General features: G+C 70.8%; 49 protein-coding genes (1 of these 49 running past the window's edge). 25 read left to right on the top strand and 24 right to left on the bottom strand.

The genetic code is table 11. From position 1 onward, the window contains the following. Nucleotide 1 precedes the first annotated feature (1 nt). A complete protein-coding gene (gene cimA, locus QCZ28_RS29405; protein ID WP_279519664.1) occupies nt 2-1585 on the bottom strand; it encodes a citramalate synthase in 1584 nt (527 codons plus the stop codon). A 304-nt stretch (nt 1586-1889) separates the two neighbouring features. Here cimA and QCZ28_RS29410 point away from each other — a divergent pair, with 304 nt between their 5' ends. From QCZ28_RS29410 to QCZ28_RS29425, 4 genes are all read left to right on the top strand, one after another. Next, on the top strand, nt 1890-2066 hold the full coding sequence (locus QCZ28_RS29410) for a hypothetical protein (RefSeq protein WP_279519665.1): 177 nt from the start codon (nt 1890-1892) through the stop codon (nt 2064-2066). A 2-nt stretch (nt 2067-2068) separates the two neighbouring features. Beyond that, nucleotides 2069-2599, top strand: a complete 531-nt coding sequence (locus QCZ28_RS29415) for a carboxymuconolactone decarboxylase family protein (RefSeq protein WP_279519666.1) — start codon at nt 2069-2071, stop codon at nt 2597-2599. 84 nt (nt 2600-2683) lie between these two features. Continuing rightward, complete coding sequence (locus QCZ28_RS29420; RefSeq protein WP_279519667.1) at nt 2684-3142, top strand: PRC-barrel domain containing protein; 459 nt, start codon at nt 2684-2686, stop codon at nt 3140-3142. A 55-nt stretch (nt 3143-3197) separates the two neighbouring features. Continuing rightward, nucleotides 3198-3992, top strand: coding sequence for a tyrosine-protein phosphatase (locus QCZ28_RS29425; protein WP_279519668.1), 795 nt, complete (start codon nt 3198-3200; stop codon nt 3990-3992). Nucleotides 3993-4038: 46 nt separating this feature from the next. Here the strand turns inward: QCZ28_RS29425 and QCZ28_RS29430 are convergent, their stop codons facing one another. Together QCZ28_RS29430 and QCZ28_RS29435 are read right to left on the bottom strand one after the other, a co-directional pair. After that, on the bottom strand, nt 4039-5136 hold the full coding sequence (locus QCZ28_RS29430) for a branched-chain amino acid aminotransferase (protein ID WP_030337242.1): 1098 nt from the start codon (nt 5134-5136) through the stop codon (nt 4039-4041). Between the two features lie 163 nt (nt 5137-5299). After that, nucleotides 5300-6331, bottom strand: a complete 1032-nt coding sequence (locus tag QCZ28_RS29435; protein WP_279519669.1) for a 3-isopropylmalate dehydrogenase — start codon at nt 6329-6331, stop codon at nt 5300-5302. A 228-nt stretch (nt 6332-6559) separates the two neighbouring features. On the opposite strand from QCZ28_RS29435, the gene QCZ28_RS29440 reads away from it, so the two are divergent. Continuing rightward, nucleotides 6560-7402 carry an FAD:protein FMN transferase gene (locus QCZ28_RS29440; protein WP_279519670.1) on the top strand — a complete coding sequence of 281 codons (843 nt, stop codon included), beginning with the start codon at nt 6560-6562 and terminating at the stop codon, nt 7400-7402. A gap of 309 nt (nt 7403-7711) precedes the next feature. Then, nucleotides 7712-8068 (top strand): hypothetical protein, encoded by a 357-nt coding sequence (locus QCZ28_RS29445; protein ID WP_030337238.1) that lies wholly within the window; start codon nt 7712-7714, stop codon nt 8066-8068. Between the two features lie 76 nt (nt 8069-8144). On the opposite strand, the gene serA is transcribed toward QCZ28_RS29445, so the two are convergent. From serA to QCZ28_RS29470, 5 genes are all read right to left on the bottom strand, one after another. Beyond that, a complete protein-coding gene (gene serA / locus QCZ28_RS29450) occupies nt 8145-9743 on the bottom strand; it encodes a phosphoglycerate dehydrogenase (protein WP_030337236.1) in 1599 nt (532 codons plus the stop codon). A gap of 399 nt (nt 9744-10142) precedes the next feature. Then, nucleotides 10143-11156: a ketol-acid reductoisomerase gene (ilvC, locus tag QCZ28_RS29455; RefSeq protein WP_030337234.1), complete on the bottom strand. Its 1014-nt coding sequence runs from the start codon at nt 11154-11156 to the stop codon at nt 10143-10145. 93 nt (nt 11157-11249) lie between these two features. Further along, on the bottom strand, nt 11250-11765 hold the full coding sequence (gene ilvN / locus QCZ28_RS29460) for an acetolactate synthase small subunit (RefSeq protein WP_030337232.1): 516 nt from the start codon (nt 11763-11765) through the stop codon (nt 11250-11252). A gap of 2 nt (nt 11766-11767) precedes the next feature. Beyond that, nucleotides 11768-13648: an acetolactate synthase large subunit gene (locus QCZ28_RS29465; protein WP_279519671.1), complete on the bottom strand. Its 1881-nt coding sequence runs from the start codon at nt 13646-13648 to the stop codon at nt 11768-11770. Nucleotides 13649-13836: 188 nt separating this feature from the next. After that, entirely contained in the window at nt 13837-16209 is a 2373-nt protein-coding gene (locus QCZ28_RS29470; RefSeq protein WP_279519672.1) for an EAL domain-containing protein, read from the bottom strand. Between the two features lie 111 nt (nt 16210-16320). Here QCZ28_RS29470 and ilvD point away from each other — a divergent pair, with 111 nt between their 5' ends. Further along, a complete protein-coding gene (gene ilvD, locus QCZ28_RS29475) occupies nt 16321-18168 on the top strand; it encodes a dihydroxy-acid dehydratase (protein WP_279519673.1) in 1848 nt (615 codons plus the stop codon). Between the two features lie 31 nt (nt 18169-18199). Here the strand turns inward: ilvD and QCZ28_RS29480 are convergent, their stop codons facing one another. Further along, nucleotides 18200-18385: a hypothetical protein gene (locus tag QCZ28_RS29480; protein ID WP_279519674.1), complete on the bottom strand. Its 186-nt coding sequence runs from the start codon at nt 18383-18385 to the stop codon at nt 18200-18202. An 11-nt stretch (nt 18386-18396) separates the two neighbouring features. Between QCZ28_RS29480 and QCZ28_RS29485 the strand changes: the two genes are divergently transcribed. The 4 genes from QCZ28_RS29485 (at nt 18397) to QCZ28_RS29500 (ending at nt 21706) form a co-directional block, all read left to right on the top strand. Then, nucleotides 18397-19020, top strand: coding sequence for a DUF5753 domain-containing protein (locus QCZ28_RS29485; RefSeq protein WP_279519709.1), 624 nt, complete (start codon nt 18397-18399; stop codon nt 19018-19020). Then, a complete protein-coding gene (locus QCZ28_RS29490) occupies nt 19013-19207 on the top strand; it encodes a DUF397 domain-containing protein (RefSeq protein ID WP_279519675.1) in 195 nt (64 codons plus the stop codon). The genes QCZ28_RS29485 and QCZ28_RS29490 overlap by 8 nt, the downstream gene beginning before the upstream one ends. Before the next feature lie 385 nt (nt 19208-19592). Beyond that, nucleotides 19593-20483 (top strand): inositol monophosphatase family protein, encoded by an 891-nt coding sequence (locus tag QCZ28_RS29495; RefSeq protein ID WP_279519676.1) that lies wholly within the window; start codon nt 19593-19595, stop codon nt 20481-20483. After that, nucleotides 20423-21706 (top strand): hypothetical protein, encoded by a 1284-nt coding sequence (locus tag QCZ28_RS29500; RefSeq protein ID WP_279519677.1) that lies wholly within the window; start codon nt 20423-20425, stop codon nt 21704-21706. The genes QCZ28_RS29495 and QCZ28_RS29500 overlap by 61 nt, the downstream gene beginning before the upstream one ends. 167 nt (nt 21707-21873) lie before the next feature. Here the strand turns inward: QCZ28_RS29500 and QCZ28_RS29505 are convergent, their stop codons facing one another. From QCZ28_RS29505 to QCZ28_RS29520, 4 genes are all read right to left on the bottom strand, one after another. Further along, complete coding sequence (locus tag QCZ28_RS29505; protein ID WP_279519678.1) at nt 21874-23850, bottom strand: DUF2075 domain-containing protein; 1977 nt, start codon at nt 23848-23850, stop codon at nt 21874-21876. A 140-nt stretch (nt 23851-23990) separates the two neighbouring features. After that, complete coding sequence (locus tag QCZ28_RS29510) at nt 23991-25829, bottom strand: DUF2075 domain-containing protein (RefSeq protein WP_279519679.1); 1839 nt, start codon at nt 25827-25829, stop codon at nt 23991-23993. Nucleotides 25830-26010: 181 nt separating this feature from the next. Then, the gene (locus tag QCZ28_RS29515; protein ID WP_347815138.1) at nt 26011-26448 is read right to left on the bottom strand and encodes a nucleotide pyrophosphohydrolase; all 438 of its coding nucleotides are present in this window, start codon (nt 26446-26448) and stop codon (nt 26011-26013) included. 100 nt (nt 26449-26548) lie between these two features. Then, the gene (locus tag QCZ28_RS29520; RefSeq protein ID WP_279519680.1) at nt 26549-27754 is read right to left on the bottom strand and encodes an ROK family transcriptional regulator; all 1206 of its coding nucleotides are present in this window, start codon (nt 27752-27754) and stop codon (nt 26549-26551) included. Nucleotides 27755-27917: 163 nt separating this feature from the next. On the opposite strand from QCZ28_RS29520, the gene QCZ28_RS29525 reads away from it, so the two are divergent. The 6 genes from QCZ28_RS29525 to QCZ28_RS29550 are packed head-to-tail and all read left to right on the top strand — an operon-like array spanning nt 27918 to nt 32911. After that, nucleotides 27918-28646, top strand: a complete 729-nt coding sequence (locus QCZ28_RS29525) for an amino acid ABC transporter ATP-binding protein (RefSeq protein ID WP_030337219.1) — start codon at nt 27918-27920, stop codon at nt 28644-28646. Between the two features lie 19 nt (nt 28647-28665). Then, a complete protein-coding gene (locus tag QCZ28_RS29530; protein WP_030337218.1) occupies nt 28666-29634 on the top strand; it encodes a glutamate ABC transporter substrate-binding protein in 969 nt (322 codons plus the stop codon). A gap of 16 nt (nt 29635-29650) precedes the next feature. After that, the gene (locus tag QCZ28_RS29535; RefSeq protein ID WP_279519681.1) at nt 29651-30295 is read left to right on the top strand and encodes an amino acid ABC transporter permease; all 645 of its coding nucleotides are present in this window, start codon (nt 29651-29653) and stop codon (nt 30293-30295) included. Continuing rightward, on the top strand, nt 30292-31161 hold the full coding sequence (locus tag QCZ28_RS29540; protein WP_279519682.1) for an amino acid ABC transporter permease: 870 nt from the start codon (nt 30292-30294) through the stop codon (nt 31159-31161). The genes QCZ28_RS29535 and QCZ28_RS29540 overlap by 4 nt, the downstream gene beginning before the upstream one ends. Then, nucleotides 31158-32171 (top strand): asparaginase, encoded by a 1014-nt coding sequence (locus tag QCZ28_RS29545; protein ID WP_279519683.1) that lies wholly within the window; start codon nt 31158-31160, stop codon nt 32169-32171. The genes QCZ28_RS29540 and QCZ28_RS29545 overlap by 4 nt, the downstream gene beginning before the upstream one ends. After that, a complete protein-coding gene (locus tag QCZ28_RS29550; protein WP_279519684.1) occupies nt 32168-32911 on the top strand; it encodes a copper homeostasis protein CutC in 744 nt (247 codons plus the stop codon). The genes QCZ28_RS29545 and QCZ28_RS29550 overlap by 4 nt, the downstream gene beginning before the upstream one ends. 221 nt (nt 32912-33132) lie before the next feature. Here the strand turns inward: QCZ28_RS29550 and QCZ28_RS29555 are convergent, their stop codons facing one another. From QCZ28_RS29555 to QCZ28_RS29565, 3 genes are all read right to left on the bottom strand, one after another. Then, nucleotides 33133-33669, bottom strand: a complete 537-nt coding sequence (locus QCZ28_RS29555) for a hypothetical protein (RefSeq protein ID WP_279519685.1) — start codon at nt 33667-33669, stop codon at nt 33133-33135. Nucleotides 33670-33837: 168 nt separating this feature from the next. Beyond that, the gene (locus QCZ28_RS29560) at nt 33838-35523 is read right to left on the bottom strand and encodes a SulP family inorganic anion transporter (protein WP_279519686.1); all 1686 of its coding nucleotides are present in this window, start codon (nt 35521-35523) and stop codon (nt 33838-33840) included. Continuing rightward, on the bottom strand, nt 35520-35858 hold the full coding sequence (locus QCZ28_RS29565) for a metalloregulator ArsR/SmtB family transcription factor (RefSeq protein WP_279519687.1): 339 nt from the start codon (nt 35856-35858) through the stop codon (nt 35520-35522). Before QCZ28_RS29565 ends, QCZ28_RS29560 begins: the two co-directional genes overlap by 4 nt. A gap of 177 nt (nt 35859-36035) precedes the next feature. Between QCZ28_RS29565 and QCZ28_RS29570 the strand changes: the two genes are divergently transcribed. Both QCZ28_RS29570 and QCZ28_RS29575 read left to right on the top strand, forming a co-directional pair. After that, nucleotides 36036-37367 (top strand): ATP-binding protein, encoded by a 1332-nt coding sequence (locus QCZ28_RS29570; protein ID WP_279519688.1) that lies wholly within the window; start codon nt 36036-36038, stop codon nt 37365-37367. Next, nucleotides 37348-37971: an RloB family protein gene (locus QCZ28_RS29575; RefSeq protein ID WP_279519689.1), complete on the top strand. Its 624-nt coding sequence runs from the start codon at nt 37348-37350 to the stop codon at nt 37969-37971. The genes QCZ28_RS29570 and QCZ28_RS29575 overlap by 20 nt, the downstream gene beginning before the upstream one ends. Before the next feature lie 41 nt (nt 37972-38012). Here the strand turns inward: QCZ28_RS29575 and QCZ28_RS29580 are convergent, their stop codons facing one another. After that, nucleotides 38013-40430, bottom strand: coding sequence for a glycoside hydrolase family 2 protein (locus tag QCZ28_RS29580; RefSeq protein WP_279519690.1), 2418 nt, complete (start codon nt 40428-40430; stop codon nt 38013-38015). A 169-nt stretch (nt 40431-40599) separates the two neighbouring features. Between QCZ28_RS29580 and QCZ28_RS29585 the strand changes: the two genes are divergently transcribed. Next, nucleotides 40600-41619, top strand: a complete 1020-nt coding sequence (locus QCZ28_RS29585; RefSeq protein WP_279519691.1) for a LacI family DNA-binding transcriptional regulator — start codon at nt 40600-40602, stop codon at nt 41617-41619. 6 nt (nt 41620-41625) lie between these two features. Here the strand turns inward: QCZ28_RS29585 and QCZ28_RS29590 are convergent, their stop codons facing one another. Further along, nucleotides 41626-44001: a GGDEF domain-containing phosphodiesterase gene (locus tag QCZ28_RS29590; RefSeq protein ID WP_279519692.1), complete on the bottom strand. Its 2376-nt coding sequence runs from the start codon at nt 43999-44001 to the stop codon at nt 41626-41628. 217 nt (nt 44002-44218) lie between these two features. Between QCZ28_RS29590 and QCZ28_RS29595 the strand changes: the two genes are divergently transcribed. After that, on the top strand, nt 44219-44611 hold the full coding sequence (locus QCZ28_RS29595; protein ID WP_030337191.1) for a PH domain-containing protein: 393 nt from the start codon (nt 44219-44221) through the stop codon (nt 44609-44611). Here QCZ28_RS29595 and QCZ28_RS29600 read toward each other — a convergent pair. Next, nucleotides 44605-45531, bottom strand: a complete 927-nt coding sequence (locus tag QCZ28_RS29600) for a 2-hydroxyacid dehydrogenase (protein ID WP_279519693.1) — start codon at nt 45529-45531, stop codon at nt 44605-44607. The genes QCZ28_RS29595 and QCZ28_RS29600 overlap by 7 nt on opposite strands. Before the next feature lie 183 nt (nt 45532-45714). Here QCZ28_RS29600 and QCZ28_RS29605 point away from each other — a divergent pair, with 183 nt between their 5' ends. The 3 genes from QCZ28_RS29605 (at nt 45715) to QCZ28_RS29615 (ending at nt 50471) form a co-directional block, all read left to right on the top strand. Further along, on the top strand, nt 45715-47532 hold the full coding sequence (locus QCZ28_RS29605) for a GAF domain-containing SpoIIE family protein phosphatase (protein ID WP_279519694.1): 1818 nt from the start codon (nt 45715-45717) through the stop codon (nt 47530-47532). A gap of 92 nt (nt 47533-47624) precedes the next feature. After that, on the top strand, nt 47625-48797 hold the full coding sequence (locus QCZ28_RS29610) for a PQQ-dependent sugar dehydrogenase (RefSeq protein WP_279519695.1): 1173 nt from the start codon (nt 47625-47627) through the stop codon (nt 48795-48797). A gap of 60 nt (nt 48798-48857) precedes the next feature. After that, a complete protein-coding gene (locus tag QCZ28_RS29615) occupies nt 48858-50471 on the top strand; it encodes a metallophosphoesterase (protein ID WP_279519696.1) in 1614 nt (537 codons plus the stop codon). 25 nt (nt 50472-50496) lie between these two features. Here QCZ28_RS29615 and QCZ28_RS29620 read toward each other — a convergent pair whose 3' ends face one another. Together QCZ28_RS29620 and gatB are read right to left on the bottom strand one after the other, a co-directional pair. Continuing rightward, nucleotides 50497-52854, bottom strand: coding sequence for a pyruvate dehydrogenase (locus QCZ28_RS29620; protein ID WP_279519697.1), 2358 nt, complete (start codon nt 52852-52854; stop codon nt 50497-50499). A gap of 134 nt (nt 52855-52988) precedes the next feature. Further along, nucleotides 52989-54488 carry an Asp-tRNA(Asn)/Glu-tRNA(Gln) amidotransferase subunit GatB gene (gene gatB / locus QCZ28_RS29625; RefSeq protein ID WP_279519698.1) on the bottom strand — a complete coding sequence of 500 codons (1500 nt, stop codon included), beginning with the start codon at nt 54486-54488 and terminating at the stop codon, nt 52989-52991. A 141-nt stretch (nt 54489-54629) separates the two neighbouring features. Here gatB and QCZ28_RS29630 point away from each other — a divergent pair, with 141 nt between their 5' ends. Continuing rightward, on the top strand, nt 54630-55205 hold the full coding sequence (locus tag QCZ28_RS29630) for a hypothetical protein (protein ID WP_279519699.1): 576 nt from the start codon (nt 54630-54632) through the stop codon (nt 55203-55205). Here the strand turns inward: QCZ28_RS29630 and QCZ28_RS29635 are convergent. The 3 genes in view from QCZ28_RS29635 to gatA are tightly spaced (at most 11 nt apart) and all read right to left on the bottom strand, a layout consistent with a single transcriptional unit that may run on beyond the window. After that, a complete protein-coding gene (locus tag QCZ28_RS29635; protein ID WP_279519700.1) occupies nt 55190-55819 on the bottom strand; it encodes a DUF4276 family protein in 630 nt (209 codons plus the stop codon). The genes QCZ28_RS29630 and QCZ28_RS29635 overlap by 16 nt on opposite strands. Then, nucleotides 55819-57210 carry an AAA family ATPase gene (locus QCZ28_RS29640; RefSeq protein WP_279519701.1) on the bottom strand — a complete coding sequence of 464 codons (1392 nt, stop codon included), beginning with the start codon at nt 57208-57210 and terminating at the stop codon, nt 55819-55821. The genes QCZ28_RS29635 and QCZ28_RS29640 overlap by 1 nt, the downstream gene beginning before the upstream one ends. An 11-nt stretch (nt 57211-57221) precedes the next feature. After that, a protein-coding gene (gene gatA, locus QCZ28_RS29645; RefSeq protein ID WP_279519702.1) for an Asp-tRNA(Asn)/Glu-tRNA(Gln) amidotransferase subunit GatA crosses the window boundary here: on the bottom strand, nt 57222-57671 show its end. It continues 1026 nt past the right edge of the window; the window shows 450 of its 1476 coding nt (coding positions 1027-1476); the start codon falls outside the window, past its right edge; it ends in the stop codon at nt 57222-57224.

The raw sequence follows: 57671 nt of genomic DNA on the forward strand, positions 1-57671 counted from the left end.
GTTAGACGGGGGTGGGGGCTAGGCCGTAGGTGAGGGCGTCGACCAGGGCGTGCCAGCTGGCCTCGACGACGTTCGGGTGGACGCCTACCGTGGTCCAGTCCCGGCCGCTGCTGTCGGAGGTCTCCAGCAGCACCCGGGTCACCGCACCCGTGCCGTGGCTGCCCTCCAGGATGCGCACCTTGTAGTCGGCCAACTCGAAGTCACGCAGCTGCGGGTAGTGCCGGGTCAGCCCCACCCGCAGCGCCTCGTCGAGGGCGTTGACCGGGCCGTTGCCCTCGGCGGTGGCGATCACCCGCTCACCGCGAACCCGGATCTTGACGGTCGCCTCGGAGACCACCCCGCCATCCTCGCGGTGCTCGACCAACACCCGGTACGACTCCAGGGTGAACGGTCGGGTCGGGCCTCCCTCGGGCAGCTCGGAGCGGACCAGCAACTCGAAGGACGCGTCGGCCGCTTCGAAGGACCAACCACCCGCTTCCAACTCCTTGACCCGCTTGGTGACCCGGGTCAGGGCGTCCGGGCTGCTGGCCAGGTCCAGACCCAGCTCGCGGCTCTTCAGCTCGACGCTGGCCCGACCGGCCATCTCGGTGACCAGGATCCGCATGTCGTTGCCCACCACCGACGGGTCCACGTGGTTGTAGAGCAACGGGTCGACCTTGATCGCGCTCGCGTGCAGCCCCGCCTTGTGGGCGAAGGCGGCGGCCCCGGCGTACGCCTGGTGGGTGTCGGGGGCGATGTTGGCGATCTCGGCGATGGCGTGCGAGACCCGCACCATCTGTTCCAGGCAGCCGTCCGGTAGGACGGGCATGCCCAGCTTGAGTTGGAGGTTGGCGACGACCGCGAAGATGTCGGCGTTGCCCGGGCGTTCGCCGTACCCGTTGGCGGTGCCCTGCACGTGGCGGACGCCCGCCTCCACGGCCGCGATCGTGTTGGCCACGGCGCAGGCGGTGTCGTTCTGGGCGTGTATGCCGAACAGCGCGGGGTCGATTCCCAGCCGGTCGGTCAGGTCGCGGATCACGGCGGTCACCTGGGACGGCAGCATGCCGCCGTTGGTGTCGCAGAGCACCATCCGCTCGGCGCCGGCGGCGAGCGCGGTCTGCACCACCGCCGCACCGTACGCGGGGTCGTGCCGGTAGCCGTCGAAGAAGTGTTCGCCGTCGACGAAGACCCGCCGGCCCTCGCGGACGAGGTGGTCGACGGTGTCGTGGATCATCGCCAGGTTCTCCGCGCCGGTGGTACGCAGCGCGCGCTCGACGTGCCGGGTGTCTGCCTTGGCGACCAGGGCCACCGCCGTCGTCTGCGCGTCCAGCAGGGCGCGCACCTGGGGGTCGTCGGCGACCGGCACGCCGGCCTTGCGGGTGGCGCCGAACGCGACGAGCACGGCGTGCCGCAGGTCCAGTTCGGTGCGGGCGCGCCGGAAGAACTCGGTGTCCTTGGGTACCGCGCCCGGCCAGCCGCCCTCGATGAAGCCGACGCCGAACTCGTCGAGCAGCCGGGCCACGGCCAGCTTGTCGACCACCGAGTAGGTGAGCCCCTCGCGCTGGGCGCCGTCGCGCAACGTGGTGTCGAAGACCTGGAACGTCATCAGGATCCTTTCTCGGAGCAACAAAAAGACCTCCCGCGGATGCGGGAGGTCTGCGCGCTCGGCAGAGGGGAGAGCCGGCGCGCTAGGTCGCAATAATCAGGACGGTGCGTGTCACGATGGCTACTCTGCCACCCCGCCAGTGGTTTTGGGAGGAACAATCCACATGGCGAGACGATTACTGAGCGTTCGTTTAGCCCGAGCCATCGCCCGTGATCGGCTTCACACGCCACCAGGGCGCTCACCGGCTGGAACAGCGGTGCGGAAGCATCTGGAACTGGCCACGTGCCAGCTGCAAGGAGGACCCGTGCTCACTGTCAGTGACCGCTTACTTGAGCACGGACTCACCGCCTGCGTATCGCTGGGCGCCACCAACGCGTCCAAGACGATCAACCACGCGTCCCACGAGGGCAAGTGGCGTCTGGTCTTCGTCGGGCCGATGGACGAGACCTCCATCAGCCCGACGGAGATCGCCGGGGTGTGACCATGGGCCTGGACGCGCTCACCGCGGCCCTGCCGGCGTACGCCACGGACATCAGGCTGAACCTGGGCTCCACCCTCGGCGCGTCGACGTTGACCCCGGCGCAGACCTGGGGCACCGCGCTGGCCTCTGCGGTGGCCGCCCGCAACCCGGTGGTGCTGCGGGAGATCGCGGCCGAGGCACTCGGACACCTCGGACCGGAGGGGGTCGAGGCCGCCAAGGGCGCCGCGGCGATCATGGCGATGACCAACATCTACTACCGGGCCAAGCACCTCCTCGACGACGAGCGGTACGCCTCGATGCCGGCCCGACTGCGGATGCAGATCGTCGCGCGGCCGGGGGTGGACAAGGGCGACTTCAAGCTCTGGTGCCTCGCCGTGTCGACCATCAACGACTGCGACGTGTGCGTGCGGTCGCACGAGAAGACGCTGCGCGACAGAGGCTTCACCCCGGAACAGGTGCACGAGGCGCTGCGGATCGCCGCCGTGGTGCACGCCGCGGCGGTCACCCTGGACGCCGAGGCCGCGCTGGCCTGAGCCGGTACGCCGTTTCCGGCCCCCGACGGCCGGGTAGCTCCGACGGAGACATGAGTTGCTCGGTGACAGTCAGGAGTGAACGGCATGGACAGGATCGATCCGCACGCCACCCACGCCGGGCCGGACCCGCTACGCGGCGGTGACCAGGGCACGGTGCCCGGCGGCGCGCCGGCCGGCACGTTCGACCCCGGGCGCTACCGCGACCAGGCCGGCGTGGCCGACGTCGACCTGGTCGGCTACAAGGTCGAGGCCACCGACGGTGGAATCGGCAAGATCGACAGCGCCAGTCACGAGGTGGGCGGCAGCTACCTGGTCGTGGACACCGGGCCCTGGATCTTCGGCAAGAAGGTGATGCTGCCGGCCGGCACCGTCAACCAGGTCGACCACGACCAGCGCACCATCTCCGTCGACCGGACCCGGGACCAGATCAAGGCCGCCCCGGAGTACGACGAGACCAGCCACAGCGACCCGAGCTACCGGGACCAGCTGGGTGGCTACTACGACGAGACGTACGGCGCGCTGCCGCCCGGCACCGCCCGGTGACTGTTCGACCCGACGGCCGGTGGGGCGATGTCCCACCGGCCGTTACCGTGTGACAGTGGACACCACCGAGGACGACCCCCAGCTCTCGCTCCCCGCCACCTTCAACTTCCGCGACGTCGGTGGCTACCTCGGCCACGACGACCGGACCGTGCGCCGGGGCCGGCTCTACCGCTCCGACTCGCTGCACCGCCTCACCGAGCAGGACCAGGACGCGTTCGCCGCGATCGGAATCCGCACCGTCATCGACCTGCGCCGCCCCACCGAGGTGGAGCGGGACGGTCGGGTGCCGGCGTACCAGGGGCTGACCTACCGGCACATCCACCCGGAGCACGCCGACTGGGCGGGTGCGCCGCACGAGGAGGGCGCGAGCCTGGCGCGCTACCTCGCGGACCGGTACGCCGACCTGGCCCAGACCGGCACGGCCGGGCTGGCCGAGGCGGTCGGGTTGATCGCCGACTCCGCCAACGCCCCGGTGGTGGTGCACTGCGTCGCCGGCAAGGACCGCACCGGGATCGTCTGCGCGTTGACCCTGGCCGTGCTGGGCGTCGACGACGGGGACATCAGCGCGGACTACGCGTTGAGCAGCGCGGCGTCGGCCCGCTACAGCGCCTGGCTGGCCTCCGTCACCCCGGAGGGTGTTGACGTGCCGGCACCGTTCCTGAGCTCACCCGCCGAGGCCATGCAGATCTTCCTCAACGAGCTGCGCGAGGGGCACGGCTCGGTCGAGGCGTACCTGCGCCACGCCGGGGTGACCGACGAGCAGCTCGCCGCGCTGCGCGACCACCTGCTCGACGAGCCCGCCCAGGCCTGGGCCGACGACGACCCGCAGGGCGGCGTCGGGCACGAATGACTGCGCCGGCCCGTCCGGGTGGACGGGCCGGCAACAGCGACAAAGGTCAGAAGACCCGCTGCACCCAGCCGTACGGGTCGGCCGCCGTGCCCCGCTGGATGTCGACCAGTTGCTGGCGCAGGGCCATGGTGACCTGGCCGGGCTCGCCACCACCGATCAGGAACTCACCGTCCGGGAAGCGGACCCCGCCGATCGGGGTGATGACCGCGGCGGTGCCGCAGGCGAACACCTCCCGCAGGCGACCGCTGGCGGCGTCGGCCTGCCAGTCGGCGAAGCTGACCGGCCGCTCCTCGACCCGGTGCCCGGCCGCGCCGGCCAGCGCGAGGACGGCGTCGCGGGTGATGCCCGGCAGGATCGTGCCGGTCAACGGTGGGGTGACCACAGTGCCGTCGTCGTAGACGAAGAAGACGTTCATGCCGCCCAGTTCGTCGACGAACCGGCGCTCGACCGCGTCCAGGAAGACGACCTGGTCGCAGCCGGCCTCGATGGCCTCCGCCTGCGCCGCCAACGACGCGGCATAGTTGCCGCCGCACTTGGCCGCGCCGGTGCCACCGGGCGCGGCCCGGGTGTAGTCCGGAGAGACCCAGACGGTGACCGGCTTCACGCCACCACTGAAGTACGCCCCGACCGGTGAGGCGATCACCATGTAGAGGTACTCGTTGGCCGGGCGGACGCCGAGGAAGACCTCGCTGGCGAACATGAACGGCCGCAGGTAGAGGCTGCCGTCCTCGCCGGTGGGGATCCACTCACGGTCGATCTCGATCAGCTTGTGCAACGAGTCGACGAACACCTCCGGCGGCAGCACCGGCATCGCCATCCGCTGCGCGGAGGTGGCGAAACGGGCGGCGTTGGCGTCCGGCCGGAACATCGTCACGCCACCGTCGGCCGTGCGGTACGCCTTGAGCCCTTCGAAGATCTCCTGCGCGTAGTGCAGCACCGCGCTGGCCGGGTCCATCGGGATCGGGCCCCGAGCCTCCACCCGGGCGTCGTACCAGCCCTTGCCGTCGGCGTAGCGGACGGTGACCATGTGGTCGGTGAAGACCCGGCCGAACCCGGGGTTGACCAGTAGGGCGGCCCGATCGGCGGCGGATACCGGCGCGGCATTCGGACGGATCTCGAAGTCGAGCTTGTCACCACCGCTCATCGCGCTGACCTCCCTGCGGAACAACGGCATGCGGGACCGCACACCGAGATGGTTGTGCCAGAAACCTACCCCGAACGGTCGTTCAGCGGGTAGCGCCGGTCGGGCCGGACGGACGGCATCGGGCGGACCGGCGCCAGGCCGGCCGCCGGGCGGGCCTGGGCGGTCAGGCTACGGCGTGGGCGGCGAGCCGGTCGCCGACCTCTTCGGTACGCAGTGGTACGCCCGGAACCCGGCTGGCCAGCTCGGCGGCGACCGCCGCGTTGACCCGGGCGGCGGACTCGGCGTGCCCGAGCTGATCCAGCAGCAACGCGGCGGAGAGCACGGCGGCGACCGGGTCGGCGATGCCCTGACCGGCGATGTCCGGCGCCGAGCCGTGCACCGGCTCGAACATCGAGGGGTACGCCCCGTCGGGGTTGATGCAGCCGCTCGCGGCCAGCCCGATGCCGCCGGTGACGGCCGCGGCGATGTCGGTGAGGATGTCGCCGAAGAGGTTGTCGGTGACCACCACGTCGTAGCGCTGCGGCTGGGTGACCAGGAACATGGCCGCCGCGTCGACGTGCTGGTATTCGGTGGCGACATCCGGGTGCTCGGCGGCGACGGCGTCGAACGTGCGCGCCCAGAGCGACCCGGCGTGGGTGAGCACGTTGGTCTTGTGCACGAGGGTGACCTTGCGCCGCTCCCGGCGGCCGGCTCGGGCGAACGCGTCGCGGATCACCCGCTCCACGCCGTGGCGGGTGTTCAGGCTCTCCTCGGTGGCGATTTCGGCCGGAGTGTCCCGGTGCAGGGAGCCACCGGCACCGGCGTAGAGCCCCTCGGTGCCCTCGCGCACCACCACGAGGTCGACCTCGCCCGGCTTCACGTTGCCCAGCGGACCGGTCACCCCGGGCCAGAGCCGGGACGGGCGCAGGTTGACGTACTGGTCGAAGGCGAAACGGAGCTTGAGCAGCAGCCCTCGCTCCAGCACACCCGGCGGAACCGTCGGGTCACCGACCGCGCCGAGCAGGATCGCGTCGTGCCCGGCCAGCTCGGCCAGCACCGAGTCGGGCAGCACCTCACCGGTACGGTGCCAGCGGGCGGCACCGAGGTCGTACTCGGTGGCCTGCACGTCGGGCAGCACCGCGTCGAGAACCTTGCGGGCCTGCGCGACCACCTCAGGCCCGATGCCGTCCCCGGCCACCACCGCGATCCGCGCCACGACCGCACTCCTCTGCTCAACGGTTCCGTCTGCGCAACGGTACGTCGCCGTCCCGCCTCCCGGTACGCAGCGTCCATGTTTTGGGACGCGGGAATGCACAGCACCCTCTCAGCTGAGACTCATGCAGCGATCATCTCCGCTGCCTACGGTAGTGCTCAGTGGGTCGCGGGGGCCCGCTGACCAACGGGGTCGCGATCATGCGGCACCACGTGCGAGGGGGCAGATGCGATGCGCATCGACGAACAGCCACGGACCCGCTGGCCGGACCCGTCCGCGTTCCGCAACCGCCGGCCGGACCTCCGACTCGGCAGCCGCCGGCACCGGATCGACCCGGCCGGCGCCACCGGGGGCCGGCTCGCGGTGCAGCACACCGTCCGCACCGCGACCGCCGAGTACACCCTACTGCTCAACGCGCCCGAGTGGCTCGGCCGCCGGGGCGTGGGCGAGGCGCTGCGGGACAGCGTCGCCGAACTGCGCGCCATCGACCTCACCTACGGCCCCAACCGACCGGAGAGCCTGGTGTCCCGGCTGCGTCGGGGCGAGATCAGCCCCGAGTCGTACCCGCCGCTGGCCGACCTGGTGGACCGCTGCGCCGCGATGCGCGCCGCCACCGACGGGTGGTTCGACGCCTGGGCGGTGCCCGGCGGCTTCGACCCGGGCGGCCTGCTCGGCGGTTGGGCGGTGGAACGCGCCGCGGAGCGGCTGCGCGCCGCCGGCATCCACGACTACGCCGTCCTCGCCGGCGCCGACCTCGTCGTCCGGGGCCGCGCGCCGCACGGAGGACCCTGGCGGGTCGCCGTGCACCACCCGACCGCACCCAAGCGCGCGCCGCTGGTGCTGGAGATGACCGCTGGTGCCATCGGCACCTCCGGCGTGACCGGACGGCAGGGGCACGTGGTGGACCCGCACACCGGCGAACCGGCCGAGCATCTCGCCGCCGCCACCGTCGTGGGCCCCGACCTGGCGATCGCCGACGCCTACGCCACAGCGCTCTACGCCGCCGGCCCCACCGGCCTGGCCTGGTTCCGCGGAAACTCCGACTATCGCGCGCTCTTCGCCCACCGTCGCTGAGCTGGTCGGGCCCGCGATCGGCCCCCACAGTCTCGGCAACGACCATGGGGGCCGGTCAGCGACGAGTGCGCGTGGCTCGCACAACCGAGGGGTGCGGACCGGTCGGGCCGGACGTCGACCGCGCCACCCGAAGACGGGCCGGCGCCTCGAACTCGGCCAGTGACCGCAGTGCGTACGCTAGCGAATCGACGCAACTCGACGCAAGAGTCTCCACACCGGACCGTCGGCACCGGAGACTGCGACAATCGGTGGTTGACCGGCGGCGAGGCAATTTCGACATGGTGAACGGCGGATGGCACGCTGTCCGCCGTGAGTTTCGATCTGAGCGTGTGGGCCCTGGAGGACGGGGCGACGCCCGAGGACGTGCGGACAGCGGTCGACGGTTGCCGACAGGGGCGGCACGTTGACCGCTACCCCGACCCACGGGTGGTCAGCTTCTACCGGGCGATCACGGCGTCCTATCCGGACCGTCACCCCGGCCCGGACAGCCCGTGGGCGGTGGCACCGCTGCACGCGGCCCACGACCACGTCGAGTTGAACCTGCACCCGACCTGCGCGGACCAGGTGCTCCTGGACATCGAGCGGTTGGCCGGCGAACACGGGCTGATGCTCTTCGACCCGCAGGACGGCTCGGTCTACCCGCCCCCGGCACGACTGCCCGGCTGACCCGACCAGCGGCAGTGGACGGGAAATGACGAGGGGCCCGGCGAATCGCCAGGCCCCCCGCAGTGCTTGTCGGCTGTTACTCGTCGCGCAGGTCGGCGGCACTGGCCGCGGTGGCACCGATCGACTCGGCGGCCGAGGTGAGCAGGTCGGCGCCGAGCGCCTGGTCGACGGTGAGCGTCATCAGCGTCTCGCCGCCCGCCTCCCGACGCGCCACCTGCATCGCGGCGATGTTGATGCCCGACTCGCCGAGCAGGGTACCGACGGTGCCGACCACACCTGGCCGGTCGGCGTAGCGCAGGAAGAGCAGGATGCCCTCCGCGCCGATCTCCACGTCGAAACCGTCCACCTCGGTCAGCTTCAGCACGTCCCGAGCGCCGGACTGGGTGACGGTGCCGGAGACACTCACCGTCCGGCCGTCCGGCAGCGCGCCGCGCACCGTGACCAGGGTCGGCTGATCGGCCGTCTCGGCCAGGGTGGCCAGGGTGACCTCGACGCCACGCTCGGCGGCCAGGTGCGGGGCGTTGACGTAGGTGACCTGCTCCTCGACCACGGAGCTGAACAGGCCCTTGGTGGCGGCGAGCTTGAGCACCGACACCTCGTGGCTGACGATCTCACCGCGAACCTCGACAGTGACGCTGGCGGCGACCCCGCCGGCGACAGCGGTGAACGCGCGGCCGAGCTTCTCCGCCAGCGGCAGCAGCGGCCGAACGTCCTCGGCGACCACCCCGCCGGCCTGAACGTTGACCGCGTCCGGGACGAACTCGCCCTGCAACGCCAGCTTCACGCTCTTGGCCACCGCGAGACCGGCCTTGTCCTGCGCCTCGTGGGTGGAGGCGCCCAGGTGCGGGGTGGCCACCACGTTGTCGAAGGCGAACAACGGCGACGAGGTGCACGGCTCCTTGCTGTACACGTCGACACCGGCGCCGGCGACCCGACCCTCGGCGATCGCGTCCGCGAGCGCCTGCTCGTCGACCAGCCCACCACGGGCGGCGTTGACGATGCGGACGCCGGGCTTGACGATCGCCAGCTCCTTCTCACCGATCAGGCCCACCGTCTCCGGCGTCTTCGGCAGGTGGATGGAGATGAAGTCGCTCTCCCGCAGCAGCTCCTCCAGCCCCACCAGGCGAACGCCGAGCTGCGCCGCACGGGCCGGCTGGATGTACGGGTCGTACGCGATCAGCCGGGTGCCGAACGCGGCGATGCGCTGGGCGAAGAGCACGCCGATGCGGCCGAGCCCGACCACGCCTACGGTCTTGCCCTGCACCTCGACGCCCGTGTACTTGGACCGCTTCCACTCCCCCGCCTTGAGCGCGGCGCTGGCGCTCGCGGTGTTACGCGCCACGGCGAGCAGCAGCGCGACGGCCTGCTCGGCGGCGGAGACGATGTTCGAGGTGGGCGCGTTGACGACCATGACGCCCCGGGCGGTGGCGGCCGGCACCTCGACGTTGTCCAGACCGACGCCCGCGCGGGCGACCACCTTGAGGCGCGGCGCGGCGGCGATGGCCTCGGCGTCGATCTGGGTCGCGCTGCGCACGATGACGGCGTCGGCCTCGGAGAGCGCCGAGAGCAGGGCCGGACGGTCGGTGCCGTCGACGTGACGGACGTCGAAGTCGTGGGCGAGCACCTCGATGGCGGCGGGGGCGAGTTCTTCGGCGATCAGTACGACAGGATTCATCGGTCCTCGTAGAGGTCGTGTTTGCGATCGGCCCGGGCGGCCGGGCGCCGCACTGCGCCCTGCGCTGATCCGTGCCGTGGCCGTCAGGTGCCGGCTGCTGCACCTACAGGCGATCGTAGGGGCCTCGCTGGTCGGCGTGTTCCGGTCTTCGGGGTGAGTGCCCTCACACGCCCGGTCGGGCGACGGACATCGGCCGTTCACCGCGTCGACACGGTCGCTCAGGCCGCGCCGGACCCCGGTGGCGTCGGTCACCCGGTCACCGTGGGCGAGCGGTGGCCCACGAACACCGCCGCCCGACGCATCGACGGGCGGCAGCATGCCGAGCAGCCCCGGGGCGGCGCTGGGGAGAGCGCCAGCCCAGGGGCTGCCGGTGGATCGTCGTCCGGCCGGGCCGGACGGTCAGGCGGTCTCGGTGATCGGGCGGTCGACCCAGCTCATCATGCCGCGCAGCTTCTTGCCGGTCTCCTCGATCGGGTGCGCCGCACCCTCGGCCTGCCACTTGGTGAAGTTGGGCCGGCCGGCCTCGTCCTCGGCGACCCACTCGCGGGCGAACTCGCCGGACTGGATCTCACCCAGGATCTTGCGCATCTCGTCCTTGACCCGGGAGTCGATGATGCGCGAGCCACGCGACAGGTCGCCGTACTCGGCGGTGTCGGAGATGCTGTAGCGCATCTTCGCGATGCCGCCCTCGTACATGAGGTCGACGATCAGCTTCAGCTCGTGCAGGCACTCGAAGTAGGCGACCTCCGGGGCGTAGCCGGCCTCGGTGAGCACCTCGAAGCCGGTCTGCACCAGCGCCGAGGCACCGCCGCAGAGCACCGCCTGCTCGCCGAAGAGGTCGGTCTCGGTCTCCTCGGTGAAGGTGGTCTTGATCGCGCCGGCTCGGGTGCCGCCGATCCCCTTGGCGTACGCGAGGGCGAGCGCGAGCGCGTTGCCGCTGGCGTCCTGCTCGACGGCGACGAGACAGGGCACACCCTTGCCGTCGCTGTACTGGCGGCGGACCAGGTGGCCGGGGCCCTTGGGCGCGACCATCGCCACGTCCACCTCGGCCGGCGGCTTGATCAGGCCGTACCGGATGTTGAAGCCGTGGCCGAAGAAGATCGCCTTGCCGGGGGTGAGGTGCGGGGCGATCGACTCCGCGTAGATCCCGCGCTGGGCGGTGTCCGGTGCGAGCACCATGATCACGTCGGCCTCGGCGGCGGCCTGCGCCGGCGTGACGACCCGCAGGCCCTGCTCCTCAGCCTTGGGACGGCTCTTCGAGCCCTCCGGCAGACCGATCACCACGTCGACGCCGGAGTCACGCAGCGAGAGCGCGTGGGCGTGGCCCTGGCTGCCGTAACCGATGACCGCGACCTTCTTGGCCTGGATCAGGCCGAGGTCGGCATCGTCGTCGTAGTACACCTCAACGCTCATGAGAACTTCCCTTTCGTACGACGGCCGGGGCGGCCCGTCGTGGTCTGTGCGGATGAATTCCGGGGCGGCCCGCCGGGGCCACCCCGGCGGCGGTCAGGCGGCCCGCAGCGCGGGACCGGCGGTGATCGAACGCGAGCCGCGCCCGATGGCCACCAGCCCGGACTGGACCATTTCCTTGATGCCGAAGGACTCGAGGTCGCGCAGGAGCGCGTCGAGCTTGTCCGGGGTGCCGGTGGCCTCGATGGTCAACGTGTCCGGTGCGACGTCGACCACCCGGGCCCGGAACAGGTTGACGGTCTCCAGCACCTGCGAGCGCGCGGCCCGGTCGGCGCGAACCTTTACCAGCAGCAACTCCCGGGCAACAGAGACCTGCGGATCCAGCTCAACGATCTTGAGCACGTTGACCAGCTTGTTCAGCTGCTTGGTGACCTGCTCCAGCGGGGACGACTCCGCGTTGACCACGATGGTGATCCGGGAGACGTCCGGGTTCTCGGTCTCGCCGACGGCGAGACTGTCGATGTTGAACCCACGCCGGGAGAACAGGCCGGAAACCCGGGCGAGCACGCCGGGCTTGTTCTCCACCAGCACCGAAAGCGTATGCATGGTCATGATCAGATGTCATCCTCGTCGAAGGCCGGGCGGACGCCACGGGCGAACATGATCTCGTCATTGCTGGTGCCGGCGGCGACCATCGGCCAGACCATCGCGTCCTTGCCGACCACAAAGTCGATCACCACGGGTGCGTCGTTGATCTCCATGGCGGCGGCGATGGTCTTGTCCACGTCAGCGGCGTTCTCGCACCGCAACCCGACGCAGCCCAGCGCCTCGGCGAGCTTGACGAAGTCGGGGATGCGGTGCTTGTGGGTGCCGAGCTCGGTGTTGGAGTAGCGCTCGTTGTAGAAGAGCGTCTGCCACTGCCGGACCATCCCCAGATTGCCGTTGTTGATCACGGCGATCTTGACCGGGATGCCCTCCAGCGCGCAGGTGGCCAACTCCTGGTTGGTCATCTGGAAGCAGCCGTCACCGTCCACCGCCCAGACCACCGTCTCCGGCTTGCCGACCTTGGCGCCCATCGCCGCCGGCACCGCGTAGCCCATCGTGCCGAGGCCGCCGGAGTTCAACCAGGTGTGCGGCTTCTCGTACGAGATGAACTGCGACGCCCACATCTGGTGCTGGCCCACACCGGCCACGTAGATCGCGTCCGGGCCGACGATCTCGCCCAGTCGCTTGATCACGTACTGCGGGGACAGCGTGCCGTCGGACGGCTCGTCGTAGCCCAGCGGGTAACGGTCGCGCAGGTCGTTCAGCTGCGTCCACCAGTCACCGAGGTCGGCGGTACGCCCCGCCGACCGCTCGGCGGTGACCGCGACGATCAACTCGTCGATGACGTGCTTGGCGTCGCCGACGATCGGCACGTCCACGTGCCGGTTCTTGCCGATCTCCGCCGGGTCGATGTCCGCGTGGACCACCGCCGCGTCCGGGGCGAACGAGTCCAGTTTGCCGGTGACCCGATCGTCGAAACGCGCGCCCAGCGCGACGATCAGATCCGCCTTCTGCAGGCCGTAGACCGCGGCGACGGTGCCGTGCATGCCGGGCATCCCCAGGTGCTGCCGATGCGAGTCGGGGAACGCCCCGAGCGCCATCAACGTGGTGACGACCGGGATGCCGGTCAGCTCGGCCAGCCGACGCAGCCCGTCGGTGGCACCCGCCTTGAGCACACCACCGCCGACATAGAGCACCGGCCGCCGGGCACCGGCCATCAGCCGCGCCGCCTCCCGGATCTGCTTGCCGTGCGGGTGCAGGGTCGGCCGGTAGCCGGGCAGGTCCAGCGTGGGCGGCCAGGAGAAGGTGGTCGGCGCCTGGAGCACGTCCTTGGGGATGTCGACCAGGACCGGGCCGGGTCGCCCGCTGCTGGCCAGGTGGAACGCCTCGGCCAGCACCCGGGGGATCTCCTCGGCGTTCTGCACGAGGAAGTTGTGCTTGGTGATCGGCAGGGTGATGCCCTGGATGTCCGCCTCCTGGAAGGCGTCGGTGCCGATCGACGGGCGGGCCACCTGACCGGTGATCGCGACCATCGCCACCGAGTCCATGTACGCGTCGGCGATCGGGGTGACCAGGTTCGTCGCACCCGGGCCGGAGGTGGCGATGCAGACGCCGACCTTGCCGGTGGCCTGCGCGTAACCGGTCGCCGCGTGCCCCGCGCCCTGCTCGTGCCGCACCAGGATGTGCCGGACCGTCGAGTCGTAGAGCGGGTCGTACGCCGGCAGGATCGCGCCGCCCGGAATGCCGAAGACGACGTCGACGTCGAGCGCCTCAAGGGACCGCACGAGCGAGCCGGCCCCGGAAACCTGGGTCGCGGCGGCGGGCCGTACCGCCGGGGTGGCCGGGGTGGCCGTGCGCGTGCCGGCCTGGTCGACGTCGAGGGTCGGGTCGGCGGCCGCGCGGGCCCGGCGGGCGGTGTGGGCGAGGGTCTCGGGCGTGGGTCTCGTCATGGCGGTTCTGGCCTTCGGCTGGAGTGGCTGGTGGCTAGTCAAGCGATGCGACGCGGGCGGGGCCCGCTTCGCCAGGTTCCGATGGCAATAAAAACGGCCCTCGTGCAGATGCACGGGGCCAGCGCACTCTCGGTGAGGGAGAGTGCGCTCAGGTAAGTACTCGCAGCGACCGGTACGACGACATGCGGCTAAGCCTGACGCATCTCACGCGATGAGTCAACTGATCCCACATGTTGGTTAACGGAGGTCGGCGCGTCGGTCGGCGACGCGCCATCGGCAGACGGGTTGAGCTGCCCGGACCCGCCCGGAGCGGGACGCGGCGCCGGCACCGCGCTGGGACGCGCACCCGGGGACGTGGCCGCCTCCAGCATCGCCTCCAGGTGCTCGGCCGGCACCCCCCAGCCGAACAGCGCGCCCTGGCCGAACCGGCAACCGGCGGCCACCACGGCGGCCAGCTCGGTCGGGGTGGTCACCCCCTCGGCGATCACCTCCAGCCCCAGCTGATGGCCCAGTCGCATGACGATGTCGACCATCGGGGCGAAGGCCGGGCCGTCCTGGTCGACCGGGCGGACCGGCTCGTGCTCGGCGACCAGACTGTGGTCGATCTTGAGGATGTCGATCGGCAGCCGACGCAGCTGCCCCAGCGACGAGTACCCGGCCCCGAAGTCGTCCAGCGCGATGCGGACACCGGTCAACCGCAGCGCGGTCAGCCGCCGGATCAGCTCGTCCAGGTCGGTGGCGACCGCGTGCTCGGTGACCTCCAGCACCAGCCGCTGCGGCGGCACGTGGTGGGCGCGCAACGCCTCGGCGACCTGGACCACGTACTCCGGGGCGTGCAGCTCGCGGGGGGAGACGTTGACCGACACCCAGACGTCGTGCCCGTCCGCCAGCCACCGGGAGAGCTGGTAGCAGGCCTGGTGCAGCACCCAGGCGCCGAGCGGAGCGATCATGCCGCACTCCTCGGCGAGCGGGATGAACTCGTCCGGACGGACGTTGCCCAGCTCACTGTGGTGCCAGCGCAGCAACGCCTCGGCGCCGACCGGCCGCACCGACGGCAGCGACGCCACCGGCTGGAAGGCCAACCGCAGCTCGTCGCGCTCGATGGCCCCGCGCAGCTCGTGCTCCACCGTCGTCCGCCGGCGCAGCAGCTTGTCGTACGCGGCGTCGTACCGCTCGATCCGGTTCTTGCCCCGCTGCTTGGCGTAGCGCAACGCCAGGTCGGCGTGCCGCAGCAGCAACTCCACGTCCGGCTCGTCGGCCCAGTCGGCCACCCCGATGCTCACCGACAGGAAGACCGGCCCCTCCGGCTGGTCGTACGGCCGGTTGAGCACGCCGAGGAGCCGCTCGGCGACCCGGTCCGCCTCGACCGACCGGCCCTGCATGAGCACGGCGAACTCGTCGCCACCCAGTCGGGCGGCCACGTCACCGGGGCGCAGGTTGCCACGCAGCCGCCGGCCCACCTCGGCCAGCACGGCGTCGCCCACGTCGTGGCCCCGCATGTCGTTGACGTTCTTGAAGCCGTCCAGGTCCAGGCCGAGCAGCACGCACGGGTTGCGGTCCGCGGCGTTGCGGTGCAGCGCCCGCAGCAGCCCGCGCCGGTTGGCCAACGACGTCAGCGGATCGGTGTGCGCCAACTCCCGGAAGTGCGCCTCCCGCTCGGCCAGGCGGCCCGCGTACCCCCGGACGTCGCGCAGGGTGAGGTACTGCCGCGCCACCAGGGCGAAACCCTCGACGCTGCCGGCCACGATGCCGGCCGCGGTGAACCGGCCGTCCTGGGCGAGGTGGTACATCGCCGAGGCGGCCATCGCCAGCATCGGGGCGATGGCGTACTCGCCGTCGCGACCGACCACGTCCAGGTCGACCTGCCCCGGCCGGTCCGCCCGGTGAAGGGCGAGCGCGACGGTCAGCAGGCCGGCGGCGAGCAGCGACGCGCCGGTCAGCGCCATGGTCGGCCCGGCCTGGCAGAGCCCGGCGCTGAGCCCCAGCCCACCGCAGCTCACCGCGGTGATGCCGGCGCACAGCGCGGCGAGCCGTCGCCGTGGGGCGGCGGCCCGGAAGACGACGATCACGGCGAGGCCGGCGCCGAGCGCTGCGCTCACCGTGGCCACCAGGATCGCCGGGCAGGCCATCGGGGTGGCGGCACCGAGCAACCGGGTGGGCTCGGAGAAGAGCACCCAACCGACGAACCACAGCGCCGCCGCCATGACCAACCCGTCCAGGGCGAGCCGGGTCGTTCCCGCCGCGGTGGCGGCCACCCCGGGGAGTCGGAGCAGACCAGCGGCGAAGGCCAGCCCGCACACCGCCGTGCCGATCGCCACCAGGGTTGCCCAACCGGTGCGCTGCCCCTGCTCGTGGGCCCAGTGGTCGTTCGCGCTGAGCGCGGCGACCACCCCGGCCAGGAGGCTGATCAGGGCACCGCCGGCGGCTGCCGCGAGCAGCACGTACGCCGGTCGACGCGGCCCCGTCCGCCGCCGGGCGACGACGGTCAGCAACACGACGGCCACCGCGGCGACGAGCCCGCTGAGCGCCGCGACAGCGACCATGCCCGGTGGAAAATGCACGCCTCCAAGAGTGCCGGATGGGCGCACGTCGTGGGGGGCTGGGTGTGCATCTGTTGGGACACGGCAGATACCCGGGTGGGGCTGCGCGCCGGCGGTGTCATGCTGGTATGCATGCCTGAGCTGCGGTCGAGGACTTCCACACACGGTCGGACGATGGCCGGCGCCCGGGCCCTCTGGCGGGCCACCGGGATGACCGACGACGATTTCGGCAAGCCGATCGTCGCCATCGCCAACAGTTTCACCCAGTTCGTGCCTGGTCACGTACACCTCAAGGACATGGGGGGCCTGGTCGCCGACGCGGTCGCCGAGGCCGGTGGGGTGGGCCGGGAGTTCAACACCATCGCTGTCGACGACGGCATCGCGATGGGCCACGGCGGCATGCTCTACTCGCTGCCCAGCCGCGAGCTGATCGCCGACGCGGTCGAGTACATGGTCAACGCGCACTGCGCGGACGCCCTGGTCTGCATCTCCAACTGCGACAAGATCACCCCCGGGATGCTGCTGGCCGCGTTGCGGCTCAACATCCCGACCGTCTTCGTCTCCGGTGGCCCGATGGAGGCCGGCAAGACGATGGCGATCGAGGGCGTCGTGCACAGCAAGATCGACCTGATCGACGCGATGATCGCCTCCTCGAACGAGGCGGTCACCGACGAGCAGCTCGGCGAGATCGAACGCTCCGCCTGCCCGACGTGCGGCTCCTGCTCCGGCATGTTCACCGCCAACTCGATGAACTGCCTCACCGAGGCGATCGGGCTCGCGCTGCCCGGCAACGGTTCGACGCTGGCCACCCACGCCGCCCGCCGGTCGCTCTTCGTCGAGGCCGGCCGGACCGTCGTGGAGATCGCCAAGCGGTGGTACGACGGCGACGACGAGTCGGTGCTGCCGCGCACTGTCGCCTCCAAGGCCGCCTTCGAGAACGCGGTCGCCCTGGACGTGGCGATGGGTGGCTCAACCAACACGGTGCTGCACCTGCTCGCCGCCGCCCGCGAGGCGGAGCTGGACTTCGGCGTCGCCGACATCGACGCGATCTCCCGGCGGGTGCCGTGCCTGGCCAAGGTCGCGCCCAACTCCCCGCAGTACCACATGGAGGACGTGCACCGGGCCGGTGGCATCCCGGCAATCCTCGGCGAACTCGACCGGGCCGGGCAGCTCAACCGGGACGTGCACGCCGTGCACTCCCCCTCGCTGGCGCAGTGGCTGACCGACTGGGACGTGCGCGGCGGCTCCCCCACCCCGACCGCTGTCGAGCTGTTCCACGCCGCGCCGGGCGGGGTGCGCACCGTCGAGCCGTTCTCCACCACCAACCGCTGGTCGTCGCTGGACACCGACGCGGCCGGCGGCTGCATCCGGGACCGCGAGCACGCGTACTCCGCCGACGGCGGGCTGGCCATCCTGCACGGCAACCTCGCACCCGAGGGCAGTGTGGTGAAGACCGCCGGCGTGCCGGACGACTGCCTGACCTTCCGGGGCCCGGCGAAGGTCTACGAGTCGCAGGACGACGCGGTGACAGCGATCCTCGCCAAGCAGGTGGTCGCCGGGGACGTGGTGGTGATCCGGTACGAGGGGCCCAAGGGCGGCCCCGGCATGCAGGAGATGCTCTACCCCACCTCGTTCCTCAAGGGACGCGGCCTGGGTCGCTCCTGCGCGCTGCTCACCGACGGCCGTTTCTCCGGTGGCACCTCCGGGCTGTCCATCGGGCACGTCTCCCCCGAGGCGGCCTCCGGCGGGATGATCGCCCTGGTCCGCGACGGCGACGAGATCGTCATCGACATCCCGAGCCGGTCGATCTCCCTCAACGTGCCGGAGGACGAGTTGGAGGCACGCCGGGTGGCCGAGGAGAAGCGCGACAAGCCGTACACCCCGACCGACCGGCAGCGCCCGGTGTCGGCGGCGCTGCGCGCGTACGCCTCGATGGCCACCTCGGCCAGCGACGGTGCCTACCGCCGCGTCCCGGAATAAGCACGACGGCCGGCTGCCGGCCCGACAAACCTCAGTCCATCGGGATGTCGCGCAGGTCGGGGGCAGCGGCGAGGAGGCGTACGTCGTCGTCTTGCAGGTGCACGGTGCAGCCGGCGCGGGTGAAGCGCACGGTGATCACCTGCCCGGCGTGCCGGGCCGCCAGGCGCAACAGGTCCTGCTCGGGGTCGGCGACGTCACGCGAACCCGAGCAGGGCACCGGAATCGGCGCTGTCGGGTCGGTCGGGGCAGCCCCGGCGACGGCGTCGGTCAGGCACTCGACGCACCAGGCGAGCGCGGAAGCTCCGCTTCTACAAGAACAATCTCGTGCCGGGCATCCTTCAGAGCCGCGACTACGCGCTCGGGATCTACCGCGTCGACCAGCCGGACATGAACGACGACGACCGGGAGCGCTCGGTCGAGCTTCGCCTGCAACGACAGTCCCTCCTGACCCGTCGTCTGCCACGGGCTCCACAGGTGCAGGTGGTGCTCTGCGAATCGGTGCTCCACCGGCTGGTGGGCGACGCGGAGACGATGGCCAGGCAACTCCACCACCTGCTGGCGATGACCCGGCTGCCGAACGTGTCGATTCGCGTGTTGCCGCTCATCGCGGGGCCGCATCACGGCACCGTTGCGGGCGAGTTCGTCCGCCTTGACTTTCCGCTCGGGAACCGACCCACCCCGGAGCCTCCGCTGGTCTATAGCGGGGCGATCACCGGCGCTCTTTACCTCGACCGTCCTCACGAGTTCGCGACCTACGAGAAGGTCTGGTCGAGCTTGCTCTCACTCACCCTCGACGAGGGACAATCGTTCCAACTGATCAATAAGATCATCGGGGAGGTTCACCATGGTTGACCTGACCGGCGCCCACTGGCGCAAGAGCACACGCAGCGCGGGCAACGGTGGCGAGTGCGTCGAGGTTGCCGACAACATCCCCGGCGTCGTCGCCGTACGCGACAGCAAGGATCCGCACGGCCCGGCCCTCGCCTTTGCTCCCGCCGCCTGGGTCACCTTCGTGCGAGCGACCAGCACCATCCGCTGAGGCTTCGGTGGGTGTCCCGGGGCCGCCCAGCCACCCACCGAACTCGAAAACCGTGCATAGACACGCGGCAGCGTTGCGACCCGGGGAGGCGGGGGACCAACCCCAACACCGCGGCACCCCAGCACTCCGGCCCCCGGCACCCCCACGCACCAAAATCCGAGCAACTTCCCTGTTGTTGCCGCCTGCGGCACGCGTGAAACAGCAACAACCCTGATGTTGCGCGGATCTCCCCGACGGAGCGTCGCCCAGCTGCGCGGCGAGCCGCGACGGGGCGAGGTGCCGACGGCCTCGCCGGGCCGAATGGCACTTCCCGCGGACAGCGAGGACGGTGGGAGGATGGGGGTCCACTAGCAGGCTTGTTCCACACGAGCGTGTAGGAGTGTCGATGGACCTTGAGCAGCTGTGGTCCGAACTGGCGAGGGAGCTTCCGGACACCCTTGCCGCCTATCGGTCCCGGATAGCGGAAATCGAGGTACAGGAGAAAGCCGACCAGACGTTGCTCACCGAGGCGGACGTTGCTGTGGAAAGGATGATTATCGACAAGATCCGCGCCCTAGATCCTGCAGCCCGTGTGCTCGCGGAGGAGTCGGGAAGCGGTACTTGGAGGCCCGGCGTCGACGAGGAACCGGAGCGGATCTGGATCATCGACCCGATCGATGGCACGGCGGAGTTCGTCCAACCGCAGAACACCGAGTTTTGCTCCGTCGTCTGCCTTCTCGAGCGACGGGAGCCGGTGGCGGCGCTCATCGTGGCTCCAGAACTCGGCACCGGCCGCACGCCAGTTATCGTGCGCGCGTCCCGAGCCGACAGGCTGATCCTGATCAACGGTCGGCCCGCACCGTTCAACAACGGCCCGGTGCCCTCGCTTGTCGCATCTCTGACACGTAGTTCGACGTCCAAGGCACCAAGTCACGAGTGGGCCATGGCCGAGGCCGGGTACCGGCTGAAGACGCGTACCACGTCGCAGACACTCGACATGCTCCGCACAGCGCTAGACCTCACAGAGATTGCCGAGGGTGCGCCGCGGTTCGACCTCTTCTATCGCCCCCAGCAGAAGGTATGGGACGGCTTGGCGGGCTTGTGCCTCGGCGAGATCGTCGGTCTAATGTCTACAGACATGGACGGGAGCAAGCGCCTACCAGTGTCTATGGAGTCGCTCGCTCAGCCAGAACCGACTTTCGCCAGCACCGTGATGGGTCGCCCGGAGGCAGTCAAGTGGTTCGTGGAGGTAGCGCGGAGCTCCCGCACCGAAACACGGAAGTCCTCGTCGACGTAACATCGATCATCGGCGCCGAGGATTTCATCGCCGCTCAGAACCGCCGCGCGCAGCCCGGAGACCCGTTCGCGCGCCAAGCATTCGTCGAGCTGATCCAGTCCTTGATCTTCATGAACCGGGTTTGGGTAGCCCACCCGGTGCGCGCTCGACCGACCACTGCTGACTTCGGCGCGAGGCCCTTACTGCTCCGAGCTTTGGTCGAGGCCGACCTGCTCCATCCGCTGCAGCTTGATGTCAACGAGAGCCGGGTTGCTAGAACTGCCGAGGAGTCAGCTCTTCAAGACCTGCAGAGCTGGCAAGGGGGCAGGGCGCTTGGGCAGTTCGTCGAGCAGGCACTCGCCTGTGATGACGCCATGCCCGGCACCCGCAACTCGCTGTCGAAGCGCATCCACAGCTGGTCCACGTTCCAAGCCACAGACGTTCGGGTCGCCGGCCATCACACGGATCGGATCGGGACGGCCGACGGCGTTGAGGACGACCCGTTCGGTGAGTGGGCGCGGGCGGCCTCGATCGTCCTAAAGGGCGCACTGCAGTCGATGGCCCCACCGGGTGAAGAGGTCTACGTCGCAGCCACCCTTGCACGCGGGCTCAAGTACCGGGCAAGAGCGGACGCGACTGGACTTTCATACCAGGCACACCCCATTCGAAGGGACTTCCTCCTTACCTTTGACCTATCCCGGGAGGGTGCCGCCGAGGGAGTGGTGCTCGACGTCATCAGAGCCATTCGCGGTATCCACCAGTCACTTGCCACTGCCGCGAGCGAGAGCAAGACCCATCAGGTGCAGCTGCTTGAGCTGGAACTACCGCTACTTGGCGGCCGACTCTGGCAAGCCTCGGAGACCGGCAGGTTGGGAGACGGTGCGTGGCTCGATCTGGTGGTCAGTCGCATTGGCCAATATCGGCAGAAGGCAGCCGATTTACGAGCGGCCGTCGCCAGGTGCGTCACCGACGAGGACCATCTACGCCTCGCACGGGACATCGATGAGACAAAGAAGCAGTTGCTCGAACGCCTCGGCCTCCGCAAGATCACGTTGTCGGCTGTTGAGCAGGAACTCGTAAACAGCGTGGCATCCGTGGCTGAATCGGTGCCTGGCGTTCCGAAGGTCTCGGGAATGTGGATCGGCGCACGGCTGATCGGCAAGCAAATGTCTTCCACCGGTACGCCAGTACAACGCTTCCTGTACAAGGAGTTCTATCGGGCGTGGAAGCGGGCCGGACGCTGACGCGACGCGAAACTCACGACCCGTTTGCCATCCAGCGCACCCTTCTCCCTGGTGAACCCAGGGCTCCAGCAAAGTCGTCACTGTGACAGCAATGTTGTGCACGTCCTCGGCCTATGGCAGCACGGTTCAGACACCGGGCAGAGTCTGGAATCCGACACCAGGTCGGCTCAGCTACCACCCGTTCCAACACCGCGCCTCGACACATCCTCGTGAACAGGCACACCTGCGACGGGTGCCCGCTGCTGCGCTCGAATCGGCTGGACAGCGCGGTGGACGCCTGCGCTTTCGGGCCTGAACCCAGCCATCGCCGACGGAACGAAGTCGGCCAGGTATTGCCGCGTCGCGTCGTCCGTGGCATAGATCAGCACGCCACGAAGCCCTCGCGTGAGCAGAACTCGATAGGTGTTTCGGATGAGTTGGTCCGCCTCTTCGCGGCTCATCGGCCGCTCGGGGTGGGTCAGAGCCCGATCGCGTGACTTCCGGGAATCGCTTGCGAGCCGTCCGCCCCGAGCGACGAGATCCGGACCGATGAGCACGCCAGACCAATCATATTCGAAGCCCTGAGCGGTGTAGATGCAACCGATCTGATCGAACCCGGCAGGATCCGTGGCCCAGTAGGAACTGGCCGGGACTCCCCCGACTGGCCTTTCCGGTGCCGCGTTCCAGGGCTTGGCCCACGAACCTATCCGCACATCGAGGGGAAGACTGCCGTCCTTGTTCTGACGCCTCGTCCAGGGCCAGCAGAAGCCAGCAGATATCCGGCAGGTCTCACCCGCCTGCTCCCGCGCCCGAAGAATGGCCTCCATCTCCTCGGGCGACGAAACCAGGCCGACCTCGAACCGATCGTCTCCCGGCCACGGGTACGGGCCGGCATCGGCCATGCCCAGCAGGTGCAACAACCACTCGTCGTACTTCGCGCTTCCGCCACACCGGAACTGGGCGTCGAGGTGGACGAGGTCGACTTCATATCCCTGTCGCCGAGCGGCCCTCTCGATCATGTCCGCCCCGCCGACCTCGCCTGGGCGCACGACCTGGTGGTCGTCGAGCAGGAAGACCGGCACCTTCGCCGCCGACAGCAGTTCGTCCACCTGCGGGATGTCGCCGGAGCGGCCGCCCTTGTCAGAGTGCTTCCGAATGCGGTGCGCCTCATCACACACCAGGACATCGAGATTGTCCCGTTCGTCATCCATGAAGTCGCGGAAGAAGCTGAACAGCGGGCGAGTCCGCTGTCGCGGGTCCCGCGGGTCTCTGCGGGCATAGCGCTGCAAGCTGAGGGTGAACGCCTTGGAACCGGTTGCGTGGGCCACCAGTCTGCCCTCGCCCGCGAGATCAGCCAGCAACGACAGCGCGACGGCGCTCTTGCCGCTCCCCGGGCCGCCCGTAATGATGACGGCACGCTTCTTCCTGCCCCGTCTGGACTCCGTAACCGCCTGCGCCACCAGCTCATAGGCCCTGCGTTGCTCATCGATTAGCACGAAAATGCGCCGGCGGCCGAGTTCTGCGGCAACGTGCGCAAGCAACTGGCGACTCGGCCGCACCGTACTGCTCAGGAGACGGTCCCCTGCTCGCCTGCCGCCTCGCGGAGCGAATCGGCCCCTCAGGTAACCATCGAACTTCTCCCTGCGCTCCCTGGTGTAGATGAGTTTCTTATACGTCCAGTCTCCGGCGACGAGGTCGGAGACCTTCTCCCTGGCAGCGTTGTGCAGGTAAACCATGCCGTGCAGTGCGTCCGGCCAATCCCAGAGAGCCGCCAGATGATCCGCGAGGTAATCGCAGTACCCCTCCACCTGCAGGCGAGGATGAAGTTGTGGGCCAACCATCCCGGGTACGTCGACCAGACCTGCCTCGGGGGCGAGACTGACCGCGGAACTCCACTGCTTCAACTCCACCACCAGGTAGGCATCCTGGCCGGTGACCGGGTGGGTTCCGGCAAGTATCACGTCGATTCGCCGGCTACTGCGCGGCATCTGGTACTCGACGAGCGCATCGATCTCACCGAGCCCCACCTCGGTGAGATGCCGGGCAAGCTCCCCCAGGCTCTCGCGCCATGATCGCTTCTCGGCGGGCCGGACGTTATAGCCAGCGGCGCGCAGAAAATTCGCTATCTCCCTGTCAAGGCGCCCTTCCCGATTCAGGAGAAGCATCTCGTTAGGTGTGGTGCGAAACGCCAGCACTGACAGGCCCCCGAGGCACGAAGATCTCGTGCGGTGGGGGCGTGTCCGTCGAAGGAAGCCCGTCGATCCGCTGAACTGGCCGTCACAGTATCGACACTGTGTGGTTGCCGCTACCCGGCTTCGCCGTCGAACACGACCTCGGGTTGCCGCCGGACGCGCACCAGATTCCGCAGGTACTCCTGCGTCTCCGGGTCGGTCGCAAAGAGCACCGTGCCGCGCATGCCCCGGGTCAGCAACACCTTGTAGGTGTTGCGGATCAGCCGGTCCGCCTCTTCGTCGCTGAGCGACTTGCGACTGCGGAAAGCCGGGTCCTTCGACTCGTCGCGGCGGGTCACCAGCTGACCGTCGCGGGCCACCAGGTCCGGTCCGATGATGACGCCCGACCAGTCGTACTCGAAGCCCTGAGCGGTGTAGACACAGCCGACCTGACCGAACCCATTCGGGTCGGTGGCCCAGAACGCGCTGCCCGGCGCCGAGCCGACGCTGCGCTCGCTCTTCACGTTCCACGGCCGCGCCCAGCCGCCGATCGTCACGTCAGGCACCAACGTGCCGTCCGGCCTGGGGTCGCTCCAAGGCCAGCAGTAGCCGGCCGACATCCTGGCCGTGCCGGCCACCGCCTGACGGTCGGCGAGGTGCGCCTCCATCTCCTCGGGCGACTCGGCGATTCGCACGTCGAACCGGCCGTCGCCAGCCCAGACGGTCGGCTCGCCTCCGTCGAGGCCGAGCAGATCAAGAGCCCATTCCTCGTACGCCTCGCTGCCACCACAGCGGAACTGGTCGTGCAGGGAGACCACGTCAACCTCCACACCGAGCTTCCTCGCATGGGCGGAGATGACCTCGACGTTGCCCATCTCACCAGGCTTCACGACCTGGTGCTCGTCCAGCAGGAAGACCGGCACTCGGGCGACGGAGATGAGTTCCTCCAACTGCGGGCGTGCCACGTCCCGGCGTGCCTTCGGGGTGTAGCGGTTGACCGATGTCTCCCGCACCCGGTGCGCCTCGTCGCAGATCAGTACCTCGATGTCGTTCGGCTCGGCGTTCATGAAGCTGTTGAAGTACTTGAACAGGCTCTGTACCCGGGTCGATCCACGGCCGGCGTAGCGACGCAGCGTCAGGGTGAACGACCGGGAGCCGGTCGCGTGCAGCACCGGCCGGTCCCGCCGGGCCAGCTCACCGAGCACCGCGAGGGCGATGACGCTCTTGCCGCTACCCGGCCCGCCGGCAACCACCACCGCCCGCTTGTGGTTCGCCGTCCGGGCCCGCTCGATGGCGTGCATGACCAACTCGTACGCCACATGCTGCTCGTCGAGCAGGGTGAAGTGCGACCGTTCCTTCAGCTCGGCGGCGGCGTACGCGAGCAGGTGCCGGCTGGGCCGTACGGTGCTGGTCAGGAACCGGTCCGCCGGGCCAGCTCCCGAAGCGGGCGCGAACCGGCTCCGGAGGTGGTCGAGCCACTGCCCACGACGCTGCCCGGTGAAGATCCGGCTCTGTTCCGTGGCCGGTCGGTCGAACAGGTCGGTGACGTCGCGATCCACCGCGTTGTGCAGATAGGCAGCCCCGCGCAGCAGCTTCTGATCGCGGCCCAGCACACCCAGGAAGTCGTTGAGATAATGGCAGTAGTCCTGCACCTGGACGCCGGGGTGCAACCGTGGCCCAGAAGCCTGCTCAACGGCGACGAGAGTGTCGGAGTCCTCGTAAGCGGCGGCAAAGGACCACTGCTTGAGCTCGACGACGAGATAGGAGTCATCGCCGGTTCGCGGGTCCACACCGGCCAGAACGGCATCCACCCGACGGCTGGTCAACGGAAGCTGGTACTCGACGAGCACCTCGACATCGGCCAGACCCGCGTCGGCGAGATCCTGCGCGAGTACCGGGAGGCTGCGCGCCCACGATCGTTTCTCGGCGGGGCTGACCCCGTGACCGCCATAGCGAAGCCGTTCGGTCAGCACTCCGACAAGGGTGCCATCGTTAGCGAGACGCAACAGACCAGCAGCTGACGTACGGTACGCCGACATTGAGAGGTGCCCCCGGGCAGCACGAAATGATCGTGCGGATGGGGGCATGTCCCTGCATCGGAAGCCCGTCGGACCGCCTTACGGCCACGACTGTATCGAGGTGATCAGTGGGCGGCTACGCCCGTGGCGCCTTCGCCGCTGACCCTCTCGCGGTCTCCACCGGGTAACGCCGGGCCGAGTCGGCCAGCTTCTCCGTGGCAGCATCGACCAGGTCGATATCGAGGACGTCGGCGAGCCGGACCAGATAAATCATGACGTCGCCGATCTCCGCGCGTACTCGTGCGCCCGCCTGCGGGTCCGCCATCACCTGGGCCGCCTGCTCCGGTGTCAGCCACTGCAGCTCAGCCAGCAGCTCGCCCACCTCGCCGGAGAGCGCCATGGCCAGGTTCTTCGGAGTGTGGAACTGTTGCCACTCGCGTTCCTGGGCGAAATGCCGGAGTTTCTCGCTTAGCTGGCTGACACTTCGAACGGCGGATCCCGCATCGGATGGGCTGCCCATGCCCAGATCATCACACGACAGCGCCGCGGCTCCGCCGAGCTGCTCGATCAACACGAGTTCTGGGATATCGGGGCCTCCTGTCGCCCCGGAGGCCCCGATATCAATGAAGTCGTGTTGATCATGCGCGGCTGCGCTGAGCCGCGACGGTTGACGGTCAGTTGGCCGCCACGACGTGGTCGATCACCAGGTGGGCGGCCCCGGTGATGCCGATGTCCTGGCTGGTGGCAACCCGCTCGATGAGCAGGGTCTGGGTGGCCAACGGCAGGCAACGCTCGTAGAGGGTGGCCCGCATGCTGGCCAGCAGCGGTTCGCAGTCGGCGAGTCGGCCGCCGATGGCGACCACCTGCGGGTTGAAGAAGTTGACCACGACGGCCAGGATCTCGCCGATGGCCCGGCCGGCCTGCCGGGCGAGCGCTGTGGCGTGCCGGTCGCCGTCGTCGATCAGGCGGATCACACCGGTCAGGTCGGAGACCGTCACGCCCTGTTCGCGTAGCGCGGTGACCAGGGCCGCGCCGCTGGCCACGGCCTCCAGGCAACCGGCGTTGCCGCAGCTGCACAGCGGCGCGGGATCGGCCACCACCCGACAGTGGCTGATGTCCCCGGCCGACCCCTGGGCACCTCGATGCAGCCGTCCACTGGAGATGACACCGGAGCCGATCCCGGTGCCGGCCTTGATGTAGACGGCGTGGTCCAGTTCGGAGTGTGCGGTGCGGTGCGCGCCGAGCGCCATCAGGTTGGCGTCGTTGTCCACGATGATCGGCACGTCGACCCGGCCGGCGCAGAACGCGGCGACGTCGAAGCCGTTCCAACCGGGCATCCGGGACGGGCTGACGATCCGGCCGGTGGCGTGCTGCACCGGGCCGGGAATGCCGATGCCGAGACCTCGCAGCGCACCCGGGTCGCCGTCCGCCGTCGAGGCTGACGACACGGGACCGGCGGACGTCGGGTCACTGGGCGTGGCGGCCAACGCCGCGACCTCGGCCAGCAGCGAACCGAGCACCTGCTCCGGGCCGTCCTCGATGCGGACCGGCAGGGTGCGGGCCTGGACCACCCGCCCGGACAGGTCCAGGGTGCCGACCCGGGCGTGGTGCGCGCCGAGGTCGATGGCGCCGACCACGGCGCCGCCGGTGGGCACGGCGAGCTGGCGCGGCCGGCGCCCACCTCGGGACCGCCCGGCGCCGGTCTCCTCCAGCAACCCCTGGTTGATCAAGGCCTCGACCCGCTGGGAGATCGTCGACGGAGACAGCCCGGAGAGCCGGGACAGGTCGGCACGACTGACTGCCGCTCCGGTGGCCACCCAGCGCAGCAGCTCCCGAGGGCCGCCCCGGAGGGCTTCGCGTGGCGCGTCGTCAATCGTCACGTCAGGTTCTTAGCATCCACAGTTTGTTCAAGCAACTGGTTGACTTAGTTTCCTGGCTACCTTTAGATGGCGCTGTTGGTTCGATATGAAGCCGACTTGATTCGGTGATCGAAGAAAGTGGGGCCGTCTGGTGGCACCGGGGACGACGGGTGCGGACCGACCGATGGTGTCGGTACGCGGCCTGCACAAGTGGTTCGGCCCGCTGCACGTGCTCAAGGACATCGACCTCACGGTGGCCGCCGGCGAGGTGGTCGTCGTGGTGGGGCCGTCCGGCTCCGGCAAGTCGACCCTGTGCCGCTGCCTCAACCGGCTGGAGACGGCCGGGCAGGGCAGCATCGAGATCGACGGTGAACCGCTGCCGGCCGAGGGTCGGGCGCTGGCCCGGTTGCGCGCCGACGTCGGCATGGTCTTCCAGTCCTTCAACCTCTTCGGGCACAAGACGGTGCTGGACAACGTCACCCTCGGCCCCACCCGGGTCCGCAGGATCGCCCGTCCCGAGGCGCGGCAGCAGGCCATGGCCCTGCTGGAACGCGTCGGGATCGCCGACAAGGCGAACCACCACCCGGCCCAACTCTCCGGTGGGCAGCAGCAGCGGGCCGCGATCGCCCGGGCGCTGGCCATGCAACCGAAGGTGCTGCTCTTCGACGAGCCGACCTCGGCCCTGGACCCGGAGATGGTCAACGAGGTGCTCGACGTGATGGTCTCCCTCGCCAAGGAGGGGATGACCATGATCGTGGTCACCCACGAGATGGGCTTCGCCCGTCGCGCCGCCGACCGGGTCGTCTTCATGGACGACGGCCGCATCGTCGAATCCGGCGCCCCCGACGAATTCTTCGCAGCTCCGCGCACCGAGCGGGCCCGCGACTTCCTTTCCAAGATCCTCCAGCACTAGCCCCCAACGGGAGGGTGTCATGTCAATCCTCAAGAAGAGCTTCACCCGGCGGCGCTCGCTCGCCCTCACCGCGACCGCCGTGGCGGTGGCCCTCGTCGCCACCGGCTGCGGCGGTGACGGCGACAGCAGCGCCCCGAAGCTGCCCGGCGACGCCGGCCTCGGTGGCGACGGAGTGGTCGCCCAGTCGGTGTACGACGCCGCCCCGGTCGCCAGCGACGCGGACATCCCGGCCGGCTCGACCATGGACGCGATCCGCAAGCGCGGCTACCTGAACATCGGCGGTTCCCTGGACGCGCCGCTGCTCGCCCAGCAGAACCCGGTCAGCGGCACCATCGAGGGCTTCGACGCCGACATGGCGAAGCTGCTGGCGAAGTACATCATCGGCAAGCCCGAGGTGAAGACGACGACCATCGGCACCCAGACCCGGGAGGCCATGCTCCAGGCCAAGTCGGTCGACGCCGTCTTCCAGACGTACACGATCACCCCGCAGCGGGCCACCCAGGTCGCCTTCGCCGGGCCGTACCTCACCTCCGGCCTCGCCGTCGGGGTCCGCAAGGACGACACCTCCATCAAGAGCGTCAAGGACCTCGCCGGCAAGACCGTGATCGTCGGGGCGAACACCCCCGCCGTCACCGCGCTGCCCTCCGCCGCACCCGGCTCGAAGCAGATCGCCTTCGGCACCGACCCGCAGGCGTTGCAGGCCCTGCTGCAGAAGCGCGGCGACGCGTACGTGCAGGACTTCACGCTGCTCGCGTCGGGTGCCAAGGCCAACCCGGGGATGAAGGTGGTGGGCGAGCCGTTCACCACCGAGGCGTACGGCATCGGCCTCAACCGGGAGGACACGCAGTTCAAGGAGTTCGTCAACAACTGGCTGAAGAAGATCCAGGCCGACGGCACGTGGGCGAAGGTCTGGGAGGGCACCCTCGGCTCGGTGGTCGAGGGCGGGGCACCCACCCCGCCGGCCCTCGGTTCCGTCGACGGCTCCTGAGCAGTTTCTCGTACCGATGGAAGCCCTCACCGCTCACCTGAGCCAGCTGGGCCACGGCCTGGTCACGACGGTCGAACTGACCGTCGTGACCACCGTCGGCGCGATGCTGCTGGGCATCGTCGTGGCCACCCTGCGGATCGCCCCCGTGCCACTGCTGCGCGCCATCGGCACCGCCTACGTCGAGGTGTTCCAGAACCTGCCGCTGCTGGCGCTGCTGGTGCTCTTCGTGTTCGCGCTGCCGACCATCGGCATCACGTTCCCGCTGTTCACCTCCGCCGCGATCGTCATCGCGGTGTACGAGGGGGCGTACCTGGCCGAGGCGATCCGCGCCGGGGTCAACACCGTCGGTGTGGGCCAGGCCGAGGCGGCCCGTGCCATCGGGCTCACCTTCGGCCAGTCCCTGCGGCACGTGATCCTGCCGCAGGGACTGCGGGCGGTGATCCAGCCGATCGGCAACATCTGCATCGCGCTGCTGATGAACACCTCGCTGGCCGCCGCCGTCGGCGTGGTCGAGCTGACCCAGGCGGCCAACAACGTGAACCTGGTCGAGGCCCAACCGATCGCCGTCTTCACCGGTGCCGGCCTCGCCTACATGCTGCTGGCGCTGATCATCGGTCAGGTCACCGGCCTGCTCGAACGAAGGCTGGCGATCGTCCGATGAACAAGACCCAACAGATCCTCTTCGACGAGCCCGGCCCCCGCGCCCAACGGCGGATCCGGATCGCCACCGTGCTGGGCGCCATCGGGCTGGCCGGCGCCCTGGCCGCAGCCGTCTACCAGTTCGCCAGCCACGGCGAACTGGCCGCCGACCGGTGGGAGCCGTTCACCACCTGGCCGATCTGGCGGTACCTGCTCAACGGTCTCTGGGCCACCGTGCGGGCCGCCGCCGCGACCGCGGTGCTCAGCGCCGCGCTCGGGCTGATCCTGGCGCTCGGCCGGCTGTCGACGCACCGACCGCTGCGCTGGCTGGCCGGCGCGTACGTGGAGATCTTCCGAACCGTCCCCACCCTGCTACTGATCTACGTGACGCTGTTCGCCCTGCCGCAGTACGGCCTGAACTTCCCGCTGTTCTGGAAGCTCGTGGTCCCGCTGGTGGTCTCCAACTCGGCGGCGTTCGCCGAGATCTTCCGGTCCGGCATCCTGGCACTGGACCGGGGACAGACCGAGGCCGGCCTCGCCGTCGGGCTGCGCCGAGGGCAGGTGATGGCGCTCGTCGTCCTGCCACAGGCGTTGCTCCAGCTCGCCCCGTCCCTGGTCAGCCAGCTGGTCGGGCTGCTCAAGGACACCTCGCTCGGCTTCGTGGTCAGCTACACCGAGCTGCTCTACAGCGGGCAGGTGCTCGCCTCGTACACCCACCTGCTGATCCAGACGTTCCTGGTGGTGGCGCTGATCTACCTGGTGGTCAACGCCTCGCTGTCGAAGTTCGCCCGCGTACTCCAGGCCCGCAACGGCCGCTTCGGCGGCCGACGCGGACGGCGGACCGCTGAGCTGCCCCCGCCACTTCTCGAAGGGAACACTCCCCGGTGACCATCTTCCGCTACGCCGAACTGGCCCGGGTCGTGCGCAACGGCTTCGTCGAGAGCCGGCACTACGGCAGCGTCGTCGTGCTCGCCCCGGACGGGACTGTCGCCCTCACCGCCGGCGTACCCGACGAGCCGGTTCTCCCCCGCTCCACCCTCAAGCCGGTGCAGGCGCTGGCCTGCCGGATCGCGGCGGGCGACGAGCTGACCGGCCCGGCGCTGGCGCTCGCCGCCGGCAGCCACACCGGTGACGACCGGCACGTCGAGGTGGTCCGCGCGATGCTGGCCGGTGCCGGCCTGACCGAGGACGCGCTCGGCTGCCCGCAGGACTGGCCGGAGGACGAACCAACCCGGGACCGGCTGATCCGCGCCGGCGGGCAGCGCGAGCGGATCCGGATGAACTGTTCCGGCAAGCACGCCGCGATGCTCGTCGCCTGCGTCGCCCGGTCCTGGAGCACCCACGACTACCTCGACCCGGACCACCCGATCCAGCGGGAGACCGCCGCCGCCGTCGCCCGGCTCGCCGGCACACCGATCGCGCACCACGCTGTCGACGGCTGCGGCGCACCGCTGTTCGGGCTGCCGCTGACCGGCCTGGCCCGCACCTTCCAGGCCCTGGTCACCGCACCCACCGGCAGTGACGAGGCGCTGGTCGCGCAGGCCATGCGCCAACACCCGGAGTACGTCGGCGGCTGGCACGGCCACCCCAACACCGACCTGATGCGGGCGCTGCCCGGCGTCCTCGCCAAAGGCGGAGCCGAGGGTGTGCTCGGGGTGGCCGCACCGGACGGTCACGCCGTCGCGGTGAAGGTGGTCGACGGATCACCGCGAGCCACCACCGCTATCGCCCTCGCCGCCCTCGACGCCGTTGGCGTACCGGTGGGCGGGGCCGACGCGCTGCGCCAGGTGCCGGTGCTCGGCGGCGGCGCACCGGTCGGCGCCGTCACGGCCGTCATCGACTGGACCACGTCTCGGACCGAAGCGGCACCGCCACGCACGGAAAAGGAAGAATCATGAACACATTCGAGATCTGCATCGACAGCGTCGAGGGGGCGGTCGCCGCTGAGGAGGCCGGCGCCGACCGGGTGGAGCTGTGCTCCGCGCTCTTCGACGGCGGGCTGACCCCCAGCCTGGGCACCATCGAGACGACACTGCGCGCCGTGGACCGGATCCGGGTACACGTGATCGTCCGGCCGCGGGCCGGCGACTTCATCTACTCGCCGTTCGAGATCGAGGCGATGGAGCGGGACGTGCGGGCCGCTGTGGCGGCCGGCGCGCACGGCATCGTGATCGGTGCGCTGACCGCCGAGGGTGACGTCGACGTGCCGACCACCCGCCGGCTGATCGCCGCCGCGGGCGACGTCAGCATCACCTTCCACCGGGCGTTCGACATGACCCGCGACCCGCACGCGGCGCTGGAGCAGCTGATCGAGCTGGGCGTGCACCGGGTGCTCACCTCGGGCCAGGAAGTCAGCGTGCTGGAGGGTGCCCCGCTCATCGCCGACCTGGTGCGCCGCGCCGCCGGCCGGATCATCGTCATGCCGGGCGGCGGCATCACCCCGCGCAACATCGCCCGGATCGTCGAGGCGACCGGCGCTGACGAGTACCACTTCGCGGCACTGGTCAGCTCGGACAGCCCGGCCGTGCACCGCAACCCGGCCCCGCTGATGGGCGGCAGCCTGAACCGGCCCGAGTACGAGCGCTCGGGCACCTCCGGCGCGCTGGTCGGCCAGGTGCTCGCCGCCGCCCGCGCCTGACCGTCCACGCTCCGGGCGCGGGGGAGGTCGTGCTTCCCGGGCGTTGATCGTGCTCGAACATGGATGTAGTGGCTTCCTTACTGCGGGAGGCCACTACATCCTGGATCGAGCGCGATCACGTTCTTCAGCATCGCGGGACATCAGACGATGTCGTTGACGCAGCGCAGCACCGTGCGGGCCGTGATCCGGACCCGCTGCCCCCATCCGTCGGGCTCCGCCGGTCAGCCGGTGGCGAGGTTGATGGCGACGCCGATCGGGACGGACGCCGCCAGCCCGGCGACCAGCCACCACAGCTGTTCCCGCCTGGCGTTCCGCTGTGCCGACTGGAGCCCGCTCTGGATCTGGGTCAGGCTGTTCGCCACCATCGCCAGGTCCTCGGCCCGGCCGGAGTCTTCGCCGCTGAGGGAACGCCGCATCACGGAGCGGCGAAGCCGGCTCGTCGTCGACAACGTCAGCTGATGCCGACGGACCCGACGTGACGCGTAAATCGTCGACCCCGGTTCTGCGAAGTCGGTGCCGCCCTCGTCCGGATCCTCGTCGGCCTCGGGCCCGCGGTAGTAGCCGATCGGGAACAGGCGTGACCACAGCCGCGTCCAGCGGTCCTTCCACCAGAGGCCACCGCCGACGCCGAGCAGAACGAGGTCCGCGACGATCGCGATGATCGCCCACCCGTCGCTCACGAAGAAGCCGACCGCACCGACGGGGCCGGCCGCCAGGATGAGTGCCTTCGCCGCCGCCCTGCCGCTGATCCCCCGCATGCCCGCCATTGAACCGGCCCCAACCGGCCGACGTGATCCCTGCTATCCGGAAGACGACAGCAAAGTCCTCTCGGGACAGTTCGTGGCCCGTCCGGAAGGACCGCCGTCCGGAAGGACCGCGGTCCGACGGTCTGCTCGCGGGCCGCCCCGGTCACCCACCTCCGACCGTTACGACCGATCGGCCGGGCTACCTGCCACGGGGAGCGCCGCCGCGCGGGCGTACCGGATCGCGGCCGGGGTGTCGTTGAAGACCAGCCCTTCGCGGCGCAGGTCGTCAGCGACTCCGAGGGTGGCGAGGACCTGGTCGTGGGCGGGGGTGATACCGGAGAGCAGGACGGTGATCCCGCGTCCCCGCAGCCGCCGGATCGCGTCGCCGAGGACGTGCGCACCGGTGGCGTCCATGGTGGTCACCCGGGACATCCGCAGGATGACGACACGGACGTCGCTGACCTCGGAGAGTTCCAGGAGGAAGGTGTGGGCGGCAGCGAAGAAGAGCGGCCCGTCCAGCCGGTACGCGACGATGTGTTCGCTGAGCAGCGCGTGCTCCTCGGCGCTGTGTTCCCCCGGATCGAGGGGCACCTGTTCCAGCCGGGCGCTGCGGGCCACCGCGCGCAGGGCGAGCACCACGGCGACGCCGACGCCGACCGCGACGGCGGTGACGAGATCCCAGATCACGGTGACGGCGAAGGTGAGCACCAGCACGACCGCATCGCCCCTGGTGGCCCGGGCCAGCGCCCACAGCGAGCCGGCCTCCACCATGCGGACGGTGGTGGCGAGCAGCACCCCGGCCAGGGCGGCGAGCGGGATCCGGCCGACCAGCGGCGCGGCGGCCAGCACGATCGCCGCGAGGGCGACGGCGTGGGTGAGGGCCGCCAACTTCGAGGCCGCCCCGGCGCGGACGTTGACCGCTGTCCGGGCGATGGCGGCGGTCGCGGGAATGCCGCCGAAGAGGGGGGCGGCGAGGTTGGCCAGCCCCTGACCGAACAGTTCCCGGTCCGGGTCATGCCGCTCGCCGACGGTCATGCCGTCAGCGACGGTGGCGGAGAGCAGGCTCTCCAGGGCGGCGAGCGCGGCGACGGCGAGGGCGCTGGGCAGCAGCACACCGAGCGCGGCGAGGTCGAGGAAGCCGAGCGAAGGCGCGGGCAGGCCCTGCGGCAGCGCGCCGATCCGGGCCAGGTCGACCGGGAGGACCTCGGCGAGGACGGTGGCCGCCCCCACGCCGAGCAGGGAGAACGGCAGGCCGGGTCGCCACCGCGCGCCGAGCAGCATCAGCGCCGCGACGGCGAGGGCCACCGCGAGCGCGGCCGGCTGCGGGTGGACGACGAACCGGGCGACCGCGTCGAAGGCGACGGCCCAGACCTTCTCCCCGTGCGCGTCGCTGACGCCGAGTGCGGCGGGCACCTGCTGCAGCGCGATGACCACGGCGATGCCGGCGGTGAAACCCTCCAGCACGGGGGTGGGCAGGTAGCGGACGTAGCGGCCCAGACGGGCCACGGCGAGCGCGATCAGCACGAGGCCGGCCATCGCCCCGACCATCAGCACGCCGGTGGCTCCGAACTGCTGCACCACCGGCACCAGCACCACTGTCATGGCCCCGGTCGGCCCGGAGACCTGGAGGTTGGAGCCGCCGAAGACGGCGGCCACCGCACCGGCGACCACTGCGGTGATCAACCCGGCCTGGGCGCCCAGCCCGGAGGTGACGCCGAACGCCAGGGCCAGCGGCAGCGCCACCACCGCCACGGTGAGCCCGGCCAGCAGGTCCCGGCGCGGCGAGCGGTGGACCGCCGCCCAGTCGGCCCGGCCGGGCAGCAGCCCGAGGAGCCGCGCCCGGGCCACCGGGATGACGCGGCTCACCGGTCCGCGCCGGCGGCGCGCAGCTCCCCGAGGAGGCCGTCCCGGTCGGTGAGGACCGCGCCGAGGATCCGGCGCCCGGCGGCCAGCAGGTCGGCCACGTCCGGGGTGCTGAGCGCGTACACGACGAGGGGACCGTCGCGGTGTGAGGTGACCATCCCGGCGCGGCGCAGCACGGCGAGCTGCTGGGAGAGGTTGGAGGCCTCGACCTCGATCGCGGCGAGCAGGTCACGGACCGGCTTCGGGCCGTCCTGGAGCAGTTCGAGGACCCGGATGCGCACCGGGTGCCCGAGGGTGCGGAAGAGTTCCGCCTTCGCCTGGTACAGCGGGACCGACATGAGCACCTCTCCCGATCGATGCGAAGACTTTATCACTTGAAGAAGTCTTCAATCGCTGACCCACATGGGGGCACCCCGCCGCGGCGGCACTGGTCTGCAACGGGCTTTGCATCGCTTGTCGTGGTTTACTCGCAGGGATGCGCTTGTAACACCCCACGAACTAGGGGCATACGGCTAATGCTGCTGAGTTTCCGCTTCACCAACCATCGATCGTTCCGCGACGAGCACCAGCTCAATCTGACGCCCGTTTACGGGGACGGGGCCTCGGCCGTCGAGCCGGCCCCACAGGCGGTCCAGGTCGTCGGCATCTTCGGGGCCAACGCCTCTGGCAAGTCAAACTGCCTCGGCGCGCTTGCGTTTATGCGGCAGACCGTCGTGGAATCCGACCGCGCGGTCGAGCCTGGTCTAGGTCTGCACCGGGAGCCGTTCGGGCTGGATCCGGAACTCGCCACCCAGCCGTCACGCTATGTCGTCGACCTTCTGCTCAGCGGCGTCCGGCACACCTACGGTTTCACGATCGATGACGACCAGGTGCTGGAGGAATGGCTCTACCACTATCCGGTTGGGCGCAGGCGCCGCGTGTTCGAGCGGGACGGCGACACCTTTTCCTGGGGCGAGGAGACGGGCCGACGTAACGACCTGGAGCAGATCGCCGGCATCACCGCTCCGACAGCACTTTTCCTCAGCACGGTCGCCCGCTTTGGTCACAGCCGCCCCCAGTCGGACCCGGCAGACCCCCAACCGCTGCACGACACCTACCGGTGGTTCTACCTGATGGGCCAAGGCACTGACCCCGCCCCTGGGCTGTCCGCTCTCATCCGCATCGGCCAATCGGACGCCGACGAGGTACGCCGGCTCGCTGTGGATCTGTTGCAGGCCGCCGACGTCGGGATTGTCGACGTCGTAGTTCTCTCGGATCCAGCCGACGACCATTCCGCCTGGGCCGAGTCGTCGGCACAGGGCATGAGGGCGCGGGTAAAAAAGGCCATGGCGGGAGCCCGGCGCCCACCGGTCATCCTGTTCAAGCATCAGGGACCGCGCGGTCTCGCACTGCTCGACCTACAGAACCAGTCGACCGGCACACGGCGACTACTGACCCTGGGTCTGCACGCCGCCACGATGCTGCGCACCGGTGCCACGATGCTGATCGACGAGGTCGATGCCAGCCTGCATCCGGTGCTCACCGCGAAGCTCGTCAGCCTGTTCCGTAGTCCGCGGGCGAACCCTCTGGGCAGCCAACTCATCTTCACCAGTCACGACGCCGCCCTACTCGGCACCCTCGACGGGGAGGAAATCCTGCGCCGCGACGAGATCTGGTTCGTGGAGAAGGACGACGAGGGCGCGTCCTCGCTGTACCCGCTGACCGATTTCAAGCCCCGTAAGGAAGGCGAGAACCGTCAGCGCCGTTACTTGAACGGCAACTACGGCGCGGTTCCCAACCTGTCCACCGACCTGTTCGAACAGGCCCTTGCCAACCGTGGAGGCCCGAATGACGCCACGGCAGGGTAATCGGCAAGCCGCCGGCTCGCGGTCCGGCCGTGGCCGGGAGACCGACCTGCGACGACGCGCGTCGACCCGGGAACAACGGACAACCATCCTGATTGCCACGAACGGTGAATCGACGGAACGGGCCTACTTCAACGGCCTCAAGCAGGAGGCGTGGGTACGGCCCCGGGTGGTCGTCGTGGCAGAACGCGGCTCACCGGTCAACGTGGTACGAGGTGCAGCACGACGCGGTCAACGCGACGACTTCGACGAGGCATGGGCCGTCTGCGACGTCGATGAATTCGCCACGGAGCAGGCGGCCCGCGAAGCTGTCGCTACCGATGTCAGGCTGGCCTGGTCCAATCCCTGCTTCGAGGTGTGGCTGCTGCTCCACTACAGCAACCACACCAGGTTCTTGGAGAATGCCAAGCGGGCCCGCGACCTGTTGCGCGAACACAACCCTGCCTGGGACAAGACCGCGCTCGACTTCGCCAACTTCCGCGACCGGATTGAGGACGCCTGCCGACGGGCTGATCGGCTTGACCCGTCCCCGGAGGGCAACCCGTCCACTTCCGTCGGCCAGATCATCGCCGCGCTGCGCGATGATCGTGCCCGAACAGGGAAGTGATCGGGTCGACCCATGAGCCTCTGCTCTAAGCGGGGGTCGGCTCAGCGTTGGCGGATGTCGTTGACGCAGCGCAGCACTGGTCGGGTGGTCAGCGCCCGGTCGTCCAGCGGGGCCCCGGCGCGCACGGTGAAGGTGGCCGACTCGCCCGGCAGCAGGGTGACCAGGGCCTTGTCCACGGTGGCGGTGCTGTCCAGCCGGTCCGGGAAGAGGGCCAGGTCGCGCAGCACCGTGCGGGCGGTGACCCGGACCCGCTGCCCGCCGCCGATCGGCTCGACCGTCGCGTCCCAGGCCGCCGCCGGCCAGTCCACGTCGCGGTCCTCGGCGAAGAACCACAGCGCGCGCTCCGCGGTGCCATCGGCCTCCGCGACCAGCAACTCCCGACGGCCCTCGTCCGGCCGCGCCAGCTCCGCCGGCAGCGCCAGCACCACCGAGGAGTACGCCGGGACGTCGAGGTCGACCGAGGTCTTCGCCCTCGGCTCCCCGGTGAGCGTGCACCGGGTGACCGCGGCGGACGCCGTCCAGTCCTCGGCGGTTTCGTTGACGGCGACCACTGCCAGGCCACCGTCCCGGGGCTGCACGGTGAGGAGCCGGTCGGCGTACGCGTGTCGCAGCGCGTACCACAGGGGTTTGCGACGGCCGTCGCCGTCGACGGCCGACCAGGAGGTGACCGGCCAGCAGTCGTTGAGCTGCCAGACGATGGTGCCGGCGCAGACGTCCCGGTGGGAGCGGAAGTGCTCCACCCCGAGCTGGATGGCTCGGGCCTGGTTGAGCTGCGTCAGGTAGTGCCAGTCGTCGAAGTCCGCCGGGGCGGGCAGGTGCGCGTCGAGGCCCCGCTGGAGTTTGGCGTCACCGTCGGCCGCCTTCTGGTGGTGCGCCATGCCCGGTGAGTCGTGCGCCAGGGGTTCGTCGCTCAGCGCCCGGCGCAGCGTGGCGTACGACGGTGGGGCCTGGTAGCCGAACTCGGCGACGAAGCGCGGCACGTACTCCCGGTACCTGGTGTAGTCGTCGGTGTTCCACACGTCCCAGATGTGGGTGGTGCCGTGCGCCGGGTCGTTGGGGTGGATCGCCTCGGTGCCTGACCAGGGGCTGCCCGGCCAGTACGGGCGGGTCGGGTCCAGCTCGCCGACGATCCGGGGCAGCACGTCGAGGTAGTAGCCACGCCCCCAGGTGCGCCCGGCGAGGTCCTGCTGCCAGTCCCAGTCGTGCCAGCCCCAGATGTTCTCGTTGTTGCCGGTCCAGAGCACCAGCGACGGGTACGGCGCGAGCCGGGTCACCTGCTCGGCGGCCTCGGCGGCCACCTCGGTGCCGAACGGTTCCTCCTCCGGGTACGCGGCGCAGGCGAACAGGAAGTCCTGCTGGACGAGGAGGCCGCGCTCGTCGGCGAGGTCGTAGAAGTCGGCCGACTCGTACCGGCCGCCGCCCCAGACCCGCAGCAGGTTGACGTTGGCGGCGACCGCCTGGTCGAACCGCTCGGCCAGCCGGGCCCGGGTGATCCGGGTGGGGAACGCGTCGTCCGGGATCCAGTTGACCCCGCGCACGAAGACCGGAACGTCGTTCACCGACAACGAGAACGGGGTGCCGTGCTCGTCGGGTGTGGTGTCCAGGCGGACCGAGCGGAAGCCGATCCGGTGCGACCAACTGTCCAGCAGGTCGCCGTCCGGCGCGTGCAGTGTCACATCGATCGGGTGACGCGCCTGCTCGCCGTACCCCCGGGGCCACCACAGCGCGGGCTCGCGGACGCTGAGGGTCAGCACGGCCGTGCGCTGCCCGGCCGGGACGACCACCTCGGCGTGCGCGCCGGCCACTGCGGCGCGGACGGTCAGCGGGACGTCCGCGACCCGCTCGACCTCGACGTGCACCTCGACCCGGCCGTCGCGACCGTCCATGGTGACGAGGGGACGGACGGTGGCCAGCCGGGCGGTCGACCAGGCGTGCAGGCTGATCTCCTGCCAGATGCCGGCGGTGACCAGTGTGGGCCCCCAGTCCCAGCCGAAGTTGCAGGCCATCTTGCGGATGAAGTGGAACGGCTCCGGGTAGGCGTTCGGGCGTTCGCCGAGCCGTTCCTGGTGTGCCTCGGCATAGCGGTACGCGGAGTCGAACGTGACGACCAGGTCGTTGTCACCGTCGCGGAGCAGCGGTCGGACGTCGAACCGGTAGCCGCGGTGCATGTTCGCGGTGCGGCCGACCTCGACGCCGTTGAGGGTGAGCGTGGCGACGGTGTCCAGGCCGGCGCAGACCAGGTCGACGCGGTCGTCGTCGCCCGCCCGGTGGACGAATGTGGACCGGTAGACCCAGTCGGTGCGCCCGATCCAGGCCAGCGCCCGCTCGTTGTCGTCGAGGTAGGGGTCTTCGATCAGCCCGGCGGCGAGCAGGTCGGTGTGCACGCAGCCCGGCACGGTCGCCGGCACGGACCGGTCGGCGACCTCCTCGGGCACCTGTGCTCCGGGGGCCGCTCGCACTGTCCAACCGTCGTAGAGTGCCTGTCGGCGCAAGACCTCACCGCACCTTCCGCATCGAAAGACGTTTACTGAACCGGATAAGCTAGGCAACCGTACGTTTCGGCCCCGCACGTGTCAACGGCCGTTGACGCCCGCGGCGGCACTCTCACAGCAGCAAAGGAGCACGCCGGTGAAGCGGCCGACCATTGCCGACGTCGCCCAACGCGCCGGGGTGTCCAAGGGTGCCGTGTCGTACGCGTTGAACGGGCAGCCCGGCGTCTCCGAGGCCACCCGGCAGCGCATCCTGGCCATCGCCACGGAGATCGGGTTCAGCCGGAGCAGCGCGGCCCGCGCCCTCTCGGCCGCCACCGCCGGCGCGATCGGCCTGGCCCTGTGCCGACCGGCCCGGACACTCGGCGTCGAGCCGTTCTTCATGGCGCTGATCAGCGGCGTCGAAGCCGAACTCTCCGCCCGCTCGTACGCGCTGACCCTCCAGGTGGTGGCCGACCACGACGCCGAGATCGCGGTCTACCGCCGTTGGTGGGGCGAACGACGGGTGGACGGGGTGCTCGTCTGCGACCTGCGCACCGACGACCGTCGCATCCCCGCGCTCGAACAGCTGCACCTGCCGGCGGTGGTGATCGGCGGCCCCGGCGGCACGGGCGAGCTGGCGAGTGTCTGGTCCGACGACGCCGCCGCGCTGACCGAGACGGTGGAGTACCTGGTCGCGCTCGGGCACCGCCGGATCGCCCGGGTCGCCGGCCTGCCCGACCTGCGGCACACCGAGATCCGCACCGACGCCTTCGCGGCGGTCCGCCAGCGGCTCAACCTGGACGACGCGGTCACCGTGTGGTCCGACTACACCGGCGAGGAGGGCGGCCGGGCCACCCGCCGGCTGCTCAGCTCCGCCCACCGGCCCACAGCGGTCATCTACGACAACGACGTGATGGCCGTCGCCGGGCTCTCCGTCGCCCAGGAGATGGGCCTGACCGTGCCCGGCGACCTGTCCATCGTGGCCTGGGACGACTCACCGTTGTGCCGCCTGGTGCACCCGCCGCTGACCGCGCTGGGCCGGGACATCCCGGCGTACGGGGCCCACGCCGCCCGGCAGCTGCTCGCCGTCGTCGCCGGGCAGCCGGCCGGCCGGGTGCAGGACGAGACACCCCACCTCACCCCGCGCGGCAGCACCGCCCCGCCCCGAATCAGATGAACCGGTTCAGCGTGATGCTGACGGGAACTCCTCGAAGTACGCCTCGACCCGTTCCGCGGTGGCCGGGCGGGCCAGCGCGAACCCCTGCCCGTACCGGCAACCGCCCCGGCGTGCCCCCTCGACCTGGGTCGACGACTCCAACTCCTCCGCGACGATCTCGACGCCCAGCCGCTCGCCCACGTTGACCACCACGTCGATCAGCGGTGGTTGCCCGTCCGGCCGTGCGTCCACGAGCTCCGGGCCCACCTTGAGCAGGTCGATCGGCAGTCGGCGAAGCTGCGCCAGGGAGGCGTGCTCGGCCCGGAAGTCGTCCAGCGCGGTGCGCACGCCCAGCGACCGGAGCCCGGCCAGCCGGGCCACCACTGTCGACAGGTCACCGGCCACCCTCGGCTCGCTGACCTCCACCACCAGCCGCTCCGGCGGCACCCCGTACGCGGCCAGCACGGCCGCGAGCCGCTGCACGAAGTCGGGAGTGGTCAGCTCCCGGGTCGTCACGTTGACCGCCATCCACAGCTCCCGGGTGCCCACCGACCAGTCGGACAACCGCCGGCAGGCCCGATCCAGCACCCACCACTCCAGCTCACCGACCAGGTCAAGGTCCTCGGCGACCGGCAGCAGCTCGGCCGGCAGCACCGTGCCGAGCACGGGGCTGCGCCACCGCAGCAGCGCCTCCGCGCCCACCGGCTGCCCGTCGGCCAGGTCGACCACCGGCTGGTAGACGAGATCCAGTTCGCCGCGCGCCACCGCACCGGGCAGCTCGCGCTCCAGGTCGAGCCGGCGGACCAGTTGTTCCTCGAGGAAGGCGTCGTACCACTCCACCCGGTCCCGGCCCAGTTGCACGGCCCGTCGTCGGGCCAGCTCGGCCTGCCGGAGCACGTCCGCCGGCCCCACCCCGCTCACCTCGGCCAGGCCGATACTCGTCTGCACCCGCAGCACCGCGCCGGCCAGCCGGTAGGGCGGACCGAGCGCGCTCAACAGTCGGGTGCCCAGCGCGTACGCCAGCACCGGGCCGGCGGCGGTGACCACCGCGAAGCCGGTGCCCGCGCACCCGGTGACCAGATCGCCGGGGGCGATCACCGCGCGAGCCCGGTGCACCGCCTCGGCCAGCACGTCCTCCCGCGCCGTCGGGCCGATCCCCTCGGTGCCGTGCAGGTCGACCAGGAGCAGCGCGCCGGCCGGCACCGGAACGTCGCCGATCGCGGCCAGGGCGTCCAGCAGGGCGGCCCGGTCGCCGGGGGTGTTGTTCGCGGCCGCGAACTGCCGGCGGTCGAGCCCCGACCACGCGGGGCTGTGCTCAGGCGACCAGGTCGAGTCGGCGCCGGTTCCGGGGGCCGCGACCGCCGGGGCGTCGAGGCCGTGGTCCGGCGACGGCTGCGGCGTGCCCGACCAGCGGACCGGGCCCGAACGGCGGCGCCGCAGCGACCGACCGGCCGGCCGGCGGTGGGCGGCCCGCCGAACGGACGTGGCCGCGTCACCGGCGCGCAGCAGCTCGCGCAGCACCAGGGGCGGCACCGCCGCCAGGGCCAACAGCACACTGGTCCGGTCCGGTGCGCGGCCGGCGGCCAGGTGCAGACCCGCCGCCAGCAGCAGCACCGCCGCCGGGAGCACCGACCGAGGCCAGGCCGCCGCCACCGGCTCCGCCGGCTGCGCGTCGTCCGCCGCATCAGCGGCACCGACCGCGACGAGCAACATCCCGAACACCAACGGGGGTACGGCCAGCAGGGCCACCCGCCCGGCCGCTGCGGACGGCGACACGGCCAGCAGCACCAACCCGCAGAGGGTGAGCAGGACGCCACCCCGACAGATCGCCGCACCCGAGCGCCGCCACGGCCCCGCGAACGCGTTCAACGCGGCCATCCCCAGCCCGCCGAGCGTCAACGCGCAACCCAGCCGAACCGGGACCGGCAGACCGTCCCACGGCAGCAGCAGCCAGCCGGCGAGGGCCAGACCGACGGCCGGGCCGGTCGACTCGACCAGCCCGCGCAACCGGACCGGGGCCGCCGGCCGCGAGCGCCCGGGGAGCCGGTACAGACCGCTCGCCGAGAGGGCCGCCACGACCAGCGACCCGATCAGCACGGCGCGGGTGTGCCCGATGTCCGCCAGGGGCAGCACGACGGCGGTGAGACCGGCCGCCACCACCGCCGCGTCGAGCAGCACGCCCGCCGCGCGCGGCGGCGGGTCGGTGCCACGCCGGCTGGCCAGCCGGGACAGTCGCAGCCCGGCGAGTGTGGCGCCGGCGCCGGCGCCCAGCGCGATCACCACCGAGGTCGGGACCAGGCCGGCGGCAGCGGCGAGGAGGAGCAGCGCCACCGCCACGGACGTGGCGGCCTCGGGTGCCGCACGACGGGGGACGAGGACGCGGAACGGGTACGCGAGGAGCACGGCGGACGCCTTCGTGAGGGGGCACGGGGGCGGTGCGGCGGTGCGGGGCACCGGACGTTGCGAGTCCGCTACCCACGATTGACAACGATGGACGGCCGAAGTGGTTACTTGCCGGTTACTCAGGGAAAACAACGACCGGTGTCACTGTACGGCGTACCCCCGGCCGGTGGCACCGCCCGCCGCGAGCCGAAACGGCACGGAGTGGGATCATCGGAGGGTGAGTAAGCCCGACACGGTCCGTTTCCGGTACAACCAAGCCATCCTGGTGGCCGCGATCATCGCCTTCGTCGGCGCCCTGCCGCTGGCCAACGCCCGGGCCTACCTGCTGCCGGTGCTGCTCGTCCCGCTCGCCGTCGCGGTCTGGGCCTGGCGGGCCGGCACCGACGCCGACGCGCGGGAGCTGCGCCTGCGGGCGTTGGTCGGGCAACGCCGGATCGGCTGGGAGCAGGTCCTGGAGCTGGCCACCGACCAGCGGGGGCGGGCGGTGGCCCGGCTGGACGACGGCCAGCAGGTCACCCTGCCGGCCGTCCGCGGGGCGGACCTGCCCCGGCTGGTCGCGGCAACCGGCCAGCCGCTGCCGGGCGCCCCGGCGGACGCGCCCGGTCAGTAGCCGTCGACCACCGTGTTGATCAGCGGTTGCCCGGCGGCGAAGCGGCGCACCTGATCGCCCACCAGTCGGTAGGCACGCGGTAGCAACCCCCGCACCGACCCGCCCACGTGCGGAGTGAGCAGCACGTTCGGCATGGTCCAGAGCGGGGAGTCGGCGGGCAGCGGCTCCGGGTCGGTGACGTCCAGCGCCGCCGAGATCCGACCGGTGCCCAGCTCGGCGACGAGCGCATCGGTGTGCGCCACCGGCCCCCGGGCGGCGTTGACCAACAGCGAGCCGTCCGGCATCGCCGCCAGGAACGCCTTGTCGATCAGGCCACGGGTCTGGTCGGTGAGCGGCACCAGCACCACCACCACGTCCGCGTCGGGCAGCAGCCGGGGCAGCTCCTCGACGGCGTGCACCCCCTGCTCCGGCCGGGCCGTCCTGGCGACCAGGGTGAAGCTCACGTCGAACGGGGCGAGCCGGTCGCACACCGCGGTGCCGATCGAGCCGGCGCCGACGATCAGCACCCGCTTGCCGGTCAGCTCATCGGTAGGGGTGTGCTCCGCGTACGCCCAACGCCGCTCGGCCTGGGCGCGGACGAACGCCGGGAACGCCCGCAGCTGGGCGAGGATCGCGGTGACGACCCACTCGGCGGTGGCGGGGTCGTGCACGCCCCGGGCGTCGCAGAGCGTGACAGCCGGCGGGGTCCGGCCGGCCCAGGCGTCCGCCCCGGCGGAGAGCAGCTGCACCACCGCCAGGTCGGGCAGCTCACCCAGCACCGTCGTCCCGTCCGAGCCGCCCAGGAACGGCGGCACCCAGAAGCGGACGCCGGCCGCCTCGGACGGCATCCGGTCGGTGTGCTCGAAGACCTCCACCGTCACGTCCGGGGGCAGCTCGCCCAGGAGGTTCAGGCCGGCCTGGTGCGGAATCCATACCTTCACGTCCGCCGACGATAGTCCCCGACGGCGCGGACGGTGCGGGCACGGCGGTGAACCGGCGTTCGGGCGGTGGCGCACGGGGCCATGGCGGGCGAGACTCAGCACAGCGAGGTTCGAGCCGGGCCCTCGCGAGGTATAAGGAAGGGTCGGAGGGCCGTCCTCCTCCGCCCGGCAGACAGGTGCACGATGACCGACGGCTCCCCCGCCTCCCCCCGGCGACCGATCGCGCCCCCCTCGGCGCTCGGCGACCCAGCGCGGTTGCGCGCGCTCGCCGACACCGGGCTGGACGCCGCTCCGGACGAAGCGTTCGACCGGTTCGCCCGGTTGGTCAGCGACCTGTTGGACGTGCCGGTGGCGCTGGTCTCGCTGGTCTCCGCCGACCGGCAGTTCTTCCCCGGCGCGGTCGGTCTGCCCGAGCCCTGGTCGCAGCGCCGGCAGACTCCGCTGAGTCACTCGTTCTGTCAGCACGTGGTGGACATCGAGGTGCCGATGGTGCTGCCGGACGCCCGGCTCTACCCGCGCGTGCGGGACAACCTGGCCATCGACGACCTCGGCGTGGTCGCCTACGCCGGGATGCCGCTGACCGACCTCTCCGGTCGGGTGCTCGGCTCGCTCTGCGCCATCGACAGCAAACCGCGCGCCTGGACCGCCGCCCAACTGCGGACCCTGGCCGACCTGGCCGCCGCCTGCTCGTCGGAGCTGCGCCTGCGGATCGCGCTCGACGGCGCGCAGGAGGCGCGGCGGCGGGTGGTGCAGGCGCACGAACGGCTGGAGCTGCTGGCCGGGGTGAGTGAGACGTTGGCCGGCACCCTGGACGTGGGCGTCGCCCTGCGCCGGCTCGCCGCCACCATGGTGCCGTTGCTCGCCGACTGGTGCCTGCTCACCCTGATCGGGCCGACCGGCCTGCCCCGTGAGGTGGTCTCGGTGCACCGGGACCCGGCCCGCGCCGCGGACGTCGACCGCTTCGGTGAGCTGCTGCGCACCGGGCTGGGCCCCGATTCGATAGTCCGGGCGGTGCTGCGCACCGGCCAGCCCCGGCTCGGCAGCATGGCGTCCCTGGCCGACGTGGAGCGGGGCACCATCCACCCGGAGATGGTCTCCATCGCCGGCCGGCTGGGCATCGCCTCCTACCTGAGCGTGCCGGTGCGGGGTGTCGGCGGCACGGTGCTGGGGGCGATCACCCTCGTGAACGACGGGCACCGTCAGCAGTTCGACGACCGGGACCTGCTGACCGCGGTGGACATCGGCCGCCGGGCCGGCCAGGCCGTCGGCAACAGCTCGATGTACGGCGAGCAGCGGCACGTCGCCGAGGTGCTGCAACACAGCATGCTGCCCCGGCTGCCGGTGGTGGCGGAGCTGGAGCTGGCGGCCCGTTACCAGCCGGCGGCCGACCGGGTGGAGGTCGGCGGCGACTGGTACGACGCCTTCGTGCAGCCCGACGGCGACGTGATCGCGGCGATCGGGGACGTGGCCGGGCACGACATCGAGGCCGCGGCGACCATGGGCCAGCTGCGCAACCTGGTGCGGGGCAACGCCTTCGGCCGGCCGGACGCGGTCGGGTCCCTGATGAGCGACCTCGACGCCGCCATCCGTGGCCTTCGGCTGCCGATCGCCGCCACCGCGACGCTGGTGCGGATCTGTCCGCAGCGCGCCGGTGCGCACGAGGTGACCTGGTCCAACGCCGGGCATCCGCCGGCCCTGGTGGTCCGCGTCGGCGGGGCGGTGGAGGTCCTGGCGGCGACGCCGGAGCCGCTGCTCGGCCTGGCCCGCCCGGTGCGGCGGAGCAGCCACTCGACCAGTCTGGCCACCGGTGACACCCTGCTGCTCTACACCGACGGGCTGATCGAACGGCGGGACCGGTCCATCGACGACGGGTTGGCCGAACTGATGGGCCGCCTGGCCGGCACTCACACGCTGCCCCTCGACGACCTCTGCGACCTGCTGCTCACCTCGATCCGACACCGCGAGGACGACACCGCGCTGCTGGCCGTACGGGCCCGCTGACCGGTCCACCGGCACCCGTCCGGTGGGTCCGTTTGGCACCCGTTGGATCTCGACGGCCCGGTCGGGCCGCGCGGCGGGCTACCCTGGGCCGGGTGAGCGCCCGTCCCCCGTACCCTCGCATCCGCCGCCTCCGGGCGGCTCTCGCGGCGTCCTGCGCGGCGTTGCTGTTCACCGCCGGTTGCAGCTTCGGTGAGCCGGAGCCCGACCCGGCCGGCGAACCGCCCAACCTGCCGACCCCGTCCGCGTCGGCGAGCCCCGGCGGCAGCGGTCAGCAGGCGGTGGCGACAGTGCTCGCCAAGGGCCTGCGGGTGCCGTGGGCCATCGCCTTCCTCCCGGACGGCGGCGCGCTGGTCACCGAACGGGACAACGGCCGGATCCTCCAGGTCGGCCCCGAGTCAGGGCCGGACGGGCTGCGGGTCCGACCGGTGCAGACCATCCCCGACGTGGCGGCGGCGGGCGAGGGCGGCCTGCTCGGCATCGCCGTCTCCCCCGACTACGCCCGGGACCGGACGGTGTTCGTCTACTACACCGCCGAACGGGACAACCGGGTCGCCCGGCTGCAACTCGGCGGGCAGCCCACCCCGATCCTCACCGGCATTCCCAAGGCCAACGTGCACAACGGCGGTGGGCTGGGCTTCGGCCCGGACAAACAGCTCTACGTCAGCACGGGTGACGCCGGTCAGCGCCCGCTCTCGCAGGACGTGAAGAGCCTCGGCGGCAAGATCCTCCGGGTCACCCCGGACGGCAAGCCCGCCGCCGGCAACCCGTACCCCAACTCCCCGGTCTGGTCCATGGGGCACCGCAACGTGCAGGGTTTCACCTGGGACGCCGCGAAGCGGATGTACGCCGTCGAGTTCGGCCAGAACACCTGGGACGAGGTCAACCAGATCACCAAGGGCGGCAACTACGGCTGGCCGGAGGTCGAGGGTAAGGCCGGCGACAAGCGGTTCACCGACCCGATCGCGCAGTGGCCGACCTCGGACGCGTCCTGCTCCGGGCTGGCCGCCACCGACCAGCTGCTGGTCACCGGCTGCCTGCGCGGCAAGCGCCTCTGGGTGATGGAGCTGACCGACACCGGGACGCTGCTCGGTCAGCCCAGTGAGCTGCTCACCAACCGCTACGGCCGGCTGCGCGCGGTGGCAGCGGCACCGGACGGGTCACTCTGGGTGAGCACCTCCAACCACGACGGGCGGGGCGACCCGGCAGGCGACGACGACCGGCTGCTGCGGGTGGTCTTCGCGGGCGGCGACGGCGGGCGCAGCTGATTCCGTCACCATCCGTTCAGGTTTACCAAGATCTTCCGACGGGCAGGCCAGACTTTCAGCATGGACGGGCAACGCGACGAGCGAAACGACGACGCCGATGACCGGGACGACCCGGTGACCGGCGACGATCGGGCGCGCCCGAGTCGGTGGGCCGGTGCCGCCGGCCCGCTGCGCCGCCTCGGGCTGGTCGTCGCCGTCCTCGCCGTGGCCCTGGCCGGGGCGGTGCTCGGGGTGCTGGCCGGTGGTCAGGTGAGCACCGACATCGGCCCGTTCCGGGCCAACCTCAGCATCTCCCCCGCCCGCGACGGCGGCACCACCGTCGACATCCCGCCGCTGGGCGCGCTGCTGCTCGACAGCCACAGCGGGCCGACCCACCTCACCGTTCGGCTGGGCGCGCTCGACCAGGGGCGCACCGAGGCGCTGATCGACGACCCGGCCAGCATCAGCCGGGCCAGCCAGAGCGCCGTGGAGGACGTCCGCTCCGGGGTGATGCGCCTCGGCCTGCGTACCCTCGGCGCGTCGGTGCTGGTCACGTTGATCCTGGCCGGGCTGATCTTCCGCAACGTCCGGCGCACCGCCTGGGCGGGTGGGCTGGCGCTGCTGGTCACCGCCGGCAGCCTCGGCACGGCGGCGGCGACCCTCCGGCCGCAGGCCATCGAGGAGCCGCGCTACGAGGGGCTGCTGGTGAACGCGCCGGCCATCGTCGGTGACGCCCGCCGGATCGCCAACGACTACACCAAGTACGCGGAGCAGTTGCAGCGGCTGGTCGGCAACGTCAGCCAGCTCTACACCACCGTCTCGGCGCTTCCGCTGTTGGAGCCGACCCCCGGCACCACGCGGGTGCTGCACGTCTCCGACATGCACCTCAACCCGACCGGCTGGCAGCTGATCCGGACGGTCGTGGAGCAGTTCGGCATCGACGTGGTGATCGACACCGGGGACATCACCGACTGGGGCAGCGAACCGGAGGCCTCCTTCGTCGGCTCGATCGGCGTGCTGAAGAAGCCGTACGTCTTCATCCGGGGCAACCACGACTCCGGCAAGACCGCCGCCGCGGTCGCCCGCCAGCCGAACGCGATAGTGCTGAACAACACCACCACGACCGTCGCCGGGCTGACCATCGCCGGCATCGGCGACCCGCGTTTCACCCCGGACAAGAACACCTCCCCGGCCGGCAGCGGACTGACCCAACAGGTGGCCGACCAGGTGATCGGGGCCGGCAACCAGCTCGCCGCGACGATCCGCAACTCACCGCGACCGGTCAACATCGCTCTCGTGCACGACCCGGCGTCGGCCGGGCCGCTCGCCGGCACCTGCCCGCTGGTGCTGGCCGGGCACACCCACGCCCGCCAGGTGTCCAAGCTGCCCGAGACACCCGGGCAGCAGCCCACCACGCTGATGGTGGAGGGCTCCACCGGCGGTGCCGGGCTGCGCGGCCTGGAGGGCGAGAAGCCCACCCCGCTGTCGATGAGCGTGCTCTACTTCGACCAGCAGAAGATGCTCCAGGCGTACGACACGATCACCGTCGGCGGCACCGGCCAGGCCCAGGTCAACCTGGAACGACGCCTGGTGGAGAACCCGAACGCCGGTGTCTCCGCCACGCCGACGCCCACCCCGAGCGGGGGTGTGCCCGCCACACAGACCCCCACACCCACGCCCACCCCGACCGGCTGAGCCCACGCCGGCGGGCGCGGACGGGTCAGCGCAGGGCGATCGCGGCCAGCGCGGCGTTGACGATGCTGCCGGGCAGCAGGTCGTGCAGCTCGTACAGGTCGGCGACGCTGCCGGACTGGCCGAACTGGTCCACCCCGAGCGGCACCGCCGGCGCGCCGACGGCCGAACCGAGCCAGGCCATCGCGTGCGACGCGGCGTCGTGCACTGTCACCACCGGCACCCGGTCGACGAACGCGGAGCGCAGCGCGCCCGGCACGCTGGGCACCGTGGCCGTCCGTACGCCCTGCCGCAGGGTGCGCTGCCAGGCCCGGTAGAGCCGGTCCAGCGAGGTCACGTCCACCACGTGCGCGGCGATGCCCTCGTCGGCCAGCTCCGCGGCGGCGGCCAGCACCTCGGGCAGCACCGCGCCGGAGGCGGCCAGTTGCACCACCGGGGCGTCGACCAGGTGCGGGTACGCCTGGTGCGCGTCGACCAGCCGGTACGCCCCGGCGACGACCTGCCGGCGCAGCACCGCGTCGCCGAGCCGCGCCCGGGCCGCCTCGAACGGCGCCTGGTCCAGCGGTCGGGTGCTCAACCGGAAGTAGTACGCGCCGTCCTCAGCGGGCGCGGCGGTCGCGGCCGGGGCCGACCCACCGGCGATCTGCCCGAGCGCGTCGCAGAGCAGCCAGTCGAGGGTGGCCGCGTACGCCGGCTCGACGAAGGTCACCCCGGGCAGTTCCAGGCCGACCGACGCGGTGATGGTGGACTGGTGGGCGCCACCCTCGGGGGCGAGGGTGATGCCGGACGGGGTGCCGGCCACCACGAACCGGGAGCCGGAGTAGGTCCCGTAGAGGAACGCGTCGAGGCCGCGCAGCACGAACGGGTCGTAGACGGTGCCCACCGGCAGCAGCGGCTGCCCGGACAGGTCCCAGGAGAGCCCGAGCTGGCCGAGCAGCAGGAACAGGTTCATCTCCGAGATGCCCAGCTCGATGTGCTGCCCGGCGGGACTCTCGGTCCAGCGCAGCATCCGGTCCTCGGTCCAGGATCGCTGCTCGGTGGGGGCGAACACCCCGGTCTTGTTGATGAACCCGGCCAGGTTGGTGGAGGTGGCCACGTCCGGTGCGGTGGTCACCAGGTAGCGGCCCACCTCCCGGTCCCGGGCCAGGTCCACCAGCACCCGACCGAAGACCTCCTGGGTGGAGATCGGCTTGGTTGCGCGTACTCCCGTGCTCTCCGGGACGGTGACCCCCAGCGCGCGCTCGCGGGGCGCGCGGGACAGCGCCTCCCGGCGGGCGCCGGCCCGGATCCCGGCCGGTGAGGCCGGGTCGAGGCGGTCCCACTCGGTCTCCGAGGTCAGCCCCTGCGCGGCGCGCAACGCGTCGACCTGCTCCGTGCTGAGCAGCGCCGAGTGGTTGCGCGGGTTGCCGGCGATGGGCAAACCCCAACCCTTCACCGTGTACGCGAAGACGACGCTGGGCCGGTCGGTGACCGCGTCGCACTGGGCGTACGCGTCCAGCATCGCCTGCAGGTCGTGCCCGCCCAGGTCGGTGACGAGCGGGCCGAGGTCCTCGTCGGTGATGCCGGCGATCAGCTCGGCGATCCCGGCCGGCGCGCCGTCCAGGAACTGCTTGCGCAGCGCCGGCCCGGTCAGCCCGAACAGCGACTGGTACTGCTCGTTGGGCATCGCGTCGATCCAGTCCCGCAACGCCTCCCCACCCGGGCGGGCGTACGCCTCGGCGAGCTTACGGCCGTACTTGACCTCGACGACGTGCCAGCCGGCCGCCTCGAACTGGCCCCGCCACTGGTTGATCCGGATGCCGGGGACGACCCGGTCCAGCGACTGCCGGTTGAAGTCGACGAGCCACATGACGTTGCCCAGGCCGGTGGTGGCCGGGTCGGCGACCGCCTCCCAGATGTTGCCCTCGTCCAACTCGGCGTCGCCGATCAGCGCCACGAACCGGGAGTGCGGCCGGACGCCGAAGTGCGCGTCGACGTAGCGGCGGGTCGCGGCGGCGAACAGCGGCGCCGCCGCGCCCAGGCCGACCGAACCGGTGGAGAAGTCCACTTCGTCCGGATCCTTGGTGCGCGACGGGTACGACTGAAGGCCGCCCCGGGCCCGCAGCCGGGGCAGGTAGGAGCGGTCCAGGTTGCCGAGCAGGTACTGGATGGCGTGGAACACCGGGGAGGCGTGCGGCTTCACCGCGACCCGGTCCTCGGCGTCCAGGTGCGCGAACCAGAGCGCGGTCATCGCGGTGACCAGCGAGGCGCTGGACGCCTGGTGGCCGCCGACCTTCACACCGTCGCCGGTGGCCCGGTCATGGTTGGCGGCGTCCACGATCCGGGTGGCGAGCCAGAGCACCCGCCGCTGGATCTCGTCGAGGACATCAAGGTCGTGCCGGGTCACGGAAACTCCATCCAGGCGTCACCGTTGACGCCCTCGCGAGGGGTGCAGTACATGTTGATCATGAGGTTGACGGCAGTCGTCGATCTTCAAACCGCCGTCAACCTCATGATCGACGCTTTGGCGTCGGGTGGGTCTCAGCCCTGGACGCCGAGGCGCTCCAGGATCAACTCCCGCAGGGTCTTCGCGTCGGCCTGCCCGCGGGTGGTCTTCATGACCGCGCCGACCAGCGCGCCGACCGCCGCGACCTTGCCACTGCGGATCTTGTCGGCGATGGCGGGGTTCGCGGCGATCGCCTCGTCCACGGCGGCGGTGAGCGCGCCGGTGTCCGACACGACCTCCAGGCCACGGCTGGTCATGATCTCGGTGGGCGAGCCCTCACCGTCGACCACACCCTCCAACACCGTGCGAGCCATCTTGTCGTTGAGCTTGCCGGCGTCGACCAGCCCCTGCAGCTCGGCGACCTGGGCGGGGGTGGCGCCGATCTCGGCCAGCTCCACGCCGCTCTCGTTGGCCCGCCGGGACAGCTCACCCAGCCACCACTTGCGGGCCGCCGCCGGGGTGGTGCCGGCGGCCACGGTGGCCTCGATCAGCTCGACCGCGCCGGCGTTCAACACCGACTGCATGTCCAGGTCCGACAGGCCCCACTGCTCCTGGAGCCGACGCCGGTGCACCCGGGGCAGCTCCGGCAGGGCGGCCTTCAGCTCGGCCACCCAGGCCGGGTCCGGCGCGATCGGCACCAGGTCCGGCTCCGGGAAGTACCGGTAGTCGGTCGCCGTCTCCTTCGAGCGACCCGGGGTGGTGTCGCCGGTGTCCTCGTGGAAGTGGCGCGTCTCCTGGGTGATCCGGCCGCCCGCGTCCAGCACCGACGCCTGCCGCAGCATCTCCGAGCGGACCGCCCGCTCCACCGACCGCAGCGAGTTGACGTTCTTCGTCTCGGTACGGGTGCCCCACTCCGCGCCCGGCAGGTTCAGCGAGGTGTTCACGTCACAGCGCAGCGAACCCTCCTCCATCCGCACGTCGGAGACGCCGAGGGTGCGGATCACGTCGCGCAGCTCGGCGACGTACGCCTTGGCCACCTCGGGGGCGAGCGCACCGGTGCCGGTGATCGGCTTGGTGACGATCTCGACGAGCGGGATGCCGGCCCGGTTGTAGTCGACAAGCGACTCCGTCGCGCCGTGGATGCGGCCGGTGGCACCGCCGACGTGCAGCGTCTTGCCGGTGTCCTCCTCGAGGTGCACCCGCTCGATCTCGATCCGCACCGTCTCGCCGCCGACCTCGACGTCCAGGTAACCGTCGACACAGATCGGCTCGTCGTACTGGCTGATCTGGAAGTTCTTCGGCATGTCCGGGTAGAAGTAGTTCTTCCGGGCGAACCGGCACCACTGCGCGATCGAGCAGTTCAACGCGAGACCGATCCGGATGATCGCCTCGATGGCCGCCTTGTTGGCCACCGGCAGCGAGCCGGGCAGACCCAGGCACACCGGGCAGACCCGGGTGTTGGGCTCGCCACCGAAGTCGGTCGGGCACCCACAGAACATCTTGGTGTTCGTGCCCAGCTCGACGTGGGTCTCCAGGCCGATCACCGGTTCGAAGCGCGCGACGACCTCGTCGTACGCGGGCAGTGTCGTGGTCATGAGACGCTCCAGGCGCGATCCGGACAGAACCTGTCCAGCCTAATGGGGTTGCCGCTCCCGGCTTCGCTGGGGTTTCAAGAACACCCGGCAACCGGCCCACGCCCCGGCGTATCGAGACGGCCCACGGGGTAGGTATCGACCGTGACGAACACGGGAGACGAACCGACGGAGACGGAACGCGCCCGGCTGATCGCGGTGGCCCGACGGCGATCAAACCGGCTGACCCTGGCTGCCGTGGTGCTGCTGCTGGCCAGCGTCCCGGCCGCGTTCGCCGTCGGGGTTCTGATCGCCGACGGGAAACGGAACGCCGGCGGCCTGCTGCCGCTGCTGTTCCTCCTACCCGCAGCGGTGGGCGTCGCCATCGCACTGCTGGTGAACGCGTTGCTGAGCAGAAGACCGTCGGACGGCGCCGACCCGACCAGCCTGCGGCGGGTGAAGGCGGCACTGCGCGACGGGCGGAGCCCCGATCCGCGGATCGACGCGTTGGCCCGCAAGGAGGCAGAGCAGCAGGTACGTCGGCGGTGGCTGCCCTGGGTCCTCGTTGTGGCCCTGGCGATGCAGGTGCTGCTCGCCGTCGGCACCGATCGGACGGCTAACCGCTGGGTCGCCGGACTCGGGGCGGCGGCCTGGGCGGTGGTGTTCTACCAGCAGTGGCGCGCCACCCAACGGGCCCGCCGCTACCTCACCAACCCGACCTTGGGTCAGGCCGAGCGGTAACCCAGCCGCATCAGCGCGTCGCGGGTGTCGGCCCACCACCGTTGGTACGCGGGCACCCCCTGCAAACGAGTTAGCGAGACCAACTCGCCAAGTTGGCCGTAGTGGTCGGTGGTTGAACGGCTCACCCGGCCCATCACGCTGTTGAGCGCGCTCTTGGGATCGGTCACTCGCTCCACCAGTCGCGGCTGTGCAGGAAGCCCCATCTCAGCATCGGTCCACCTGACGCCGAGAGCACTTCGCAGTGCATCACCATCCGCTAGAAGCCACGCCTCCGTCTCGCGCACCGGAACCACTGCTACCAGTTGCTCCGCACGCTCCCCCCACGCCTCACGCAGCGGTCGCAGCCACTCCGCGGCAGTTCGCTCGGAGTTGGCGCCCTGATCGTGATGAAAGAAGATCAGGGAAAAGCTTGCCGGATTCTGCTCGACGAGCCCGATGACATCAGCTATCGAGCACGGGCCTTTTCGGTCGCGTAACGGCTGGACGTCAGCGACCTCGACCGCGTCCTCGAATTCGGTCAAGCAGATCTCGGTCAACGCCCTGGCAAGCAACCTGGGAAGAAACTGATCATCGGTGACGCCCTCGGAGACCAACGCGGAGGTCAGATAGCGCATCAGTCGTCCAACTCCGCCATGACCTCGAACTCGGCAATCTCCCTCGGGCTCACCACGCTTCCGACATCAAACGCGTCGTCGATCGTAAGCTGCTGGGCCCCGGCAATCGATCTCCACCGACTGACCCGACTACGGGCCTGGCCGCGTTGGACGCGACTGACAACGTCCATGAAGACGGCGTCGGTCCGCGTCCGAGCCTGGGCGGGTTCCAGCGCCCGCAGGATCGCCGGCGAGTGACTGCTCAGGATGAGCTGGGTCAGAGCAGCGCCCTCGGTTCTCGCGTCGATGGCCCGTTCGACGAGGTTCCGGAGGTACCTGACGAACTGTGCCAGCCGTTGCGGAAAGATGCCGTTCTCAGGCTCTTCGAAACAGATGAGACCGGCACCCCTCGGGTCGTACAGCGCCGCCAGGAGGGCGATCGCCCGGAGGGTGCCGTCCGAGGCCACCCTGGCCGAGAACGGCGCTTCCTCTCGGGTCAGCACTTCCACCTGCCGCTGCCGGCGGGCTTCATCCTCAGTGAGACGAACCCGGATGACACCCGGGATGACGGCGGCCAGGTCGGCGGAGAGGTCGTTCAGCGCCCCTTCCGGCCTGTCGTCACTGCCGGTCTCATCCGCCAACCGCCGCAGCGTGTTGGCCAGGTGACCTCCGTTGGCGGCGAGGCCGTCGGGGTCATCGTAGGAATCAGGGGCGCGCAGCGCGCTGGGATCCAGGTGCAGCAGACGCCACGACTGCATCTCCCGCTTGAGCGCGTACAGCAGGGGGAAGTCTGTGGCCGTGGTCAGGCTGGACAGGACGGTTGCGGTGGCAGCCGTCGCGGGAAGGCGACGCTTACGCCCCTGATTGCCCTGCTGCCTGATGCTGAAGACCGGCCGGTTCTGCTCGTCCTGCTCCGTCTCCAACGGATCGGCGCCGGTGCGGTAGGCCGCCAACCGCTTACGCTGCTCGGCGTCGAACCGGGCGACCCAGGTGTCATCGGCGCGCCGGATTCTCCGAACCGCCTCACGGAGGACATACGGCCGCTGCGTCCCGCTGTGACCGGTCGACCTGAGTTCAAGCGTCAACTCGTAGCGAAGTCGCGAATGATTGACTTCGGCCGTGTCGCCGAACGCGTCGGTGACCGACCTGTCCAGCAGCACTTCCACAGCGAACGACATCACCTCGACCGAGGATCCGTCGGTGTGCTTGTGAAACAGGTCCACGATGTCGCCACGCATGTGTTGGGCGGCTTCGAGGACCGGGTCGCCAGCCAGTCGACCGAGGAACTGGATAGCGTCGAACAGGTTCGACTTGCCTGCCGCATTCCGTCCGATGATCACAAGGAAGGGCGGGATGTCCAACGAGAAATCACGGAACGACTTGAACCCGTCGATCTCGATCCGCGTCAGCATCCCGCCCGCCCTCAGAGCGCCGGCGGGGTGAACGTGCCGACGGCGGACTCCAACGCGGCGGCGACCCGGTACATCCGGTCGTCGGCCATCGTCGGGGCCATCACCTGCAAACCGACCGGCAGCCCCTCGGAGAGCCCGCACGGCACCGAGATGCCCGGCCCGCCGTACAGGTTCGTCGGGATCGTGTACAGGTCGGCCAGGTACATCTGGTACGGGTCGGCGGTCCGCGCGCCCATCGGGAACGCCACCGACGGGGTGGTCGGCGAGATCAGCGCGTCGACCCGCTCGAACGCGGCGTTGAAGTCCCGGGTGATCAGCGTCCGGACCTTCTGCGCCTGCCCGTAGTACGCGTCGTAGTAACCCGACGACAGCGCGTACGTGCCGATCATGATGCGGCGCTTGACCTCCGGGCCGAAGCCGGCCTCCCGGGTCAGCGACATGACCTCCTCCAGCGACCGGTT

It is taken from the genome of Micromonospora sp. DH14, assembly GCF_029809455.1.
GTDB classification, from domain to species: Bacteria; Actinomycetota; Actinomycetes; order Mycobacteriales; family Micromonosporaceae; genus Micromonospora; species Micromonospora parva.

Coding starts and splice junctions, on each gene's coding strand:
- cimA (WP_279519664.1), bottom strand. CDS start 1,585: ATGACGTTCCAGGTCTTCGACACCACGTTGCGCGACGGCGCCCAGCGC.
- QCZ28_RS29415 (WP_279519666.1), top strand. CDS start 2,069: ATGGGCCTGGACGCGCTCACCGCGGCCCTGCCGGCGTACGCCACGGAC.
- QCZ28_RS29420 (WP_279519667.1), top strand. CDS start 2,684: ATGGACAGGATCGATCCGCACGCCACCCACGCCGGGCCGGACCCGCTA.
- QCZ28_RS29430 (WP_030337242.1), bottom strand. CDS start 5,136: ATGAGCGGTGGTGACAAGCTCGACTTCGAGATCCGTCCGAATGCCGCG.
- QCZ28_RS29440 (WP_279519670.1), top strand. CDS start 6,560: ATGCGCATCGACGAACAGCCACGGACCCGCTGGCCGGACCCGTCCGCG.
- serA (WP_030337236.1), bottom strand. CDS start 9,743: ATGAATCCTGTCGTACTGATCGCCGAAGAACTCGCCCCCGCCGCCATC.
- ilvC (WP_030337234.1), bottom strand. CDS start 11,156: ATGAGCGTTGAGGTGTACTACGACGACGATGCCGACCTCGGCCTGATC.
- ilvN (WP_030337232.1), bottom strand. CDS start 11,765: ATGACCATGCATACGCTTTCGGTGCTGGTGGAGAACAAGCCCGGCGTG.
- QCZ28_RS29465 (WP_279519671.1), bottom strand. CDS start 13,648: ATGACGAGACCCACGCCCGAGACCCTCGCCCACACCGCCCGCCGGGCC.
- ilvD (WP_279519673.1), top strand. CDS start 16,321: ATGCCTGAGCTGCGGTCGAGGACTTCCACACACGGTCGGACGATGGCC.
- QCZ28_RS29490 (WP_279519675.1), top strand. CDS start 19,013: ATGGTTGACCTGACCGGCGCCCACTGGCGCAAGAGCACACGCAGCGCG.
- QCZ28_RS29495 (WP_279519676.1), top strand. CDS start 19,593: ATGGACCTTGAGCAGCTGTGGTCCGAACTGGCGAGGGAGCTTCCGGAC.
- QCZ28_RS29505 (WP_279519678.1), bottom strand. CDS start 23,850: ATGCTTCTCCTGAATCGGGAAGGGCGCCTTGACAGGGAGATAGCGAAT.
- QCZ28_RS29525 (WP_030337219.1), top strand. CDS start 27,918: ATGGTGTCGGTACGCGGCCTGCACAAGTGGTTCGGCCCGCTGCACGTG.
- QCZ28_RS29530 (WP_030337218.1), top strand. CDS start 28,666: ATGTCAATCCTCAAGAAGAGCTTCACCCGGCGGCGCTCGCTCGCCCTC.
- QCZ28_RS29535 (WP_279519681.1), top strand. CDS start 29,651: ATGGAAGCCCTCACCGCTCACCTGAGCCAGCTGGGCCACGGCCTGGTC.
- QCZ28_RS29540 (WP_279519682.1), top strand. CDS start 30,292: ATGAACAAGACCCAACAGATCCTCTTCGACGAGCCCGGCCCCCGCGCC.
- QCZ28_RS29550 (WP_279519684.1), top strand. CDS start 32,168: ATGAACACATTCGAGATCTGCATCGACAGCGTCGAGGGGGCGGTCGCC.
- QCZ28_RS29555 (WP_279519685.1), bottom strand. CDS start 33,669: ATGCGGGGGATCAGCGGCAGGGCGGCGGCGAAGGCACTCATCCTGGCG.
- QCZ28_RS29565 (WP_279519687.1), bottom strand. CDS start 35,858: ATGTCGGTCCCGCTGTACCAGGCGAAGGCGGAACTCTTCCGCACCCTC.
- QCZ28_RS29570 (WP_279519688.1), top strand. CDS start 36,036: ATGCTGCTGAGTTTCCGCTTCACCAACCATCGATCGTTCCGCGACGAG.
- QCZ28_RS29575 (WP_279519689.1), top strand. CDS start 37,348: ATGACGCCACGGCAGGGTAATCGGCAAGCCGCCGGCTCGCGGTCCGGC.
- QCZ28_RS29605 (WP_279519694.1), top strand. CDS start 45,715: ATGACCGACGGCTCCCCCGCCTCCCCCCGGCGACCGATCGCGCCCCCC.
- QCZ28_RS29615 (WP_279519696.1), top strand. CDS start 48,858: ATGGACGGGCAACGCGACGAGCGAAACGACGACGCCGATGACCGGGAC.
- gatB (WP_279519698.1), bottom strand. CDS start 54,488: ATGACCACGACACTGCCCGCGTACGACGAGGTCGTCGCGCGCTTCGAA.
- QCZ28_RS29635 (WP_279519700.1), bottom strand. CDS start 55,819: ATGCGCTATCTGACCTCCGCGTTGGTCTCCGAGGGCGTCACCGATGAT.
- QCZ28_RS29640 (WP_279519701.1), bottom strand. CDS start 57,210: ATGCTGACGCGGATCGAGATCGACGGGTTCAAGTCGTTCCGTGATTTC.